Genomic DNA, 57,418 nt, shown 5'->3' on the forward strand with positions numbered 1-57,418 from the left:
ATCTGGAAGACACCGATCGTGTCGGCACGGCTCGCCATCTGATACACGAACTGCTCCTCCTTCTTCATGGAGGCGAGCGTCAGCGGCAGCTCGTAATGATTTTCGAGAAGTTTGAAGGCCTTGGCGATGCAGGTCAGCATGCCCAGTGCAAGAACATCAATCTTCAGAATATTAAGGGCGTCGAGATCGTCCTTGTCCCACTCGACCATGGTGCGCCCATCCATTGCCGTGCGCATGATCGGAACCACCTCGTCAAGCCGGTCGCGCGTGATGACGAAACCGCCGGAATGCTGCGTGAGATGACGCGGAAAACCCATGAGGGTCGAGGCATGGTCGAGCACCCGCCGCGTCAGCGGATCGCGGATGTCGAGACCGGCAGCGCGCGCCTCACGTTCGCTCAACTCCTTGGTCGACCAGCCCCAGATCGCCCCGGATAGCGCCGACTGAACATCCTCCGAAAACCCGAGCGCCTTGGCCGTCTCCCGCCCCGCCGACCGTGCACGATATGTCGTCACCGCGGCGGCAAGCCCGGCATGCTCGCGCCCGTAACGTTCGTAGATATATTGAATGACCTCGTCGCGCCGCTCATGTTCGAAGTCGACATCGATATCGGGCGGCTCGCGACGTTCGGGCGAGATGAAACGTTCGAACAGAAGGTCCGTCAGATTGGGATTGACCTCGGTGATGCCGATGCAGAAACAGACAGTGGAATTGGCCGCCGAGCCCCGTCCCTGGCAGAGAATATCGCGAGAGCGAGCAAAGTGGACGAGATTGCGTACCGTGAGAAAGTAAGGCTCGTATTCAAGGTCTGCGATGATCGTAAGCTCATGCTCGATCTGATCCGCAACCTTTTCAGGAACTCCATCCGGATAGCGCTCCGCCGCCCCCTCCCAAGCCAGCCGACGCAGTGTCTCGCTCGGTGTTTCGCCGGGAAAGGATTCCTCAGGATATTGATATTTCAGCTCATCGAGCGAGAAGTGCAGCCGCGCGAAGAAGCTTTGCGCATTGACCATGGCCTGGGGATAATCGCGGAAGATGCGCGCCATCTCCGCGGGCCCCTTCAAATGCCGCTCGGCATTGGCGGCCAGCAGGAAACCAGCATCCGCCACCTTCACCCGATGGCGAATGGCAGCCACGATATCGGCAAGAGGTCGGCGTGCAACGTCGTGATAGAAGGGCTGGTTCAGCGCGACGGGAGCGACACCGCAACTTTCCGCCAGCGCCGAAAGCCAGCCGAAATTCAGCCGGTCATTGCCATCGTAACATGCCGAAAGGCCCAGATGCACAGCATTGCCGAAGCGGTTCTTGAGGCGAGACAAAAGCGCCGACAGTGGATCATTTTCCTGATCGTCCGGCGGCAGGACGATCAACATCAAGTCCTCGCCCCATTCCATGAGATCGGATTCGAAAAGCCGGCAGGTTCCTTTTTCGGCGCGCAGGTTTCCGGCGCTCAGCATGCGGCAGAGCCGGCCCCAGGCAGGACGATCAACCGGATAGGCCAGAATATCCGGTGTTCCGTCGCTGAAGACGAGGCGGGCGCCGGGGCGATAGGCAAAGCCAGCCTCCTTGGCGGCAAGATGCGCCCGGACGACGCCCGCCACCGTGTTGCGGTCGGCAAGCCCCAACCCTGAGAGCCCCGCGACTTTCGCCGCCTTCACCATCTCTTCCGGATGGGACGCACCTTCCAGAAAGGAGAAATTGCTGCGCGCGCCCAGTTCCGGAAAGGCAGGCTCGGGAAAGAGAGAGGTCATGCGAAGACCCCATGCATGAACCAGCGCGGCGGCAGCGCCCCCACCCCATAAAGCCCCTCGCGATAGAGCCAGAAGCGCCGTCCGCCCTGATCCTCGATGCGGAAATAGTCGCGCGGGTGTGCGGCCTCGCCGTCAATCCACCATTCCGCCTCGATCCGCTCCGGCCCCTCGGCGCGGCTGACACGATGGAAGGTGCGCCGCCATCGAAAGGTGATCGGCGGCCCTTCCGGCACTTCGGCGATGGCCTCCACCGGCTCGGGATGGGGAAAAAGCCGCATTGGACGAGGGCGCACCGGCCAAGCGGCCGCAGGCGATCCGTCCATCAGATCACGGCTGAAAGGGGCAAGCACGGAGGCGCGTTCGGGAATATGGCTCTCATTCAGGACAGGGACGCGGATGACGCCGCCGCCCAGTCGCGCCTCGACCTTGCCGACGAAATCATCCAGCGACAGATCGGAGCGTCCGACGCTGGCGAAATCCGGCTGCACCGGATCAAGCGGCCCGGTCGTCAGCACTGAAAGCCGTATCGTCTCGAACCCGTAACCGGCGTCGAAATCGTCGTGAATGGCAGCAAGGCGCTCACGGAAAAGCCCGGCAATCCGGGCGGCCGATTTTAGCGGCGCCGGGGCGCGGACGGCAATCGAAACGACCTTGCCATCGACCCGGTAGAGCGTCAGCGCGAAGTTGAGCCCGCCGAGACCGCGTTGCGTCAGCGTCTCCCCGAGATTGCCGCCGAGATGCTGAGCGAGCGCCAGAATATCCTCCTCGCCCGTCACCGGCTCGGCCAGCTGCCGCTCGGCGGAGAGGGCGGCGACCGGCAGGCGTGGCGACACCGGCTCACCCTCGCGGCCCAGCGCCTGATCGAGCCGGGTGAGCACATCCGGTCCGAAGCGGCGGGCAAGCGGCGCGCGCGGCAGGTCCATGATATCGCCCGCCCGCTTCAAACCGGCCTGAGCAAGTCCGTCCAGCGTGGCCGCCTCCAACCGCAGCGCCGCCAGCGGCAGGCCGCGCAGCATGGCGGCCTCTTCGCCTGTCGGTAGCACCGTGCAACGCCCGGCAAGAGCCATGGCATAGGAGAGACCCGGCGTCGCGGAAAGGGCGAGCCGCGCCTCGAAGCCCATGTGAAAGAGCCGTGCTGCCAGATCATCGAACAGCGCCCGCTCGCCGCCGAAGAGATGACAGCAGCCGGTCACGTCGAGAAAGAGCGCGTTGTCGCCATGAAGAGCCACGAGCGGCGTATAGCGCCCGCACCAGTCGGCAAGGCTCGCCAGCAGCCGCGCATCGGCGTTAGGCTCCGCCTCGATGACATCGAGATCCGGCAGGCAGGCCCGCGCTTCAGCGATCCCTTGTCCGAGCCGCAAGCCGACCCGCGCGGCCAATTCGTCAAGGGCAGCGATCCGCATGGCATTGCGGATGCGCGCCGAGATGACGACCGGCGGATGTTCAGGACGCCCGGCTGAACGCCAGGATGCGCCCCATCTCAGCCGCGCGATCCGGTCTGTCGGCAGGCGCGGCAGGAGAACGGTGAGGATGCGCTGCCCCAGATGCGTGAACAGCATCGGAGAGGCTGCGGTGTCCGGTGGGGTAAAATTGACGGTCATCGGCGTTCCACTCCATGACGAAGGCAAAGGGTGCGGGGTTGCGGCTTTTTTCGACGGTGATGCGAAAGGCGGGATGGCCGATCGTGCCGGGCGCCGAATAGCGGCCGATGCGGCGAAGGCCGGCAGGCGCTGCTTCCACGAGAAAGCGCAGCTGGGCGGAGCTTGCCTCCTCCTCGCCCGCCTGGCGCAGCAGCAGGAGCGGCAGGCGCGCCTCCCGCGCCTTCAGATGCAGCCGCCGGCTTTCGGTCAGCCCGAACTTGGCCGGATTGCCGCGCACTTCCAGCACGACCGCCGAAAACGCCTCCGTCTGCAGCGCGGATTCAGCCACCCACAGCGCCTCCTCTATCCGGCGCGGATGGGCGGTGATGAGGCTCGACGGCACAATGCCGAAGCTGACGAGACCGGCGGCATGGGCAAGGCCGGCTTCGCGCCCCGCCTCCCGCTCGGAAATCCAGAGGATCGGCCGCTCAGGCCGCAGCCGTTCCTGCACGAGCGAAGAAAGCGCCAGCGCAAAGCCGGTGGCCGCACCCGCATCCATGGTCAAAGCCGCGCGCAATTCGCAAAGCCCGGCGACCGGCAATCCGCCCTCCAGCCGGGCATCGAAGGCCTCGACCCCCAGCGCCAGCCGCCCCGCCACCTCGTCGCGCGCTGACGTCTCTTCCAGCTTTCCGGTATGCTGGCGGCCTTCTTCAATCGCGGCGACGACCTGACGCAAGGCATGCAGGTTCGCCTTCGCCAAAGCGGCATTTGCCATGGCGTTCACTCCAAATTGTTCCTGTTATGTTCCTATGGATTCCAGAGCTTGCCGAAAGAGTCAACGGGTCACATATAAGAATTTATTCCTGATTTAACCCTGACGCGAGAAACACCTCGAAATGCGTGCGCCGAATCTCTATATGGGTCAAAAGAGCGCCTTGCCTCCGCAAGGACGCACAAAGGACGCTCTCTGTATTGAGTCTACGCATCGTGCTTTGCGAAAATCGATGACGATTTTCGCGCCGATGCGCTAGAAAGGGAACTCATGGCCAATATCGACAGGTCGGACGACTGGCGTGATCGCTACTCGCCCTCCATGGAAGCAATGGAATCACTCGCGCAGGAGGCCTTCAGCCATCTGCCGGAGGAATTCCGCATGCTCACGGGCAACCTGATCATCGAACTGGCCGAGTTTCCCGACGACGACGTCTTCGAGGACATGGCGCTGGAAACGCCCTTCGATCTGCTGGGTCTCTTCGAGGGACGCGGCCTCACGGAGCGTTTCTCGGTCGAGAGCGGCGACATGCCGAACAGGATCCTGCTCTATCGCCGCCCGATCCTCGACTATTGGGCCGAGAACGAGGAGACGCTGGGCGACATCATCACCCATGTTCTGATCCACGAAATCGGCCACCATTTCGGCCTGTCGGATGACGACATGCAGGCGATCGAAGACCGCGCCGACGAGATGCGGACGAGCTGAAATCCGTCGTTACTTCAGCTTCGCCTTAAGCGCCACGTCCGGATAGCAGGTCTGCTTCAGCCCGTTCTTCGCCTCGAAATCGCCGATGGAGCGCCGCGTCTTGTAGCCGGGCAGGCCATCGACCTTGCCGACGTCGTAACCCTTTTTGACCAGCGCCTCCTGCATGGCCTGCACGTCGGAGCGCAGCATCTTGCCGACATCGCCCCATTTGCCGGCAAAGGCGCCGGCGCGGGGATTGACGATGCGGTCGGCGAGATTGCCGACATAGAGCGCATAGAGGTCGGAATTGTTATATTCCTTCAGCACGTAGAAATTCGGCGTGACGATGAAGGCCGGTCCGAAGCGCCCGGCCGGCATCATCATCAGGCCGTCTGCCTTGAGCTCGGCGGCTGAAAACGGCTTGCCATCGACGCGCTTGATGCCCTCGGCCACCCATTTCGCGATCGGCTTTGCCTTGTCCGGCCCTTCCTGGGCGCAGGACACGCTGTCGGGAACCGTGACCTCGACACCCCAGCCGCGTCCGCGCTGCCAGCCCTTCTGCGCCATGTAATTGGCGATCGAGGCAAGCGCGTCCGGGACCGAATTCCAGATATCGACCTTCTTGTCGCCATCGAAATCCACCGCATATTGCAGGAAGCTCGAGGGCATGAACTGTGGCTGGCCCATGGCGCCGGCCCAGGAGCTTTTCATCGTCTTAGGATCGATCTTGTCGACGGCCGAAATCTGCAGCGCGGCGACCAGCTCCTTGAGGAAAAGGTCCTTGCGGGTCGACATGAAGGCCTTGGTCGCCAGAACCTGCATGGCCGGATAGGGCGAGGCAGCCGCACCGTAGCCGGTCTCGCGACCCCAGAGCGCCAGAATGATGTCGCCCGGCACGCCATAGGTCTTTTCCAGACGCTTGAGCAGGCTCATATGCTGCGCCACCAGCTGCTGGCCCTTCAGCGCGAAGGCAGCCATCTTCTTGTCGTCAAAGTAAGGGGCAGGCGTCGAAAACTCCGCCTGGCTCTGCTTCTGCTCCGGCGGCGGCTTTTCGCCCGGCGGCACGAGATCGGGGAGCGACCAGTTGAGCGTCACGCCCTTGAAGGCGGCATCGAACGTCTCGCGCGGCACCTTGTTCTTCTCAGCCTCCGGCCAGACGGTTTTTTCAAGCCAGGCGCGGAATTGGGCTTCGACGGCGGGCTTGTCGAGGGCAAGCGCGGGTTGGGCGAAGAGGAGGGAGGAAAGGATTCCTAGAGTCGCGATTGTCCGAGCAAGGATTCCCCCTCTGGCTGCCGCCATCTCCCCCACAAGGGGGGAGACGGATGTGGCACGGCGGTCACTCCCCCTCCCCCTTGTGGGGAGGGTTGGGGAGGGGTCTTTGCCACGCATGAAAACGCTCATCATCAAGCCCATACTCCCTTCGGAAAACTCAAATCGCCGTCCGCGCCCTGAGCGCTGCCGTCAGCGTGCCCTCATCAAGATAGTCCAGCTCGCCGCCCACCGGCACGCCATGAGCCAGCCGGCTGATCTTGACCTCGAGACCGGCCAGACGATCGGTAATGTAATGCGCCGTGGTCTGGCCCTCGACGGTGGCGTTGACGGCGATGATCACCTCGCGCACGCCGCCCTCGGCCACGCGATCGACCAGCGCGCGGATGTTGAGATCGTCCGGCCCGACGCCATCGAGCGGCGAGAGCGTCCCGCCGAGCACGTGATAGGCCGCATTCATCGCACCCGCCCGCTCCAGCGCCCAGAGATCGGCGACATCTTCCACCACGATGATGACGGAATGGTCGCGCGTCGGGTCGGTGCACACGGTGCAGGGATCGGAGGTGTCGACATTGCCGCAGCGCGAACAGACGCCGACCTTCACGACCGCCTCGCCCATCGCATGGGCCAGCGGTGCCATCAGCTGGTCCTTCTTCTTGACGAGATGAAGGGCAGCCCGCCGCGCCGAGCGCGGCCCCAGCCCCGGCACCTTCGCCAGCAACTGAATGAGTTTCTCGATTTCCGGTCCGGTCACACGCTTTGCCATGGCACCTTATGTAGTGGATGGGGTGATTCTTGAAAACAGCGGGGCGGTGGTTTCCTCGGACAATTCAGCCCTGTGCCCTGCAAAAGACCCCTCCCCACCCTCCCCACAAGGGGAGGGAGACCCTGCCGCGCCCTCATCCGCCCCAATCATCCTGGCCTTCACGGCACCCATGTCGTTCAAGTGAAGCAGCGCAGTGCCTCTGTCCGTCTCCCCCCTTGTGGGGGAGATGGCGGCAGCCAGAGGGGGTCTTCGCAGCGCGCACCAAAAGCCCGGCAGGCACTTCGCCTCCGGGTTACGCGTCATTCTCTGATTACTCTTCGCGAGTAACCGGCCGGGGCGTCTGCAACACCTCGTAAGTAAATAGATAATATGGCGTCCCAGACGCCCCGTTTCAGTCCTTGTCACGTGACGAACTTGGATCTCAACGCCCGGTCCGTCCTCACGAGCCATCCCGGTCAAGTGAGGCTACTGGCAGTGGACCGTTGTGGTTTATGCTGGCCAGGCCAGCGCTTCGGGTGCGGCCTGCCTCCGCTTGCCCTCCGGGTCACCGTCTCTCGTCACGCGCCGGCAAGTGTCCGATCTGACAACCGAACCCTCCATCCACCACCCTTGCGGGGGCGAATATCCGAGAGCTTGCGTCTGACCCTCGAACCCGGAACCGGCCCCACCTCGCCGCAGCGCCCTGCGGTGTATCCGTGATGGGACGGGAGTATGATGAGGCAGGTTTGGGGAGCGGGGAAATTGGGGGATGAAGTTTCTATGAAAATACCATCATAAATAAACCATCGGATAGTCTACGCAATCCAAAAGTGCACCTTGCGGAATTAGCAACATAGACACAAAATGCTGCAAACTCGGACACAGAAGCAAGCACCAATGAAAATCTCCACGCTCCAAATTACAGGATTTCAATCTTTCAGAGACTCCGGAGAAATCGAATTCTCGGACGGAATCAATCTAATTGTGGGTCAGAATAACTCCGGTAAAAGCTCGTTGCTTCGAGCGCTCCAACCAATCCTGAAAGACGACCGCAATCGTTCAGTTTATCAATGGGAAAACCATAATCTGCCACTTCCAAGCTCTACCCTGAAGTTAGAGATAAAGGGAATCGAATACAAGAAAATACTACTTCGGAATATAATTAACGTAATAACGGTTCCTTCACACGAAAATATAGATATATATCTTTCTAATACATTTTCATCGGGAAAAATAATAGCCAAAATAATTAAAAATGCAAACGAAGGGCCGAGGATCTCGCTTCAAGACGAAAAAGGAAATTAATTTGTAAATTACATCTCCGTCAGGTCAAAAGAAGGATATATAGTACACGAATCAGCTGCAGGGGACAGTCCTTACGAGCCAAGATCTGTGGCCGTCTATGTAACACAACAGAACACTTTCTGTTTCAATGCAGAAAGAATGTCTATTGGGGAATCTGCGCACGCTCACGCCGAGAGACTCACAGAAAACGCAAACAATCTACCATCCGTCCTTTTAACGCTACAAGGCGAACGAGGCGACACATTCAACAAACTGGTACAACATATTCGCGAAGTTTTCCCCACAGTTGGAAACTTGAGCGTCGGCCCCGTCTTCAACAACGGGAACATTGAGGTACGCATATGGCCAACCATCGCAATGCCTCGCAGAGAGCTAAGCTTCCCTCTAAACAACAGCGGCACTGGCGTGGCTCAAGTCATCGCGATACTTACTGCAATAATGACTATTGAAGATGCAGTTATTGTCATTGATGAAATCAACAGCTTCCTTCACCCAGCTGCAGTCAAAACCTTACTTCGGATTTTGCAAACCGAATACAACCAACATCAATACATCATTTCAACACATTCTCCCGAGGTCATCAGCTTCAGTAACCCCAGCACGGTCCATCTCGTAAAACGATCAGGATATGAGTCGACGGTCCATAAGCTGAACCTCAACCAAGTGGAAGATTTCCGCGAGGTGGCAGACCACCTAGGAATATCAATGGCCGACGTCTTCGCTGCCGATAACGTCATATGGGTGGAAGGGCCAACCGAAGAGCTTTGCTTTCCCCTCGTCTACTCCCGCTCGACAAACAAAACGCTTCCACCAGGAACAGCATTCATCTCTGTTGTTGCGACAGGCGACCTAAGCAGAAAAAAGAGAGATCGGCAGCTTGTGGGAGAGATTTACGAGCGTCTTAGCTCAACTGGTTCGCCTCTCGTCAAATCCGTCAAATTTGGCTTCGACAGCGAACAACTCTCCGAAGCCGAAAAGGAGGACATGCGAAAAGAGTCGAAGGGCAGAATGCACTTTCTGCCCCGCCGACACTTCGAATGCTATCTCCTCGATCCATCCGCCATTACTGCGTTTCTCAACGAGAAGGACGGGCAATCGAACGAGAGCCACACATCTGAGCTGGTTTCGAGCAAATTAACAGAACTTGCGGCGTCACCCAAGTTTTCTATTTCTGAATGGAACGGCGACCTGTCAAGTGAAGCATGGCTTGAGAAGGTGGATGCGGCGAAACTGATCGGGGAAACCTGCAAAGCACTTTCGGAACAACGGGTAACCTTCAACAAGAAGGCCGATAGCCTCTTCCTGCTCAAGCATACTCTCGAAAATAACCCGAACTCGCTGAAATCTCTCACTGATTACGTTTGCGAACTGGTCGACGGAAAATAAAACCGCCGGACGATCTCTCATCCGGCGGTTCGTATTCGCGAGGTCGCAACACCCCTCACCAAGCCTGCTTAGCCAATCGGCTTCGCCTCTTGGAGCAGGCTATCCTCTCCCACAAGGGGAGAGGACGAGGCGCATCACGCAGCCAACTGGCGCAGCACCGTCTGAAGGATGCCGCCGTTGTTCATGTAGGTGACTTCGTCGAGCGTATCGATGCGGCAGATTATCGGGATGTCCTTCACCGTGCCATCGCCATAGGTAACCTTGGCGATCTTCTTCTCGCGCGGCTTGACGTCGGCGAGACCTTCGATCGTGACGAGTTCGTCGCCCTTGAGGCCGAGCGTTTCCCAGGTCGTGCCGTCCTCGAAGACGAAGGGCACGATGCCCATGCCGACGAGGTTGGAGCGGTGGATGCGCTCGAAGGACTGGGCGATCACGGCCTTTACGCCGAGCAGGTTGGTGCCCTTGGCAGCCCAGTCTCGCGACGAGCCGTTGCCATATTCGACGCCGGCGAAGATGACGAGCGGAACGCCCTCGGCCTTGTACTGCATGGCCGCATCGTAGATCGACATCTCTTCCTTGGACGGATAGTGAATGGTGTAGCCACCTTCCTTGCCGTTCGGGCCGAGCATGTGGTTGCGGATGCGGATATTGGCAAACGTGCCGCGCATCATGACCTCATGGTTGCCGCGGCGCGTGCCGTACTGGTTGAAGTCGGCAACCGCCACGCCATGACCCGTGAGGTAGGCACCGGCGGGCGAAGCCGCCTTGATGGAGCCGGCTGGCGAGATATGGTCGGTGGTGATCTTGTCGCCGAAGAGACCGAGCACGCGGGCGCCCTTGATGTCGGAAATGCCGGAAAGCTGCATGCCCATGCCGACGAAGTAGGGCGGGTTCTGCACATAGGTCGAATTGTCGTCCCAGGCATAGGTCTGGCCGGTCGGGGCCTGAACAGCCTGCCAGTTGGCGTCGCCCTTGAACACATCGGCATACTTCGCCGCGTAGATTTCGCGGGTCACGTATTTCATGATGTATTCCTGGATCTCCTGGCTGGAGGGCCAGATGTCCTTCAGGTAAACCGGGCCATCCTTGCCCTCGCCGATCGGCTCCTTGGTGAGGTCCTTCTGGACCGAACCGGCAAGCGCATAGGCGACGACGAGCGGCGGCGAGGCGAGGTAGTTTGCCTGAACGTCCGGCGACACGCGGCCTTCGAAGTTGCGGTTGCCGGAGAGAACGCCGGCGGCAATCAGGCCCTTGTCGTTGATCGTCTTGGAGATCGGAGCCGGCAGCGGACCCGAGTTGCCGATGCAGGTCGTGCAGCCGAAGCCGACGAGGTTGAAGCCGAGCGCATCGAGGTCCTTCTGGAGACCCGAATTGTTCAGGTATTCAGCGACCACCTGCGATCCGGGCGCCAGCGAAGTCTTCACCCACGGCTTCGTCTTCAGGCCCTTGGCGACCGCATTGCGGGCCAGAAGGCCGGCGGCGATCAGCACCGACGGGTTGGACGTGTTGGTGCAGGACGTGATGGCGGCAATCGCCACGTCGCCATGGCCGAGATCGTAGTCGGTGCCTTCAACCGCATAGCGGTTGGAGAGCTGGCCGGGCTTCTTGTAGTCGTTTTCGAGCGCGGCAGCGAAGTTCGGCGCGATCGTTTCGAGCGGCAGGCGGCCTTCCGGACGCTTCGGGCCGGCCATCGAGGGCACGACGTCGCCGAGGTCGAGTTCCAGTGTGTCGGTGAAGACGAGGTCGGAACCGTCGCCCTTGCGCCACATGTCCTGAGCCTTGGAGTAAGCTTCAACGAGCGCGATACGGTCGGTGTCGCGGCCGGACATGGTGAGGTAGTTGATGGTTTCGCCGTCAACGGGGAAGAAGCCGCAGGTCGCGCCATATTCCGGACCCATGTTGCCGATCGTCGCGCGGTCGGCGAGCGACATGGCGTCGAGGCCGGGGCCGAAGAATTCGACGAACTTTGAGACGACGCCCTTCTTGCGCAGCATCTGCACGACGGTGAGAACGAGGTCGGTGGCGGTCACGCCTTCCTTGAGCTTGCCGGTCAGCTTGAAGCCGATGACTTCCGGCAGCAGCATGGAAACCGGCTGGCCGAGCATGGCAGCTTCGGCTTCGATGCCACCCACGCCCCAGCCGAGAACGCCGAGACCATTGATCATGGTGGTGTGGCTGTCGGTGCCGACGCAGGTGTCGGGATAGGCGATGGTTTCGCCGTCTTCTTCCTTGGTCCAGACGGTCTGGCCGAGATATTCGAGGTTCACCTGGTGACAGATGCCGGTGCCGGGCGGAACGACGCGGAAGTTCTTGAACGCCTGCTGGCCCCACTTGAGGAACTTGTAGCGCTCTTCGTTGCGCTCGTATTCGAGCTCCACGTTGCGGGCGAAGGCGCGGGCCGAGCCGAATTCGTCGACGATGACCGAGTGGTCGATGACCAGGTCGACGGGAACGAGCGGGTTGATCTTTTCCGGATCGCCACCGAGCGCCTTGATGCCGTCACGCATGGCGGCGAGGTCGACGACGGCGGGAACGCCGGTGAAGTCCTGCATGAGAACGCGGGCCGGACGGTAGGCGATTTCAGCCTCTTCCTTGCCCTTGTTGACGAGCCAGGCGGCGCAGGCTTCGATATCGGCCTTGGTGACGGAGCGGCCGTCTTCGTTGCGCAGCAGGTTTTCCAGCACGACCTTCATGGAATAGGGCAGCTTGGAAATGCCGGCGAGACCGTTCTTCTCGGCGGTGGGGAGGCTGAAATAGACATAGTCCTTGCCGTTGACGGTAAGCGTCGAGCGGCATTTGAAACTGTCAAGAGATGTTGCCACGGATAAAACCCCGTTTCGTCTGTTCGCCAAATTTGACGTGCGGACGCCCGAGCGCTTGAAGATCGCGCAAATGGGATGCGGGTACGGCCATTTCCGCTGTCCGCACGAGAAGTCTTCCTCAAGAATTCACGTTCGGCGCAAGGATAATGATCACGCCGGCCGCTGGCGTGTTGCGGGCGTTATAGATGTTTTCTAAAGAAGGTTCCAGACCCGCAAAGGTCGAAGCGTGTAATTTTTTTGCAGTGCGGTGAAGCACTTGCGGTTGAGGCGGTGGGACATGCGGTTCGAGGCGCAGGCGCTTTCGGCAAGGCGGGGCGAAGACCTCCTCTTCCGCGACATTTCCTTCGCGCTTTCGGACGGCGAGGCGCTGGTCGTGACCGGCCCGAACGGCTCGGGGAAGTCCACATTGCTGCGCGTTCTCGCCGGGCTTCTGCCGCAGGAGGAGGGCACCGTGCGATTCGTGGACGGCGCGGAAGACCGCCCTGCCCGCGAAGCCTGCCACTATCTCGGCCACCGCAACGCCATGAAGCGCGAACTCACGGTCGAGGAGAACCTCACCTTCTGGGCCGACTTCATGGCCAAGGAAGGTGCTGCCCCCGGCATGGACATCGACGAAGCCGCCGAAGCCGTCGGCCTCGCCGGCATCACCCACCTCCCCTTCGGCTACCTCTCCGCCGGCCAGCAGCGCCGCATGGCGATGGCCAAGCTGCTGGTGGCAAGGCGCCCGGTGTGGATCCTGGACGAGCCGACGGCGGCGCTGGATGTGAAGGCGGATGCGATGTTTGCAGGGCTGTGTCAGGCGCATCTCGCCGAGGGCGGCATGCTGGTGGCCGCGACGCATCAGCCGCTGGGGATTGAGAACGTCAAGACGCTGGTGATGAAGGGGTTCGAGTATGGGGAGTGAACTCCAATCCTCGCCATTATTCTACAAGGCTCATGGGGCGCAGACGGGTGCCACGAGTCGTCTCCCCCCTTGTGGGGGAGATGGCCGGCAGGCCAGAGGGGGCCTTCCCGCCAACCGTTACGGTAGCGGAGCCCACCGCTGATGGCTCATTCCAACATCGACGAAACCACCCGAACCCGCGCCCGCGCGCTCCGCCGCGAACGCACCCACGCCGAGCGCAAGATGTGGGACATCCTGCGAGACTTCCGTCCGCGCGGCGCAAGCTTCCGCCGCGAAACGCCGATCGGTCCCTATATTGCCGACTTTGCCTGGCTTTCGACCCGGATCATCGTGGAGGTGGATGGCGACAGCCACGAGACGGATCAGGGGCGAGCCCATGATAAAAAACTCGATGCATTTCTGGGAGCGCAGGGTTTTGCCGTGATCCGCTTTGACAATGATCAGGTGATCGACAATCCGGATTATGTATTCCTCGAAATCGAGAAACGGATTGTGCATGTTTTGAAGGATGGTGGGGATGAGTGAGGCTTTGCTGGTCGCGACGCGGCAAAAGTCCCCCTCTGGCCTGCCGGCCATCTCCCCCACAAGGGGGGAGACGACCCGTGGCACCCGCCTGCCCCAAGCAACGGTTCTTCTGCACCATACAACGGCTCTCCAGAACGCACCGGTGAAGCGGGCGGGACGGTGCCGCACGGTGAGCCCACCCCACTGTGGGGAGGGCGGCGAGCAAAGCGAGCGGGAGGGGTCTTTGGCCTCAAGACGAAGGAGACCCCACCCATGACCGCCCTCCTCCTCCGCGATCTTCGTCTCTCCATCCGCGCCGGCGGCGGCGCGCTGATCGGCGTGCTCTTCTTCATGGCCGTCGTCGCCGTCATCCCCTTCGGCGTGGGTCCGGACCTGAACCTCTTGTCCCGCATCGGGCCGCCGATCCTCTGGATCGGGGCGCTGCTCGCGTCCCTTCTCGGCCTAGACCGCCTCTTCCAGGCCGACCGCGAGGACGGGTCGCTGGATCTGATGCTGATGCAGGAGACGCCGCTGGTGCTCACCGTCTTCGTCAAATGCCTGGCGCATTGGCTGTCCCACAGCCTGCCGCTGGTCATCGCCTCGCCGCTGCTTGCGCTGTTCATGAACATGGATGCGCTGTCGGTGGTCGCGACCGCGCTGACGCTGCTGGTCGGCACCCCGGCGATCACCTTCATTGGCGCTGCAGGCGCGGCGGTCGCCGTCTCGCTGCCGCGCGGCGGGCTTCTGGTGTCGATCCTCGTCCTGCCGCTGACCATCCCGGTGCTGATCTTCGGTGCCGGCGCGGCCTATGCGGCGACGCAGGATCCCTCGCCCTTCCTGCCGCCCTTTCTCTATCTCATTGCGCTCACCCTGATCTTCGCCGTCATCGGGCCGCTGGCCGCAGCACTGGCGCTTCGGGCCTCCTCGGACTGATCAAAACTTCTTGAGTTGACCAAGATCAATTGCAGCGTGACCGGCCAGACGGTAAAAGGGCGCCATGACAGACACGAGCCTCGCGATCAGAAGCTTTTCCGACCTCGCCAACCCGGCCAAGTTCATTGCGCTGGCGGGCAGGCTCATTCCCTGGATGGCAGGCGTGACCGCGCTCCTGTTCGCCATCGGCCTCTGGCTCTCCTTCACCACCGATGGCGATTACCAGCAGGGCGAAACCGTCCGGATCATGTATATCCATGTGCCGGCCGCCTGGCTCTCCATGATGTGCTACTCGATCATGGCGGCGTCTGCCGTCGGCACACTGGTCTGGCGGCATCCGCTGGCCGATGTCTCGGCGCGCGTCGCAGCTCCGCTCGGTGCGGCCTTCACCTTCGTGGCGCTCGTCACCGGCTCGCTCTGGGGCAAGCCCATGTGGGGAACATGGTGGGTCTGGGATGCGCGGCTGACCTCCGTCTTCATCCTCTTCCTCATGTATCTCGGCCTCATCGCCTTCAACCGGGCGATGGACGACCCGTCGCGCGCGGCGCGTGTCTCGGCGGTCATGATCCTCATCGGCTTCGTCAACATCCCGATCATCAAGTTTTCGGTCGACTGGTTCAACACACTGCACCAGCCGGCCTCGGTCGTGCGCATGGGCGGACCGGCGGTCGATAGCGAATTCCTGCGCCCGCTGCTGATCATGGCCGCCGCCTTCACCATGCTCTTCTTCACGCTGCACATGATGGCGATGCGCACCGAAATCTGGCGCCGCCGCGTCGCCGCCATGCGCCGCATCGCCGCTCGCTCGGCCGCCGCCGGTCAGGAGGGCTGAGCGAATGCAACTCGCCCATAACGAAGGCTATGTGCTCGCCTCCTATGCCATCACGCTCGTCGCGATGATCGTCATCATCGGCTGGGTGCTGCTCGACAGCCGCGGCCGTCAGCGCGAACTGAAGCGCCTGGAAGAGACCGGAATCCGCCGTCGCTCGGCGCGCACGGCAGCCCCCGGCGAGCCCGCAACAGAAAAGACAATCGACGCATGACCGAACAGCAAACGGAAGAGCCCGTCCGCCCGAAGCTCTCGCGGATCGGTGTCATCATCGCCTTCCTGCCCATCGTCACCTTTCTGGCGCTGGCCGGCATCTTCTGGAAGCAGCTGACCAGCGGCGGCAATCCCGCAACGCTCCCCTCGGCCCTCATCGGCCGGCAGGCTCCCTCGCTGAATCTCAATGCGTTGGAAGGCTCCACACGCCCGCCGCTGATCGACGCGAAGGTGAAGGGCAAGCTCACTCTCGTCAATGTCTGGGCCTCGTGGTGCATCCCCTGCCGCGACGAGGCGCCGGAAATCATGGAGATCTCCAAGGACCCGCGTATCAATGTCGTCGGCATCAACTACAAGGACAAGACCGACAACGCGCTCGCCTTCCTCGGCGATTTCGGCAATCCCTTTGCGGCAATAGGCGTCGACCCGAACGGTGCCGCCGCCATCGACTGGGGCGTCTACGGCATCCCGGAAAGCTATCTCGTCGATGCCACCGGCAAGATCGTCTACAAGAAGGTCGGCCCGTTTGATCCGGCCAGCATCGAGAAAGAGCTGATGCCGGCGGTGGAGAAGGCGCTGGCGGGGAAGAGCCAGACGCCGCAGGGCTGACACGCGACGAGTCATGAATGCCTTCCACCGGAGGCTTTTTTCGGAACCCCCACCCGGCATGCGCCATTACCTTCTGGCAACGCAGAAGGAGCACAGCATGTCTGGAAACGAAGATTCGTCCGTTCGACTGAACATCAACGATTTGGGAGGCAGCGGCCGCCCGGTCGTCCTCATTCACGGCTGGCCGCTCTCCAGCGAGTCATGGGAAAAACAGGTTCCGGCCCTGACATCCAAGGGCTATCGAGTCATCGCCTATGACCGGCGGGGTTTCGGGCATTCCGACAAGCATGCCGCAGGTTTCGACTACGACACGCTGACGGCTGACCTGACGCGTGTTCTGGATGAACTGAACCTGCAGGATGTTACACTGGTCGGCTTTTCGATGGGCGGCGGTGAGGTGGCGCGCTATGTCGGCACCCATGGCTCGAAACGCTTGCATTCCATCGTGTTTGCCGCCGCCGTCCCACCCTTCATGAAAAAGACGCCGGACAATCCGGACGGTCCCCTTACCCAGGAGGCAGCTGAAGAGATGGAAAAGGGCCTGCGCGGCGACCGCGACGCCTTTTTTGATCAGTTCACCAAGGACTTCTTCACCGCCAACGGCGAACTGAAAGTTTCGGAGGAAGACCGTCAGATGGCGATCGAACTCTGCAAGCAGAGCGACCCGATCGCGGCCCGCGGCTGCATGGAAGCCTTTGCAAATACGGATTTCCGCGAGGATCTGAAAAAGATCGATCTTCCGACCCTCATCCTGCACGGTGACGCCGACGGAATCGTTCCCCTGGAAGGCTCAGGCTTGCTGACCCACAAGGCGGTTTCCGGCAGCGAACTGGTTGTTCTGAAGGACGCGCCGCATGGCTGCAACACCTCGCATCCGGATGAATTCAACGAGGCACTGATCCGTTTCCTCGACAAGTGAGGCTCGGGAGAAGACGCAGGCGGCGCGATACTCAGCCCTGCGTCTTCTCTTCCTCATCCTCCAGCGAATGCTTCATGATGAGCGGCATTTGCGACATGGTGAAGAGGATGGTGATGGGCATGGTGCCCCAGACCTTGAAGGTGATCCAGGCGTCGTCGGAGAAATTGCGCCAGACGACTTCGTTGAGCACGGCGAGAAACAGGAAGAACAGGCCCCAGCGGAAGGTAAGCTTGCGCCAGCCCTCGTCATCCAGCCGGAAGGCGGCGTTGAAGACATAGCCGAGCAGCGACTTGCCGAAGAAGAGACCGCCGAGTAGCACCACGCCGAACAGCGCATTGATGATCGTCGGCTTCATCTTGATGAAGAGCTCGTTCTGCAGATAGATGCCGAGCCCGCCGAAGACGAGCACGATCGCGCCCGAGACGAAGGGCATCAGCGGCAGATGCTTGACGACGATCTTCGAGACGATCAGCGAGACGACCGTTGCCACCATGAAGAAGGCTGTCGCCACGAAGAGCGGGCCGCCCAGCTTTTCCAGGACCGGAAAATGCTTCACCAGCCATTCACCGCGCAGGTTGGCGAAGAAGAAGACGAGGATCGGCCCGAGTTCCAGCGCCAGTTTCAGCCCGGCATTCTCGCGCGGCTTGGGGAGAGCGGCAGGCTTCGGGTTCAGGCTTTCGTCAGTCATTGACGGGCAATCCTTGGATTAAACAAAACTCAGGCAATGCCTGCAATGGCGCTGGCGAAATCCTTCGCCGCGAAGGGTTCGAGATCGTCGATCCCCTCGCCCACGCCGATGAAATAGACCGGCAGCTTGTGCTTGGCGGCAATGGCCACCAGAATGCCGCCGCGCGCCGTGCCGTCGAGCTTGGTCATGACGAGGCCGGACACGCCCGCGACATTGCGGAAGATCTCCACCTGCTGCAGGGCGTTCTGACCGGTCGTCGCATCCAGCGTCTGCAGCACGGTATGCGGCGCATCCGGATCGAGCTTGCCGAGCACACGGACGATCTTTTCCAGCTCCGCCATAAGCTCGGCCTTGTTCTGCAGGCGTCCGGCCGTGTCGATGATCAGCACGTCGGACTTCTTTTCTATGGCTTTTTTATAGGCGTCATAGGCAAGCCCGGCCGCATCGGCACCCAATTGCGTGCCGATGAATTCGGAGCCTGTTCGGCCCGCCCAGATCTTCAGCTGTTCGATGGCGGCCGCGCGGAACGTGTCGCCGGCCGCCAGCATGACCTTGAGCCCCGCGCCCGAGAGCTTGGCGGCCAGCTTACCGATCGTCGTCGTCTTGCCCGTGCCGTTGACGCCGACAACGAGAATGACATGCGGCTTGTGATTGAGATCGAGTTCGAGCGGCTTGGCGACGGGGGCCAGCACCTTCTCGATTTCGCCCGCCATGATGCGGCTCACATCCTCGCCGGTCACGTCGCGGCCGTAGCGTTCGGCGGACAAGGCACCGGTCACGCGCATGGCCGTCTCGACACCGAGATCGGCGCGGATCAAGAGTTCTTCGAGCTCTTCCAGCGTATCGTCATCCAGCTTTCGCTTGGTGAAGAGCGAGGAAATCTGCTGGGTGAGCTGCGAGGAGGTGCGGAAGAGACCGGCCTTGAGGCGCTGGAACCAGGATTGCTTGACGGCGGGAGTCAGAGCTTCGGGCTCCTTGCGATCGGCGGCGGAGGCGAAACCCTTGGGAAGGGCGGGCGTGGAACCTCCCTCTTCTCCCACCGGGGAGAAGGTGGCCCGAAGGGCCGGATGAGGGGGCGACGGTTCAGCGGGGGATGCGTCAGCGATGTCCGCCGGCTTTTCAGCAGCTGTCTCGCCCGGAGCACCCCCCTCTGTCGGCTGCGCCGACATCTCCCCCTCAAGGGGGGAGAGGGGCGTTAGCGTCTCGGGCTCAGGGTCCGGCAGATCGGCGTCCCAGTCGGCGCGCTCTTCCGCTTCTTCGTGGTCGATATCGGTTATGTGCGCCGGCTCTTCGGCTGGCTTGTGCTCGGCGGCGAATTCGTCCGCCGTTTCGTCAGACACGCCCGGCGCGGGTTCGGGATCGGGCAGGCCGGCGTCCCATTCGGTGCGCTCGATGGCCTCTTCCTTGGTGAGGTCGACATCGTGAACTTCGGCAAGGGCTTCGCCAAGAGCTTCGACACCAACGTCAGCGGGTGAGGCACCCCCCTCTGTCGGCTGCGCCGACATCTCCCCCTCAGGGGGGGAGATTGGCTGGGCGGCGGGCTCGGTGGCCGGCGCCTCAGCAACCTCGGACGGTTTGGCCGTCTCGTCGTCCTTTTTGCCGAAGGAGAAGACTTTCTTGATGAAACCGAGCGCCATTTCTCGTCCGTCTGGTTCAGGCCGCGTGGGCGGCGTTTGCGTATATCAGATGCTTGCCGTCATGACCGGAAATCGTGACCTCGGCAAAGGTTCCGGGCGCCATGTCCGGCGTCCTGACGCTCGTGAAGTTTTCGGTATGCGCCAAGCCGCCGCGTTCGGCAAGCACGATCTGCCGCGTGCCGGTCATGGCGGAAAGATGCGCCTGGGCGAGCTGCTCGCCGCGTTCCCGCAGCCGGGCGGCACGCTCCTTCACCAGCCGGCGGTCGAGCTGCGGCATGCGCGCGGCAGGCGTGCCCTCGCGCGGGCTGAAGGGGAAGACGTGAAGATGCGCAATACCGATCTCTTCGGCAAGCGCCAACGAATTGGCGAAAGCCTCCTCCGTCTCGGTCGGAAAGCCGGCAATGATATCGGCCCCGAAGGCGATATCCGGCCGCAGCCGGCGGACATCCGCGCAAAAGGCCAGCGCATCGGCGCGGGAATGCCGCCTCTTCATGCGCTTCAGGATCAGGTCGTCGCCATGCTGCAGCGACAGATGCAGATGCGGCATGAAGCGCGGCTCGTCGGCAATCAGGTCCATGAGATGCCGGTCAGCCTCGATGGAATCGATGGAGGAGAGCCGCAGCCGGCGAATTTCCGGAACCTGTTTCAGAATTGTCTTGGCAAGGAGACCCAGCGTCGGCGTTCCAGGCAGGTCGCCGCCGTAGGAGGTCGCGTCCACCCCGGTGAGCACCACCTCTGCATAACCTGAAGCAGCAAGCTCGCGCACCTGATCCACCACCGCACCCATCGGCACCGACCGCGAATTGCCGCGGCCGTAAGGGATGATGCAGAAAGTGCAGCGATGGTCGCAGCCGTTCTGAACCTGCACGAAGGCGCGCACATGGCCATCGATCAGCCGCACCATCTGCGGCGCGGTCTCGGTCACGCTCATGATGTCGTTGACGCGGGCCTTCTCCTCCGCAGACACGCCGAAATCCGGAAGCGTTCGATAAGCATCGGCTTTCAGTTTGTCGTCATTCCCGATCACCGCATCCACTTCCGGCATGGCGGCGAAATCATGGGCGGCGACCTGTGCGGCACAGCCGGTGACGACGATGCGGGTCGAAGGGTTTTCGCGCCGGGCCCGACGGATCGCCTGGCGCGCCTGGCGCACGGCCTCGCCGGTCACGGCGCAGGTGTTGACCAAAATGGCATCGGTCAGCCCGGCCTTGGCGGCCTCGGCCTTCATGACTTCGGATTCGTAGATATTGAGACGGCAGCCGAAGGTTATGACCTCGACGGCGCTCAAACCGCAACCGCCTCGTCGGCCTGCCATGCGCCGGTCACGGGATCGACCGCGCCGGACCATTCCCAGGTGGCGGGGCCGGTCATGACGACGTGATTGTCGAGCCGCCATTCGAGTTCCAGCGAACCGGGCGGAATGGCGCTCGCGACATTGATCGTGACCTTGCGGCCCGTGCGGCCCGTGCGCGCGCCGCTGACGGCGGCCGAGCAGGCGGCCGATCCGCAGGCGAGCGTGAGGCCTGCGCCGCGCTCCCAGGTCCGCGTCGTCATAGACGTCGGCGAGGTCACCTGCGCGATGGTGATGTTGCAGCGCTCCGGAAAGATCGGGTGGTTTTCCAGAAGCGGCCCGAACTTTTCCAGATCGTAGGACCAGACGCCGTTCTCGACCCAGAAGACCGCATGCGGATTGCCCATCGACATGACGGAGGGCGAATGCAGCACCGGATTGTCGATCGGCCCGATCTGCAGCTCGATCCGGCTCGTGTCGTGGAACTCTTCCGCCAGTGGAATACGGTCCCAGTCGAAAACCGGCTCGCCCATATCAACCGAGATCAGCCCGTCTTCATGCTCCTTGGCATTCAGGATACCGGCTATGGTCTGGAAGGTGAAGGACTGCTTGCCGGTTTCGGCCGCGAGCGCCTGCACGACGCAGCGCGTACCGTTGCCGCAGGCCTGCGCGCGGGTGCCGTCGCAGTTCAAGATATCGATATAGGCATCCGTGCCGTCGAGCTTCGGATCGTGGATCGCCATGATCTGGTCGAACTTGGTGGCCGGGTCGCTGTCGAGCGCAATCGCAGCGGCGGGCGTCACCCTGTCCTTGCGGCCGCGCATGTCGATGACGAGGATCTTGTTGCCAAGCCCGTTCATCTTCGCAAAGGGGACGCGTTCAGACATGAGTTCGCTTTCTTCTCGACCGTTCGGGCCACTGCCCACATTTTCCGCTTATATGGCGGAAAATGCGGGCGATTTCCAGTAGAGAAGGTATCACACCTGCGGCACGTCGAAAACAGCGCCGGGCTGGAGTGCGGGAAAGCGCTCACGGGAGATGCCGCTAGCATGAAGCGCTGCATGCAGTTCCCGCTCCGGATGGTGGATATTCTCGTTGGTGAGCTGGAAGGTGAACCAGTGATGCCCCGCCGCATAGGCCGCGTTGCAGAGCTTCATGCCCTCCACCGCCTCTTCCGGGTTCTGGTGCTGCGCCTTCATGAACCAGCGCGGCTCGTAGGCACCGATGGGCAGGATGGCGAGGCGGAAGCGGCCGTATTTTTCGCGCGCCGCCCGATAGTTGATGCCCTCGTGAAAGCCCGTATCGCCAATATGGTAGATCAGCCCGCCGGGCGTCTCGACGACGAAGGCGGCCCAGAGCGCAAAGCGCCGATCGTTGACGCCCCGCGCCGACCAGTGATGCGCGGGCTCGCAATGGAAGACAAGGCCGTGCCCGAAATCGAAACGGTCACCCCAGTCCATGGTCTGAATGCGGGCATTGGCGATGGAACGGCGGATGATCGTATCATTGCCAAGCGGCGTGACGATCAATGGATTGTGGATGTGCACCAGCCGTTTCAGTGTTGCGACGTCAAGATGGTCGTAGTGATTGTGCGAGACGATCACGACATCGATCGGCGGCAGGTCCTCGAAGCGGATGCCCGGCGCGTTGGCGCGCTTCGGTCCCGCAAATGTGAAGGGGCTGACGCGTTCCGACCACACCGGATCCGTGAGGATCGAAAAGCCCTGCGTCTGGATGAGCATGGACGCGTGGCCCACCATCGTCACCCGCAACCGGTTGCCTTCAATCCGCGCATCCGGCTTGGCCTGCGCAAAGGCTGACGCCACGGCCGGCGGCCAGGGCTGCGGCTTCTCGCGAAAACGCCATTGCAGCACCTTGGAAAACCCGCCCGGCTCGACACCGCCGGGATTGAAGAAGCGTTTTCCGTCAAAGTGATCGGTGACGGGGCCTTTGTAATAGGGATTTCCACTCATTCTCACTGCCGCTGTACCGCTTGCCTATGGTTGTGCTCCGCAACATTAACGCAAGTAGATGATTGCGGGTTGCATTTAAACCCGTGACATTGAGTGAATTTGGCAAAAAAGCGAAAGTGCCGTCGTTCTAAGACTAATTGATGCCCGCCCGCACGAAATCCTCTCTCACGAATACCAGGCAGGGCGTATGCCCTTTTCGCGCAACTTGACTTTCCGCCGCTTTTCCTGTTTAAGCCCCACAAAATCCGTCTCAAGGCAAGCTTGAGCCACTGACCGGGGCTTCGATCCCGGAGGTCAACATCCGGCAGCGCGATGCGCCCCCGGATGCCACACTGCTTTGTGCTGAAGTGAGTTGCGCTTGCATTCCTGACGGACAATACCGACGTTTCGGACAACCCGAAACGAAAAGGACGACACGATGTTTGATAACCTCCAGGAACGTCTTGGCTCCATTCTCAATGGGCTGACCGGACGTGGCGCGCTTTCGGAAGCTGACGTTTCCGCGGCGCTGCGCGAGGTGCGCCGTGCGCTTCTGGAAGCCGACGTCGCGCTCGAAGTCGTTCGTGGCTTTACCGACCGCGTCCGCGAAAAGGCTGTCGGCGCGGAAATCCTGAAGTCGATAAAGCCCGGCCAGATGGTCGTCAAGATCGTCCATGACGAACTGATCGAGATGCTCGGCACGGATGGCGAAGGCATCAGCCTCAACGCCGCCGCTCCCGTCGTCATCATGATGGTTGGTCTCCAGGGCTCGGGCAAGACGACGACGTCGGCCAAGATCGCCAAGCGGCTGACGGCGCGCGAGCGCAAGAAGGTCCTGATGGCCTCGCTCGACACGCGCCGCCCGGCAGCGCAGGAGCAACTGCGGCAGCTGGGCGTGCAGACCGGCGTCGACACGCTGCCGATCGTCGAGGGCCAGTCGCCCGTCGACATAGCCGCCCGCGCCGTGCAGGCGGCCAAGCTCGGCGGCCATGACGTCGTCATCCTCGACACCGCCGGCCGTACCCACATCGACGAACCGTTGATGGTGGAAATGGCCGACATCAAGAAGAAGTCGGCGCCCCACGAAATCCTGCTGGTCGCCGATGCTTTGACCGGTCAGGACGCCGTCAACCTCGCCCGCAATTTCGATGAACGCGTCGGCATTACCGGCCTCGTTCTGACCCGCATGGACGGCGACGGCCGCGGCGGTGCAGCGCTTTCGATGCGCGCCGTCACCGGCAAGCCGGTCAAGCTCATCGGCGTCGGCGAAAAGATGGATGAACTCGACGAGTTCCATCCCCGCCGCATCGCCGACCGCATTCTCGGCATGGGCGACATCGTTTCGCTGGTCGAACGCGCCGCCGAATCCATCGACGCCGAAAAGGCTGCCGCCATGGCCGCCCGCATGGCCAAGGGCAAGTTCGACCTCAACGACATGGCCGACCAGATCCGCCAGATGGAAAAGCTCGGCGGCATGGGCGGCATCATGGGGATGATGCCCGGCATGGCCGGCATGAAGGACAAGATGGCCGCCGCCGGCCTCAATGACAATATCTTCAAGCGCCAGCTCGCCATCATCTCCTCGATGACCAAGGCCGAGCGCGCCAATCCCGATATCTTGAAGCATAGCCGCAAGAAGCGCATCGCCGCCGGCTCCGGCACGGATGCCGCCGACATCAACAAGCTTCTGAAAATGCACCGCCAGATGGCCGACATGATGAAAATGATGGGCGGCAAGAAGGGCGGCATGATGAAGCAGATGATGGGCGGCCTTGCCAATAAAATGGGCATGGGCGGGATGATGGGCGGCGGCATGCCGGATCTGTCGAGCATGGACCCCAAGCAGCTCGAAGCACTCGCCAAGCAGGCGGAAGCCGCAGGCCTCACCAAGGGCATGGGCGGGCTTCCGGGCCTCGGTGGTGCGAAATTGCCGGGTCTTGGCGGCCTCCCGGGCCTGCCCGGCCTGCCGAAGAAGAAGTAAGGAGAGCACCGCGTGATCGATCCCGAAATCAAGGCAAAGCTTTCCGGCTATCGCCAGTCGATCGACAATATCGACGCCGCTCTCGTCCACATGCTCGCCGAGCGCTTCCGTTGCACCAAGGAAGTCGGCGTCTTGAAGGCCACGCATGAATTGCCGCCGTCTGACCCGGCGCGCGAGGAATACCAGATCGAACGTCTTCGCCGCCTGGCGAAGGAGGCCAATCTGGACCCGGATTTCGCCGAGAAGTTCCTGAACTTCATCATCAAGGAAGTCATCCGGCATCATGAAGCCATCGCCGCCGAACATAACGGCAAGTGATGGCTTGGTCGCATCGGACCGAAAAGTGGGAACCGGTTTTCGGACAAATCCGATGCACAGAAACAGAGAATACGCAGCATTCCGCTGCAACAGAACTTGAACCAAATCGCCGCGCACGCGGCACATCAATGCCTGAAGGAGAATAAGAATGGCACTGAAGATTCGTCTCGCCCGCGGTGGCTCCAAGAAGCGCCCGTACTACCAGATCGTCATCGCTGACGCCCGTTCGCCGCGCGACGGTCGCTTCCTTGAGAAGGTTGGTTCCTGGAACCCGATGCTCGACAAGAACGCCGAAGGCCGCATCATTTTGAACAACGAGCGCATCCAGCATTGGCTCGACAACGGCGCACAGCCGACCGACCGCGTCCTGCGCTTCCTGAACGACGCCGGCCTTGCCAAGCGCGAAGCCCGCAACAACCCGGAAAAGGCAAAGCCGGGCAAGAAGGCTGTCGAGCGCGCCAAGGAAAAGGAAGCCAAGGCCGCTGAAGCCGCTGCTGAATAAGGCGAGCAATCGACGGCCGTAGCGGAAGCGAGAGGCTGTCGGTTTTCCGATCTGCTCTTGGATGGGCCTTCTGTCCCCTGCGTCGCAAGGCGCGGGGGATTTATCATTTTGAGGACATACTTCCCGCGTTTAGCGGTCCCGCTTTTGCGCCGCCCTGTAGATAGCGAACACCCATCCAATTAGGAAAAAAGGGTAAAACAGAAACAAGAGTATGATAATAAATGCAGACCTTCGTTGATCTCCAACATTCAGAATGAAAAATGGAAATGCTACGTATGCAACAAAGAATAGCCAATCAGCGAATGAGGCATTCTTGATTATTATCTTTAAGAGATTTGCTATTTTCATTTTTTTGGCGACGCCATTAAAGGAAGAGCAGAGTTTTCTAAAGAGCGCTGGACCGTAGTGAATTTCATTCACATTGATCTACCCGTAAAATTTGAATATCGCTTCGCTCACTATGGCAACCTTCAATGCTTTTCGATAGGGCATTCCTGCCGTATTGGTAACACATTGGCTTGAAAGTTGCAGCGCTCGGCTCTCCCATAGAAAATCTGGGGTGCAACGCTTCACCTAGCTAATGACTCTCCGATTAAAATGGCCCTAGGATGCCGAGAAATTTGCAGAACAAACTGAAGAACCCCGTTCTCATGGCGACCATTGGTGCCGCGCAGGGCTTGCGCGGCGAAGTGCGCGCCAAGACCTACACGACCGAGCCGACCGCGCTTGGCGACTACGGCAACCTGCATACGTCCGATGGCCGCGTGTTCGAGATTCTCGATATCCGCGAGATGAAGGACATGGCCGTCGTCCGCTTCAAGGGCGTCAACGACCGCAATGCAGCCGAAGCGATCAAGGGTCTCGACCTCTTTATCGAGCGCGACAACCTGCCTGCCGAACTGCTGGAGGATGACGAATTCTTCTATGCCGATCTCGAAGGACTGGAAGCCTTTGACGCGACGGGCAAGAGCTATGGAATCGTCAGCGGCATCTTCGATTTTGGCGCGGGCGATCTACTGGAGCTGAAGGCGCCGGCCAAGCGCCCGCTACTCATCCCCTTCTCCGAAGCCGCCGTGCTGGAAATCGATCTGGAAGAGGGCCGTATTCTGGTCGATCCGATCGCCGCGGGCCTGATCGATGACGGCGACAATGGCGAGGGCGAAAAGGGTCCAGGCAGCCGCAAGCGCAGCCCGTCCAAGGGTGGCAACAAGGGCAATGGAGACGCGGAAACGTGACCTTCCGCGCCACCATTCTCACGCTTTATCCGGAGATGTTTCCGGGCTTTCTCGGCCAATCGCTCTCCGGCAAGGCGCTGGAGCGCGGCGCGTGGGCGATCGAGCCGGTCCAGATCCGCGACTTCGCCACCGACAGGCATCGCTCGGTCGATGACACGCCCTCCGGCGGCGGGGCCGGCATGGTGCTGCGCGCCGATATCCTGGCGAAAGCGATTGACTCCGTTGGTGACGACCAGCGTCCGCGTCTTCTCATGAGCCCGCGTGGCAAGCCGCTCACCCAGAAGCGTGTCCGCGAACTCGCCGATGGTCCCGGCGCGGTCATCGTCTGCGGCCGCTTCGAAGGCGTGGACCAGCGCGTGATCGACGCCCGCCACCTCGAGGAAGTCTCGATCGGTGACTACATCCTCTCCGGCGGCGAACCGGCGGCGATGATCCTGCTGGATGCCATTGTCCGCGTCCTGCCGGGCGTCATGGGCAACGAGCAGTCGGGCGTCCATGAAAGCTTCGAAAGCGGACTTCTCGAACACCCGCACTACACCCGACCGCCCGTCTTCGAGGGTCGCGAAATCCCTGAGGTCCTGACCTCCGGCAATCACGCGAAGATCGAGAAATGGCGGCAAGAGCAGGCACTCAAACTGACCGCCGAGCGCCGGCCGGATCTGCTCGACAAGAAGCGTCCTTGAAAAGGGGGCTTCTTGTCTCCCTTTGCAAATATCTCAAGCATCACCGCATTTGAGATATTTGCAATCTTCTGAAGGCGAGGATGCGGAAGCATCTTCGATGCCTTGAATTTAAGCCTTGAAGAAGTAATAGCCCGCCAGAAACACCCCGACCGCGATCACCGCATAGCGCATCCATTTTTGTGGCACGCGCTTGGCGAGCCACACGCCATAATAGCCGCCAATCCCCGCACCCGGCAGCATGATGATGGCGTGCAGCCAGGAAATTGCCCCGCCAGCGGTAAAGACCACGATGGCGACGGCGGCGATGACGATGGAAAGGAAGTTCTTGATCGCGTTGAGCCGATGATAGTCGCCGCCCGTGGCAAGACCCAGCGAGGCGAGCATCATGATGCCCATGCCGGCGCCGAAGAAGCCGCCATAAACGGAAGTAACGAGCTGGGTGAGAATGCCGACCGGCGAACTCGGCGGGTGCTCCTTCTCCACCTTCGGCCGCAGCTTCGGCCCGGCGGCAAAGAGCGCGGTCGCGGCGAGCAATAGCCAGGGCACGAGCTTCTTGAAGGACGGATTGTCGAGCGACAGCAGCAGAAGCGCGCCGCCGAGCGACCCCACCAGCGAAATCGCCGACAGGATGAGGATCGGCTTCCACTCGCGAGCGATCTCCTTGCGATAGGCGAGCGCCGAGGTGATATAGCCTGGAAACTGGACGATGGACGACGTGGCATTCGCCGCGATTGGCGGCACACCAAAAAGCGTCATCGCGCCGAAGGTCAGAAACGTGCCGCCGCCCGCGACGGCATTGATCGCGCCGGACAGAAGCCCGGCCACGAAAAGCAGAATTCCAGCCACAAGTGTCATGCCGCTCCCCCGGCCCCATCACCGGGGGCTAGCATGCAATGCGGCCTCTTGCAAAGCCGCCTCACGCGGTGCGCGCCTGCGGCCGCACGGCAGCGAGCGCGATGTAGCTCAGGCCACCGACGGCAACGCCGAAGAACCAGCCATAGGTTCCCCACCAGGCCGGAAGCACGGTGGTGAAGGTCGGCAGGATCGAGGAAAAGATGGCGCCGGCAACGAAGGCGATCAGTGCGTTGACGTTCCAGCCGCCTTCGAAGCGGAATTCGCCATCCTCATGGTAGAGCGCCTCGACATTCACGACACCCTTCCGGATGAGATAATAGTCCACCATCATGATGCCGAAGACCGGACCCATGGTCGACCCGATGAAGTTGACGAAATGGGCCGCGCCCGTTTCCCAGGGGGCGAACGGATAGAGCACCAGCGCGATGAAGGCCGCGATATAGCCGCCGCGCTTGAAATTGATCTGGCGCGGGAAAACGTTCGCAAAGTCGAAGGCCGGCGAAACGAAGTTGGCCACGACGTTGATGCCGAGCGTCGCCACCGCGAAGGTGAGCGCCGCAAGGGCTGCCAGGAACCAGCTGTCGAACTTGGCCGAGATCGCATCCGGATGCAGCAGCACTTCGCCATAGACGGTAAAGGCGGCCGTCGTGGTGATGCCGGCGACGAGGCAGAAGGCCAGCAGGTTGACCGGCAGGCCCCAGAGATTGCCCCGGCGCAGTGTCGCCTGATCGGGCGCAAAACGCGAGAAATCGCAGAAGTTCAGGTACAGCGCTGCGAAATAGGTGATCCAGGTGGCAGCCACGGCGGCGAGCGCCCCGACCGAACCCGGAGCCCCGGAAACACCTGCATCCTTGGTGGCGGCAAGCAGAACGTCCTGCGGAATATTCTCACCGAAGGAGAAGGTGCCCGCCTTGACGATGAGATAGATCGCCAGAAGCAGCATCATGATCCAGACGGCAGGGCCTGCCCAGTCCTGGAACTTGCGCACGGTCTCCATGCCGCGCTGGATGATGAGAAGCTGCAGCGCCCAGACGATGACATAGCAGATCACTTCCAGCGTCGAATGGCCAAGCAAGTGGCTCGACTGGTGGAAATGCAGCATGCTTTCATTGCGGATCAGAAGCGCGACAATGGCGCCCGAGGCGGCCGAGGTCTGCGCGCCATACCAGAAGCAGGCAACGACGGCGCGCACCAGCGCCGGCAGGTTCGCCCCGAACGTGCCGAAGGAGGCGCGCGCCAGAACCGGGAACGGCACGCCCGTCTTGACACCGGCATTGCCCACCAGGCTCATCAGCACGAAGATCACGAGCGAGCCGATGCCGATCGCGATCACGAAATTGATGAAGCTGCCGCAGAGCAGGAAAAGGCTGGCGGCAAGATAATAGCCCCAGAGGCTGTGAACATCCGATGTCCAGACGTTGAAAATGGAAAACGCGCCCCAGTTGCGCGTCTCCGCTGGTGCGAGATCCTCGTTGTAAAGCGAGGGCGAAGGATTTCTCACTGTCATGTGCAACCCCTGTTTCTTGTTAAGCAGCCATCCCCGACGGCTAAATTTTAGGCAATTCGAATTGATTCCTGTTTGTGACAAAACGCAAGGCGAGCGTGCCAAGAAATCACAGACTTCAAAGGGGGTGACAAAGGGAGTGGCGTGGTGTATACGCCCGCCCGGAACTGATGGGCTGAGTGTGTCTCCGCCCCAACCGTTACCAATAAAGAACTGGCGAACCCGCTACCGCTTCTTTCGAGGCGCATTCGAAGGCTTTGACCAACGAGTGATGTGAGCGCTCTGGCTGTTTCAGAAGAAGAGAAGGTTGAAGACAATGAACATCATCGAACAGCTTGAGGCCGAACAGGCCGCCAAGATCGCAGCCAAGCGCACGCTTCCTGAATTCTCCCCGGGCGACACCGTCCGCGTCAACGTCCGCGTTGTCGAAGGCAACCGTACGCGCGTCCAGGCCTATGAAGGCGTCTGCATCGCGCGCAAGGGTGCTGGCCTCAACGAGAGCTTCACGGTTCGCAAGATCTCCTACGGCGAAGGCGTCGAGCGCGTATTCCCGGTTTACTCGCCGCTCGTCGAAGGCGTTGAAGTCGTTCGCCGCGGCAAGGTCCGTCGCGCCAAGCTCTACTACCTGCGCGACCTGCGCGGCAAGGCTGCCCGTATCGTTGAAAACACGGGCACGCGTTCGCGCAAGCTGAACGACGCCGAGCGTCAGGCTGTGGCTGACGAAAAGGCACGCATCGAGGCTGAGAAGGTCGCCGCTGCCCAGGCTCTCGCCGCCGAAAAGGCTGCAGCGGAAGCTGCCGAAAAGGCCGCCGCTGAAAAGGCCGCTGCAGAAGCTGCCGCTGAATAAGCCGCATCGCCTGTTGCATTTTATCGAAGGCCGCCGGTATGATCCGGCGGCCTTCTTTGTTGAGGAATCAGGGCAACATCGGAAAAATTTCCGGCCGTGCCGGAATGGCATGAGAGTGCATATCTCTTGAGTTTTGCGCAATTCCGGGTGAAGGACGGCAAGGCGCCGTTCTGGAATTGCTCTGGGGGACAGCTGCGGCTGATGCGTGAGATATCGGAAGAAGTTTTCGCTGCTTACAGGCGGCTGAGCTATTATGCGGCGGGCGTCGTGCGCGAACTCGTGCCGCGTTCGCTGTCGCGTGTCGATTACGAAGCGACCTTCCGTGAGCTCGAGAACAGTGGCGCCCTGCCGGCCGTTCTGGAGCGCGTGAACTACTACAATGGCCTCGTTCCCGGAGAGAGCCCGCTTCCCTCGACCCGCGTCGTTTCCGTCGACCGCACCAGAAGCCGCTATTTCATCGATCTCTCCGAGCATCTCCGGTTCTTTCCGGCGCATATGAAAGTCGACACGCTGTTCGGCGACATCACCCATGTCCCGCCTGTCCCGAGCCTTCTGAAGAGCAGGCCCATCGACGGCGATAACGCCAATTCGGTCCTGCTCAATCTCGACAGGCTCCGGCATTTCCGGCTGTTTTATGATCACGTGCCCTTCGCCCGGAAAACGGCAAAGGCGGTCTGGCGCGGCAGCATGAACAATCCGCTGCGCGAAACGCTGATTACCACCCACGGCTCCAGCCGCTTCTGCGATGTCGGCCATGTCAGCCGCGATTTCACGCGGATCCCGACAAAGAACGTGCTGACACCGGTCGAGCAGTTCGCCTATCGCTACATCATTTCCGTGGAAGGCTGCGATGTCGCCACGAACCTGAAATGGGTCATGGCCTCCAACAGCGTCTGCATCATGCCGCGCCCGCGTTATGAGACATGGTTCATGGAAGGCAGGCTAATACCCGACCACCACTATGTCGAGGTGCGCGACGACTTCTCCGATCTTGAAGAAAAGATCGAGGCGCTCGAAGCCGATCCGATGCGCGCGCGCGAAATCGTCGCCAATGCCAACCGGCATGTTGCGATGTTCTCGAACCGGCGCATGGAAAAGATCACCTCCATCCTCGTCCTGCAGAAATATTTCCAGGCGACCGGGCAATTGCCGCCTTCGGCTTTCACCGAAGGCTTCTTCAGTACGCTGCAGACCGAGGCGCGCATCCTCATGACAGCCTGAGCTGCGGCTTCATCAGTTCTTGATGGCGCCGTCCCAATGCTCGTCGGCCTTGCCGTCCACGATCCGCCAGGTGTCGTACCAGGTCGTCGTATAGGTCTTGGAGGGGTCTTTCGGATCTTTCTCCGTGCGAACCGTCGCCACCGTGACGAGATCGCCCTCGGCAGTCACGAAGGCAACTGGCGTCACCATCTTCTCCGGCACAGGCTTGGGCTCGACCTTCAGTACCTTGGTGAAGAAGTCGACCACATGGGCACGGCCGGAAGGCACGTTCGGGTTATGCTGCAGATAGCGCTCGCTCAGATATTTGTCCGCCTGCCCCCACTGGCCCGCCTCCAGCAGATCCTTCACGATGTGATAGGCGACCTGCTTGTTGGCGTTGAGCGCCGGGTCCCTGGAGGTAAAGAGCGCATCCTTGTCCTTCGCCTCGACGACAGCTTCCTGCGCATATGCGCCGGCAAACCCGCCGAATGTCGAGAGTAAGCCAATGGAAAGCGCGGCAGCACCAGTCTTCAGGTTCATGATCTTTCCTTTCCGTGTTCGGGAATGGTTTGACGCCAGATTGAGGCGATTCGAGGCTGGCTGGCGCAGCGGCCCGGCGAGCGAAACCCGCGATGGACCAAGGGGGAGCCGTGCAGCTCCGCCCTCAATTTTGCGCTCAGTCCAGCGGATGGTAGCACGCGAACTTGTGTCCTTCATCTCCCGTCAGCGGCGGCATCTCCGCCTTGCAGATATCTGTCGCCTTCCAGCAGCGCGGATGGAAGGGACAGCCGGACGGCGGCTTCAGCGGTGACGGCAATTCGCCGGTGAGGCTGATGCGCGTCTTCTCGCGGCCGGGATCGGCGACCGGGGTCGCCGACAGGAGCGCTGCCGTATAGGGATGGCGCGGGCGGGCGAAGACCTTGTCCGCCGCCCCCTCTTCCACCGGCCGGCCGAGATACATCACCATGACCTCGTCCGAAATATGCTTCACCACCGAAAGCCCGTGCGAGATGAAGAGATAGGCGAGCCCCATCTCCTCCTGCAGGTCCATCAAGAGGTTCAGCACCTGCGCCTGGATCGAAAGGTCGAGCGCCGAGACCGGCTCGTCAAGCACGAGAACGTCCGGGTTCAGCATCAGGGCGCGGGCAATGGCAATGCGCTGGCGCTGGCCGCCGGAGAACATATGCGGGTAGCGCCCGTAATGTTCAGGCCGAAGACCCACGCGCTTCATCATGTCCTCGACCTTCGCCCGCCGCTCGGCCGCCGAAAGTTGCGTATTGATTTTCAAGGGCTCCTCAAGGATCGCACCGACCTTCTGGCGCGGATTGAGCGAGCCATAGGGGTTCTGGAACACGATCTGCACGCGCGAGCGCAGAGACGCATCGCCCACCAGCGCCGGCTTGCCGCCAATGGTGAGTTCGCCGTCCGACGGCGTTTCGATCATCGTCGCGAGACGGGCGAGCGTCGATTTCCCGCAGCCCGATTCGCCGACGACGGCGAGCGTCTTGCCACGCTCCAGCTTGAAGCTCACGCCATTCAGCGCCTTCACGGTCGCCGCCGGCTTGAAGAGCTTGCGGCCCGCTTCGTAATACCGCTTGAGGTCGCGGCCTTCCATCACGACATCGCTCATGCCGCACCTCCAAGACGTTGCGGCTCGCCATTCACCAGCGGATAGAAGCAGAGCGCATTGCCCAATGCCGGGCCCTGCCGAGGCGGTTTCGTGAGACAGGCCGCATCGGCAAAGCTGCAGCGCGGCGCGAAGAGACAGCCCGGAGGCCGGTCGAACTGGCCGGGCACGACACCCGGGATCGACGGCAGCCGCTGCCCGTCAACGGCCCGCTCCGGCAGCGAGGCCAGCAGGCCCGCCGTATAGGGATGATGCGGATCGGCAAACAGCGCCTTCACCGGCTGTTCTTCCACCTTCTGCCCGGCATATTGCACCTGAACGCGCTCGGCGGTTTCCGCCACCACGCCCATGTCATGCGTGATCAGCACCAGCGCCATGCCGTTCTCGCGCTGCAGGCGCACCAGCAGTTCGAGGATCTGCGCCTGGATCGTGACGTCGAGCGCCGTGGTCGGCTCGTCGGCAATCAGGAGCTTCGGATTGCAGGCGAGCGCCATGGCGATCATGACGCGCTGGCTCATGCCGCCCGACATATGGTGCGGAAAGTTGGAGAGCCGGTCTTCAGGCGCGGGAATACCGACGAGCTTCAAAAGCTCGATCGAGCGCGCCCGCCGTTCGGCCCGGTTTAGGCCCATATGAAGCCTGAGCGTTTCGCCGAGTTGATAGCCCACCGTGAAGCACGGATTGAGGCTCGACATCGGCTCCTGGAAGATCATGGCAATATCCTTGCCGATGATCTTGCGGCGCTCGCGGGCGCTCATTTTCGCCAGATCCTTGCCGTCAAAGGCCATCCGGTCGGCGGTGATCTTCGCCGTCCAGGGCAAGAGCCCCATGACGGCCAGCATCGCCACCGACTTGCCCGAGCCGCTCTCGCCGACAATGGCGAGGATCTCGCCCTTGTCGCAGGTCAGCGAAACGCCATCGACCGCGCGGAACACGCCGCTCGCCGTCTGGAATTCCACCGTGAGGTTTGAAATCTCGAGGAGCGCCTTATCACGACCTACCATGTCACGACCTCTTCAGCTTGGGATCGAGCGCGTCGCGCAGGCCATCGCCCATCAGGTTGATCGCCAGCACGGTAATGAGGATCGCAAGACCGGGGAAGGTGACGACCCACCAGGCACGCTGAATGAACTCGCGGGCTTCCGCCAGCATCGTCCCCCATTCCGGCGTCGGCGGCTGCGCGCCCATGCCGAGAAAGCCGAGTGCTGCCGCATCGAGGATCGCGGAGGAAAAGGCGAGCGTCGCCTGCACGATCAGCGGCGCCAGACAGTTCGGCAGGATAGTGATGAACATCAGACGCAGCCATCCCGCGCCGGCAACACGGGAGCCCACCACATAGTCCTTGTTCTTTTCCGTCATCACTGCTGCCCGTGTCAGACGGACGAAATGCGGCAGATCGACAAGTGCGATGGCAATCATCGCATTCGTGAGACCGGGGCCGAGGATAGCCACCAGCACCAGCGCCAGAAGAAGCGAAGGAAAGGCCAGGATGACATCCATGACCCGCATGATCGCAGAGTCGACCCACCCACCCAGATAGCCGGCAATCAGCCCGACGAGCACGCCGGAGACGACGGCGATTGAAACGACGACAATGCCGATGAAGAGTGAATAACGCGATCCGTAGATGAGGCGGGAAAGGATGTCTCGTCCGACCGCGTCAGTCCCCAGAAGGAAGGAACTGTTTCCCCCATTCATCCAGGCCGGCGGCAGCAAGATCATCGACTGATTCTGCACGTTAGGAAGATGAGGGGAAATAAGCGGCGCTAAAATCGCCATCAAAACGACCAGCGCGAAAACAAGAAGCCCGATTACGGCCCCTTTCGAACGCGTGAAGTAATACCAGAACTCCGCCAGTCCGGACTGGCGCTTGGGAGTGATGTCGGTTGCATCGGTCATCCGCGCCTCCTACTTCCGCACGCGCGGATTGATGAACCCGTAGGCCACGTCGACCAGAAGGTTGACGATCATGATAATGCCCGCAATCAGCAGCAAGCCACCCTGCACAACAGGATAATCGCGCTTGAACACCGCATCGACCATCCATTTCCCGACACCGGGCCAGGAAAAGATCGTTTCGGTCAGAATGGCACCCGCCATCAGAACGCCGATCTGCAAGCCGATCGTCGTAACAACCGGGATCAAGGCATTGCGAAGCGCATGAATGCCGATGACCCTAAAGGGGGCGAGCCCCTTGGAACGCGCTGTGCGCACATAGTCCTCGCCGAGGACTTCGAGCATGGCCGAGCGGGTCTGGCGCGCAATCACAGCCAAAGGAATGGTTGCCAGCACGATGGATGGCAGAATCAGATGGCTGACGGCTGACGAAAACGCCCCTTGCTGGCCGGAAAGCAGACTGTCGATCAGCATGAAGCCCGTCACCGGTGGGAAAAAATACATCAGGGAAATGCGCCCTGAAACCGGCGTCCAGCCGAGATAGCCGGAGAAAAAGATGATGAGCAGCAGCCCCCACCAGAAAATCGGCATCGAATAGCCAACGAGTGCAGTTCCCATCAAGGTCTGGTCGATCCATGAGCCGCGTTTGACCGCCGCAACCACCCCGGCGGGAATACCCAGAGCGACTGCGAGGATGATAGCACAGATCGACAATTCCAGCGTGGCTGGAAAGAGATTGCGAAACTCCGCGAGGACGGGCCGCTTGGTCGTGATCGATGTACCGAGATCGCCGTGAAGCACGCCGCGCAGATAATCGAAATATTGCAGCATCATCGGCTTGTCGAAACCGAATTGCTGGACAAGTTCCTGATACCGTTGCGGCGTGACGCCGCGCTCCCCGGCCATCGCAATGATCGGATCGCCCGGAAGGAGGCGGATGAAGAGAAAAGAGACTAAGGTGACGCCGATAAAAGTCGGAATCAACAGTCCGAGCCGTCTTAGAAAAAAGCCGAACATGAGAAAACCCCGTCAAATGACCGCAAACAGCAACCGGCAGAAGCACCGCCACGAATGAACGTGGCGGTGCTTTGCTCAGGGAACGGGTTTACAACTCAGTTTTCGATATCGACACCGTCAAAACGATGCGAGCCGAGCGGATCCTGAAGGTAGCCCTTCACCTTGCTGGACATGGGCAGGACCACCAGCGAATGGGCGATCGTTGCCCACGGGGCTTGGGCCTTGAAAATCACCTGGGCCTGTTCGTAAAGCTTGGTGCGCTCCGCCTTGTCGGAAACGGCCGCAGCCTTCTTGACGACGTCGCTGAACTCCTTGTCGCACCAGGCAGCCTTGTTGCCCGAACCGACAGCATCGCAGCTCAGAAGCGGCGTCATGAAGTTGTCCGGATCACCATTGTCACCGGTCCAGCCAGCAAGAACGGCGCCGTCATGCTTGGGGTCGGCCGCCAGTTTCAGATATTGCGTCCAGTCATAAGACACGATCTCCACACCCACGCCAACCTTGGCAAAATCCGCCTGGATCAGTTCGGCCATACGGCGCGCATTCGGATTGTAGGGTCGGGCGACAGGCATGGCCCAGATCTTCATCTTCAGATCCTTGACGCCGGCCTTTTCCAGCATCGCCTTTGCGGCGGCGGGATCGTATTTATCGTCTTCGACCTTGTTGTCATAGGACCACATGGTCGGCGGAATGGGGTTCTTGGCGATCTCGCCAATGCCCGGATAAACAGCTTCAAGAATGCCCTTCTTGTTGATAGCCATGTTGAGCGCCTTGCGCACCTCGGGCTTGTCGAAGGGCGGCTGCGTCGTATTATACGCAAGGTAACCGATATTGAGACCCGGCTGCTCCATGACCGTCAAGGATTTGTCTGCCTTCAGGCCCGGAATGTCGGCAGGCGAGGGGGCGTTTGCGACCTGGCATTCGCCAGCCTTCAGGCGCTGCATGCGAACTGCGGCATCTGGCGTAATCGCAAAGATGAGATCATCGATCTTCTGCTTGCCGTCCCAGTAGTCGGGATTCGCCTTGTAGCGGATCACGGCATCCTGCTGGTAGGCGACGAAGGTGAACGGGCCTGTACCAAGCGGCTTCTGGTTGAGCTGAAGAAGGTTTTTGTCGGAAATCAGCTTGTCCGCATATTCCTTCGACATGATCGAGGCGAAATCCATGGCCAGATCGGCCAGCATGGGCGAATTCGGCGTCGTCAAGGTCAGCTTGACCGTGTTGTCGTCAACTTTCTCCCAGGACTTGATCAGCTTGGGCAGGGACATGTCCGCATAGTAGGTATAATCGCCGCCGTTGACGTAGGTGTGGAACGGATTGTCCTTGTTGCTCATGCGATCGAACGTGAAGATCACGTCATCAGCATTGAAGTCTCGGGTCGGCGTGAAATAATCAGTGGTCTGAAATTTGACGCCCTTGCGAAGCTTGAACGTATAAACGAGACCATCTGGCGAAACCGTCCAGCTTTCAGCAAGGCCGGGAACAACATCCGTCGTTCCACGCTTGAACTCGACAAGCCTGTTATAAACAGTCTTGGAAGAGGCGTCGAAGGTGGTTCCCGATTCAGACAGACCCGGATCGAACCCCTCAGGCGATCCTTCGGAGCAGTAGACCAGCGTCTTGGACCATGCGGAGGTAGCAAAGGCGGAGGCCAGCGCCGAAGCGGCCAGCAGAAGAGCCAATTTTTTCATGGCGATTTTTTCCCAGTTCTATTTTTGGTTTCGCCCGTTGCCTTGGGCTTGCCGCAAGGAAAGCGTATTTGCGCCACGAAAGCAACTCGCCCTCTTCGAAAATTTTCCGGCTGGACAAAATTTGACAACAAGCAAGCACAAACCGGCCAGAGGCCGACGCTGTGCCTGACGATTGCCTTTGACCTTCCGGCCAAGCCCCTGTATTGCAAGGCTCAATCGAGTGCGCTTGTTGCTGTCATGCCGAGCGCCGCCCCTCATTTGAGACGTGTGTTATGAAATTTCTGGACGAAGCCAAGGTTTACATCCGATCGGGTGACGGCGGCGCAGGCGCGGTGTCTTTCCGCCGCGAAAAATTTGTCGAATTCGGCGGCCCCGACGGTGGCGATGGCGGACGCGGCGGCGACGTATGGGTGGAGGCCGCCAACGGTTTGAATACGCTCATCGATTTCCGCTATCAGCAGCACTTCAAGGCCGGCACCGGCACCCATGGCATGGGCCGCAACCGCACCGGCGCCAAGGGCGCTGAAGTGACGCTGAAGGTTCCAGTCGGCACGCAAATTTTCGAGGAAGACGGCGAAACGCTGATCATCGACATGGTCACGGAAGGCCAGCGCTTCCGGCTGGCTGCCGGCGGCAATGGCGGCTTCGGCAACACGCATTTCAAGTCTCCCACGAACCAGGCACCGCAATGGGCCAATCCCGGCCTTCCCGGCGAGGAAAAGACGCTCTGGCTCCGCCTGAAGCTGATTGCAGACGCGGGCCTCGTCGGCCTTCCCAATGCCGGCAAGTCGACCTTTCTGTCGGTCGTCACCCGCGCCCGGCCGAAGATCGCCAATTACCCGTTCACGACGCTGCATCCGAACCTCGGCGTGGCAACCGTCGACGGCCGCGAATTCATCATCGCCGACATTCCGGGGCTGATCGAGGGCGCGCATGAAGGCACGGGGCTGGGCGACCGCTTCCTCGGCCATATCGAGCGCACGCGCGTGATCCTCCATCTGGTCTCCGCCATGGAGGAGAATGCCGGCAAGGCCTACAAGACGGTCAAGAAGGAACTCGACGCCTATGGCGGCGGGCTGACCGACAAGGCCGAAATTGTTGCGCTCTCGCAGGCCGACGTGGTCGATCCGGCAGAACTGAAGAAGAAGCTCGCCTCGCTGAAGCGCGCCTGTGGCCAGACGCCGCTCGTCATTTCCGCCATCACCGGCGCCGGCATGCGTGAGGTTCAGCGCGAGCTCGCCCGCATCATCGACGAGGCCCGCCGCGCCGATCCGGGCGTCCAGGCGGCCACTGCCGCGCACGGCCATTCCGGCCGCAAGCCGAAGCAGGAGCCGATCTACGACGAAGACGAAGATGGTGAAGACTGGGACGATTGAGTCATGCCCGTAAAGCGTAAGAAACCTTCAGGCTGCAAGCGCATCGTCATCAAGATCGGCTCGGCGCTTCTGGTTGATCGTAAGTCAGGACTTAAGAAAGCCTGGCTCGATGCGATCTGCGAGGATATCGCGGCACTGCGCAAGACGGGCGTCGAAGTCCTCGTTGTGTCTTCCGGCGCGATCGCCATGGGCCGCACCGTGCTCGATCTCCCCTCGGGCATCCTGAAGCTCGAGGAAAGTCAGGCGGCGGCGGCCGTGGGCCAGATCGCGCTAGCCCGCGCCTGGACCGAAAGCCTCTCCTTCCATTCCATCGTCGCGGGCCAGATTCTGCTGACGCTGGGCGATACGGAAGAGCGCCGCCGCTATCTCAATGGCCGCGAGACGATGAACCAGCTGCTCAAGCTCGGCGCCGTCCCGATCATCAACGAGAACGACACGGTTGCCACGACCGAAATCCGCTATGGCGACAACGATCGCCTCGCCGCCCGCGTCGCCACCATGGTTGGCGCGGACCTGCTGATCCTGCTCTCCGATATCGACGGGCTCTATACGGCCCCGCCGCATCTCGACCCGGACGCGAAGCTGATCGAGGAAATCCCGGCGATCACGCCCGAGATCGACGCCATGGCCGGCGGTCCAGCCTCGGAACTGTCGCGCGGCGGCATGCGCACCAAGATCGATGCCGGCAAGATCGCGACATCTGCAGGCTGCGCCATGATCATAGCCTCCGGCAAGCCCGACCATCCGCTCGCCCTCATCGAGGCCGGCGGACGCCATTCCTGGTTCACCGCCTCGGGCAATCCCTCCACCGCACGCAAGACCTGGATTGCCGGCAAGCTGCAACCCGCCGGCAGGATTCGGGTGGACGAGGGGGCCGAAAAGGCGCTCTTCTCCGGCAAGAGCCTGCTTCCCGCCGGTGTCAGGGAACTCGAAGGCGATTTCAGCCGTGGCGACACGGTAGCGATCGTCACCATGGCCGGAACCGAGATCGCGCGTGGTCTCTCTGCCTATGACGCGGATGAGGCGCGCCAGATCCTTGGCAAGAAAAGCAGTGAAATCGCCGAGATTCTCGGCTATGCAGGCCGCTCTGCCATGGTCCATCGCGATGATCTCGTGATGACCGCAGCGCGGGAAAAGGCTTGAGACGACATCTTCAAGCGAAAGGATGAGACGATGTTGGACGGAACGAAGGACAAGGCCGCAGTCGAGACGCTGATGCTCGAAATCGGGCGCAACGCCCGTGCCGCCGCCCGACCGTTGAGCATCGCGTCTGCCGAGCGCAAACATGCGGCACTCGTCGCCATGGCCTCCTATATCGTCGCCGACATGGACAAGATCCTCGCCGCCAATGCGCTGGATCTGGAAAATGCGCGTGAAGCGCAAATGGCCGCCTCCATGGTCGACCGCCTGACGCTGAGCGAGACCCGCATTCGCGACATGGCGAACGGCATCCACGCCATTGCCGGCCTCAAGGACCCCGTCGGCGAAGTCATCGCAGAATGGGACCGTCCGAATGGTCTGCATATCGAGCGCGTCCGCACGCCGCTCGGCGTTGTCGGGGTCATCTATGAAAGCCGCCCGAACGTGACGGCCGATGCCGGTGCGCTCTGCCTTGCCGCCGGCAATGCGGTGATTCTCCGCGGCGGCTCGGACTCCATCAATTCCTCGCAGGCCATCCATGCCTGCCTCGTACGCGGCCTGAAGGATGCGGGCCTTCCCGAGTCAGCGATCCAGATGGTGCCGACAACCGACCGCGCCGCCGTCGGCGCCATGCTCGCCGGTCTTGGCGGCAATCTCGACGTCATCGTGCCGCGCGGCGGCAAGAGCCTTGTGGCGCGCGTCCAGTCGGAAGCCCGCGTACCGGTCTTCGCGCATCTGGAAGGCATCTGCCACCTCTATATCGACAAGTCGGCCAAGCTCGACATGGCGGTCGAGATCGCCGTCAACGCCAAGATGCGCCGCACCGGCATTTGCGGCGCCGCCGAAACGCTGCTTGTCGACCGCGCCTGCGCCGCAACCCATCTGAAGCCGATTCTGGAGGCGCTCGCTGCGAAGGGCTGCGAAATCCGCGCGTCGGAAGAGGTCATGGCGCTTGTGCCGAACCTGAAACCTGCGACGGAAGAGGACTGGTCGACGGAATATCTCGATGCGATCATCTCGGTGGCGCTGGTGGACGGCATCGGCGGCGCGATCGACCACATCGCCCGCTATTCGTCGAACCACACGGAAGCCATCGTCGCGGAAGATGCAGGCGCGGTCGAGCGCTTCTTCAACGAGATCGACAGCGCCATTCTGCTTCACAATGCCTCGACGCAGTTTGCCGATGGCGGCGAATTCGGCATGGGGGCGGAAATCGGCATTGCCACCGGCAAGATGCATGCCCGCGGCCCCGTCGGCGTCGAGCAGCTCACCTCGTTCAAATACCGGGTGCGCGGCAACGGCCAGGTAAGGCCCGGCTGACGCGTGGAGACGGAGGGGGCTCTCAGCGAACGTTATCTCACCATGCCGCACACCGAGCGCGGCATGGTGATCGGCCTGTTCGGCGGCTCGTTCAATCCGCCGCATGAGGGCCACAAGCTCGTCGCCGAAATCGCGCTGCAGCGCTTGGGCCTCAATCGCCTCTGGTGGATAGTCACGCCCGGCAACCCGCTGAAAAGCCATAGTGGCCTTGCCCCGCTTGCCGAGCGCATCGCGGCCTGCGAGGCTATGGCGACCGACCCGCGCATTCAGGTCACCGCCTTTGAAAAGCGGATGAACAACAGCTACACGGCCGAGACGCTGGCCGCCGTGAAGGCCCGCAACCCGGACTGCCATTTCGTCTGGATCATGGGCGCGGATAATCTGAAAAGCTTCCACCGCTGGCAAAAGTGGCAGGACATCGCCGCCACCTACCCCATCGCCGTCATCGACCGCCCCGGCTCGACGCTCGCCTATCTCTCCTCCAAGATGGCCAAGACCTTCGACTACGCCCGCGTCGATGAGACGGAAGCCCGCGCCCTCCCCTTCCGCAAGGCGCCCGCCTGGACCTTTATCCACGGCCCCCGGTCGACATTGAGTTCGACATCGATCCGGGCCCGGAACGGAAAATGAGTCCTCTCCTTGCCCCCTTGGAGAGAAGATATTCCCCACAGGACAGATGAGGGAGCGGCATAAAGCTCAAGAAAACTGCCAGGCTGTCCCTGAACCCGGCACCCGATGAAGGGATCGAGAGAGCCTTCTCCTTGCAATCCCTGAACATTCTGTGACAGTGTGGCCCGCCACAAAAGACAGGAGACTTCCATGATTTCCAGACGCGCAGTGCTCGCGCTTGCCGCCTTTGCCGCAGCAGCGCCGCTCGCAGCTCACGCCGCTGACGCCCTGCCGGACCTGAAGGGTCGCAAGGTCGTCGTCGTAACGGAAAATGCCTACCCGCCGCTGCAATTTGTCGATCCCAAGACCGGCAAGCAGATCGGCTGGGAATATGATGCGATGAACGAGATCGCCAAGCGCCTCAACTTCAAGGTCGAATACCAGAACACGAGCTGGGATGCGATGATCCAGGCCGTGTCCGACAAGCAATACGACATCGGCATGACCGGCATCACCATCAAGGACGAGCGCAAGGAAAAGGTCGATTTCTCGGACCCCTATATGCGCTCCGAACAGTTCATGCTGGTGCGCGGTGACGAGAAGCGCTTCACCGACGCCAAGAGCTTTGCTGCCAACAAGGATCTTCTGGTTGGCGCGCAGCCGGGCACGACGCCCTTTTACACTGCCGTCTACAGCGTGCTCGATGGCGACGAAAAGAACCCGCGCATCAAGCTTTTCGAGACCTTTGGCGCCACCGTTCAGGCCCTCAAGGCCGGTGACGTTGACACCGTTCTGACCGACGGGACGGCCGGCAAGGGCTATGTCGATGCCTCCAATGGCGGGCTGAAGCTCGTCGGCGGCCCGCTCGGCTCCGAGGATTTCGGCTTCATCTTCCCCAAGGGCTCCGATCTGGTAAAGCCGGTCAACGCGGCCATTGCCGCGCTGAAGGCGGATGGCACGTTCGACGCGCTGAACAAGAAGTGGTTCCTCGACTACAAGATGGGTCAGTAAAGCCTTGATCCTGACGTTCACGCCACAATGAACCTCCAGGCTCAAAACAGCTCGGATGGCGAGGCGCAAGGGTTTCCCTGGTGGCTCGCCGTTCTCGTTCTGATCGCTATTGCGATTGCGGTCGCCATTGCCGCCAACAATATCTATGCGCAGGTGTTCGAGACGGTCATTCAAGGCCTCTGGGTGACGATCGGCGTCACGCTCACGGCCTTCGTGCTCGCCTCCGCGCTCGGCCTCGGCATCGCGCTGATGGCACTATCGGGTTCAAAATGGGCGCAGCAGACGGCGCGCTTCTACACCGAGATCATCCGCGGCGTTCCAATCCTCGTCCTGCTCTTCTACATTGCCTTTGTCGGCGCGCCGGCGCTGACCGAAGCGATCAACTTCCTCGCCACGCCGCTGATCAAGACCGGCGTCATGGAGCCACTTCTGGTGCGCGACATCTCGCTCATGTGGCGGGCTATCCTGGCGCTCACCATCGGCTATTCAGCCTTTATCAGCGAGGTCTTTCGCGCCGGCATCATGTCGGTGGACAAGGGGCAGATCGAGGCGGCAAAATCACTCGGCCTCTCGCGCACCCAGCGTTTCCGCCTCGTCGTCATGCCCCAGGCGATCCGCGTCATCCTGCCGCCGCTCGGCAACGACTTCGTTGCCATGGTCAAGGACTCCTCGCTTGTTTCGGTTCTCGGCGTGCAGGACATCACCCAGCTCGGCAAGGTCTATGCCTCCGGCTCCTTCCGCTTCTTCGAGACCTATTCGATCGTAGCCTATGTCTATCTGATCCTCACGGTCGGCCTGTCGCTAGGACTGAGGCGGCTTGAAAAGCGGCTCAGGCGCAACCAGATGCGGTGACATCAAGAAGATTGCCGAGCCTTCCGAAAATTGATATGACGCGCCCATGACGATACCCACGGCAAAAAGCGGCATTTTCGAGCATGTCTTCGTGCTCCAGGACAGGAAGCGTCTTCCTGCCCGCTTTTTCGCGGCGATCTCCGGCGCGCTCAACACCCGCCTATCCTGATCCGCCGCAGCTTCAAGCGAGCTGGCTTCTATTCGATCCAAAAATTCTCCAAGCTTTCGGGAAGAAACATCATGAGCGCACCGCGTACCCTCTATGACAAGATCTGGGACGATCACCTGGTCAGCCAGGCCGATGACGGCACCTGTCTCCTCTATATCGACCGCCACCTCGTTCACGAAGTGACGAGCCCGCAGGCCTTCGAAGGCCTGCGCATGGCCGGCCGCAAGGTTCACGCCCCGGAAAAGACGCTCGCCGTCGTCGACCATAACGTGCCGACCTCGCCGGATCGCCATCTCGGTATCAAGAACGAGGAAAGCCGCATCCAGGTCGAGGCGCTCGCCAAGAATGCCGCCGACTTCAACGTCGAGTATTACTCCGAGAACGACAAGCGCCAGGGCATCGTGCATATCGTCGGTCCCGAACAGGGCTTCACCCTGCCGGGCATGACCATCGTCTGCGGCGACAGCCACACCTCCACGCATGGCGCTTTCGGCGCGCTGGCGCATGGCATCGGCACGTCTGAAGTGGAACACGTTCTGGCCACCCAGACGCTGATCCAGAAGAAGGCCAAGAACATGCTGGTGCGCGTTGACGGCAAGCTGCCGGAAAGCGTCACTGCCAAGGATATCGTGCTCGCCATCATCGGCGAAATCGGCACCGCCGGCGGCACCGGCCACGTCATCGAATTCGCCGGCGAAGCCATCCGTTCGCTCTCCATGGAAGGCCGCATGACGGTCTGCAACATGACGATCGAAGGCGGCGCCCGCGCAGGCCTCATCGCGCCAGACGAAAAGACCTTCGAATATATCAAGGACAAGCCGCGCGCGCCGAAGGGCGAAGCGCTGGAAAAGGCCATCGAATACTGGAAGACGCTGCACACGGACGAAGGCGCGCATTACGACAAGGTCGTCGTGCTCGACGCCGCCGCCCTGCCGCCGATCGTTTCCTGGGGCTCCTCGCCGGAAGACGTCGTCTCCGTCGAAGGCATCGTGCCGAACCCGGACGACATCCATGACGAAAACAAGCGCACCTCCAAGTGGCGCGCGCTGGACTATATGGGCCTGAAGCCGGGCACGAAGATTACCGATATCGCGATCGACCGCGTCTTCATCGGCTCCTGCACCAACGGCCGCATCGAAGACCTGCGCGCTGTCGCAAAGGTCGTCGAAGGCAAGAAGGTGGCAGGCTCGGTCAACGCCATGATCGTTCCGGGCTCCGGCCTCGTGAAGGAACAGGCGGAAGCCGAAGGCCTCGACAAGATCTTCAAGGAAGCCGGCTTTGACTGGCGCGAGCCGGGCTGCTCCATGTGCCTCGCCATGAACGACGACCGCCTGAAGCCGGGCGAACGCTGCGCCTCGACCTCGAACCGCAACTTCGAAGGCCGCCAGGGCTTCAAGGGCCGCACCCACCTTGTTTCCCCCGCCATGGCCGCCGCCGCCGCCATCGCCGGCCACTTCGTCGACATCCGCGACTTCAAGTAAGTCGAGACTGACGGAAAAATTGAAAGGCGTCCGCTCCGGCGGGCGCTTTTTTTGTTGTGCTGTGTGAGCGTCCGGCGGCATCCTGGGTGGCCTTGTCGCGGCCTTTATGCCGCTCTCTTTTTGCAGGTAGACGCCCTTTTGCGCCATAAATCGACTGAAAGCGCCCTCACCAAGCCTGCCAAACCAATCGGCTTCGCCTCTTGGGGCAGGCTATCCTCTCCCCTTGGGGAGAGGAGGGAGACCACGGCGCGGCTCCAGCCTGCTTCTCCCCGGCGGGGAGAAGATGCCGGCAGGCAGATGAGGGGGAGCCGAACCCACCGGAGTGGGAGTCTTCATGACCCCGCCGACAACCGCCCAATCCGCCCCACCATGAAAGCCTCGGCGACCGCCAGCTTCTCGCGGTCAATCCCCGTCTCGAATCCCTTGACCGCCAACAGATCCACCAGCGCGCCCGTCGCCACATTCCCCTTTGCCCCCGGCGCATAGGGGCATCCGCCGAGCCCGCCAACCGCGCTGTCGAAGGTCCGCAGGCCGAGCGCCAGGCTCGCCTCGACATTGGCAAGCGCCCGGTTGCCGGTATCATGATAATGCCCGGCCAAGTGTTCGACTGGCACGGCCATGAGCACCGCCTCCAGCATGGCCGCAATCGTTTCCGGCACCCCGCCCCCGATCGTATCGCCGAGCGATATCTCGAAGCAGCCGACAGCCATCAGCCGCTCCGCCACCGCCCGCACCGCTGCGGGCGCAATCGGCCCCTCATAGGGGCAGGCGACCACGCAGGAGACATAGCCACGAACCGGCAGGCCCGCCGCCCGCGCCGCCTCGAGCACCGGCGCGAACCGCGCGAAGCTCTCTTCGATCGAGCAATTGATATTCTTTTGGCTGAACGTCTCGGACGCCGAAGCGAAAATCGCGACCTCGTCAGCGCCAGCCGCAAGGGCCGCCTCGAAGCCCTTCATGTTCGGCGTCAGCACGCCATAGGTCACGCCCGGCCGCCGGCGGATGCCGGCCATCACTTCGGCCGCATCGGCCATCTGCGGCACCCATTTCGGCGACACGAAACTCGTCGCCTCGATCTTGCGGAATCCGGCGTCCGACAGCAGATCGATCAGCGCGATCTTGTCTGCGGTCGGCACGATCTCCTTCTCGTTCTGCAAGCCATCGCGCGGGCCGACTTCGTAAATCGTGGCGAACTCAGCCATCGACGGCGTCCTTGAGCTTCACCAGCACCGCCCCGCCCTCCGCCTGCCCGCCCTCGGCGACCAGCACGGCCTCGACCACGCCGTCGCGCGGCGCCTTGAGCGTATGCTCCATCTTCATCGCCTCCATGACCAGCAGGCGGTCACCCGCCTTGACCTCATCGCCCGGCTTGACCTCAACGAGACGCACGACGCCGGTCATTGGGGCGAGAATATCGCCCGAGGCGCCATGCGCGGCGTCAGCGCCGGAAAGTGGGCCGGGGTGGAGGAAGACGAAGGTCTCGCCATTGAGGAGAACGGAGACGGACTTGCCGGCGCGGTTTGGGGTGATGACGACGCGGGCGGAGAGGTTAGCGGAACCAACGGATGTCTCGGCGCGGGCGGTGATGGTGAGGGCAGAGCTTGTGACACCCCCCTCTGTCGCTTCGCGACATCTCCCCCTCAGGGGGGGAGAGTGGGAGTGCGACGCCGCCTCTCTGCCAATCTCCCCCCTTGAGGGGGAGATGCCCGGCAGGGCAGAGGGGGGTGCCCCGAAGTCGACGTGCAACGCAGAGAAACTTGCCTCCCCTGCGCCGCCTTCGAGCCGATACCCAGCCGTGTCAGCGATAAGCCGCCGTTCCAGCTTCTCACCTTCGTGGAAAAGCACAACCCGATGCGCGGCCTCACCCCAGAGCCGGAACCCGGCATGCGACGCAGCGGGATCGATCTCAAGCACCGCAAGCGCAGCCACTAAAACACTATCCTCAGAAAGCTCCGACTTACGGAGAAGCCCACCCAGATCCCGCTCGATCAGCCCCGTATCCATACGTCCGGCGCGGAACGTCTCGTCCACCGACAGCGCCCGCAGAAAATCGCGGTTCGTCGCGAGCCCGGCAATATGCGTCTCGCCAAGCGCCGCACCCAGCCGGTCCAGCGCCACATCGCGCGTCACCCCATGCGCGATCACCTTGGCAATCATCGGATCGTAGAAGGGCGAGACCGCATCGCCACCAACCACGCCACCGTCAATGCGAACGCCATCGACCCTCCCGAAAGCCAGATGGTCGATGCGGCCCGCCTGCGGCAGGAACCCGCCCGCCGGGTCTTCCGCATAAAGACGCGCCTCCACGGCATGGCCATGAATCCGGATATCATCCTGCACGACCGACAAAGCCTCGCCGCTCGCCACCCGCAATTGCCATTCGACCAGATCGAAGCCGGTGATCGCCTCCGTGACCGGATGTTCGACCTGAAGCCGCGTGTTCATTTCCATGAACCAGAATCCGTCGGGACGTAGCGCCCCGGAGCCATCGGCGATGAATTCGATCGTTCCGGCACCTTTGTAGTTCACGGCCTGAGCCGCCTTGACCGCAGCTCCCGTCATCGCGGCCCGCACGGCCTCGCTCATCCCCGGTGCCGGAGCCTCTTCGATCACCTTCTGATGCCGGCGTTGCAGCGAGCAATCGCGCTCGAAGAGGTGGACGATGTGGCCGTGGCTGTCGCCGAAGACCTGCACCTCGATATGGCGCGGCGAGAGGATGTATTTCTCGATCAGCACCTTGTCGTCGCCAAAGGAGGATTTCGCCTCACGCCGGCAGCTTTCCAGCGCCGACGCGAAATCCTGAGGTTGATCGACCAGCCGCATCCCCTTTCCGCCGCCGCCAGCAGAGGCCTTGATCAGCACCGGATAGCCGATCCGATTCGCCTCACCCGCCAGAAACGCGGCATCCTGATTGTCGCCGTGATAACCCGGCACGACAGGAACGCCGGCCTTCTCCATCAGCCGCTTGGCCGCATCCTTCAGCCCCATGGCCCGGATGGACGAGGCCGACGGGCCGATGAAGACAAGACCAGCCTTCTCGGCGGCCTCGACGAAATCCGGATTTTCCGACAGGAAACCGTAGCCCGGATGGATCGCTTCAGCACCGGTCGCCAGCGCTGCGGAGATAATCCTTTCGCCAGATAAATAACTTTCCCGCGCCGGCGACGGGCCGATATGCACGGCCTCGTCTGCAAGCTTGCGATGTTGCGCCTCGGCGTCCGCATCGGAGTAAACAGCCACGGTACGGATACCGAGGCGCCTGGCCGTGCGGATGATGCGGCAGGCAATTTCGCCGCGATTGGCAATCAGGATCCTGGAAAACATGGGCTCTCTCCTCACATCCTGAACAGGCCGAATTTCGTGTCTTCAACGGGGGCGTTGAGTGCAGCGCGCAGCGACAGCGCCACCACCTCGCGGGTCTTTTCCGGATCGATGATCCCGTCGTCCCAGAGCCGCGCCGAGGCGTAGAGCGGGGCGGATTGCCGCTCGAACTGTTCGAGCGTCGGCCGCTTGAACTCGGCCTCATCCTCCGCAGACCAGCTGGCACCCTTAGCCTCGATGCCGGCGCGGCGGACACTGGCGAGAACCCCCGCCGCCTGTGGCCCGCCCATCACGGAAATCCGCGCATTTGGCCACATCCAGAGGAAACGCGGTCCGTAAGCACGGCCGCACATACCGTAATTGCCCGCTCCATAGGAGCCGCCGATAATGACCGTCACTTTCGGCACGCCGGCAGTGGAAACCGCCGTCACCAGCTTCGCCCCATCCTTGGCAATGCCGCCCGCCTCATATTTCGAGCCGACCATGAAGCCGGTGATATTCTGCAGGAAGAGCAGCGGAATTTTCCGCTGGCAGCACAGTTCGATGAAATGCGCGCCCTTTTGCGAGCTCTCGGAAAAGAGCACGCCATTGTTGGCGATGATGCCCACCGGCACGCCGTCGATATGCGCAAAGCCGGTGACAAGCGTCGCCCCGTAGCGCGGCTTGAACTCATCGAAATCCGAACTGTCGGTGATCCGGGCGATCACCTCTCGCACATCATAGGGCGTCTTCGCATCCGCCGGCACGAGGGCCATGATGTCGGAGGCCGGATGAAGCGGCGCGCGGGGGGATTGAAGCGCGATGTTTGGCTGCGGCGCAGGACCGAGATGTTTCACGATCTGGCGGGCGAGCGCCAGCGCATGGTCGTCATCATCTGCGAGATAGTCGGCAACGCCGGAAAGCCGCGTATGCGTATCGCCGCCGCCCAGCGTTTCCGCATCGATCACCTCGCCCGTCGCCTCCTTCACCAGCGGCGGGCCGGCGAGAAAGATCGTGCCCTGGTTCTTCACGATGATCGTCTGGTCGCACATGGCCGGAACGTAAGCGCCCCCTGCCGTGCAGGAGCCCATGACGACGGCGATCTGCGCGATGCCGGCGGCGCTCATGCGCGCCTGATTGTAGAAGATGCGCCCAAAATGCTCCTTGTCAGGAAACACCTCGTCCTGGTTCGGCAGATTCGCGCCGCCCGAGTCCACCAGATAGAGGCAGGGCAGCCGGTTTTCGGCGGCGATCTCCTGCGCCCGCAAATGCTTCTTCACGGTCAGCGGATAGTAAGTCCCGCCTTTCACAGTGGCGTCGTTGCAGACGATCATGCAATCGCGGCCCATGACCCGGCCGATCCCGGCAATGACCCCGGCAGAGGGAATATCGTCCTCGTAAACGCTGCTTGCAGCGAACAGTCCGATTTCCAGAAAGGGCGAACCGGGATCGAGAAGCCCGGCCACGCGATCACGCGGCAGAAGCTTGCCGCGCTTCACATGCCGGTCCCGCGCCGCCTGCGGCCCACCCGCCATGATGCGCAGCGCCTCGGCTTCGATGGCTTCGCGCTGGGCCAGCATCGCGGCGCGATTGGTCTCGGCCTCCGGGGGAAGCGGCGTTCCGATGATCGTCATGGCTTCACTCCTTAGCTCAGCGCATTGCACTCATGAGTTCGCGGCCGATCAGCATGCGGCGGATTTCCGACGTGCCCGCCCCGATCTCCATCAGCTTCGCATCGCGGAAGATGCGGCTCACGGCGCTGTCATTGAGGAAGCCCGCGCCGCCCATGGCTTGGACTGCCTGATGCGCCACCTCCATGCCCTTCTCGGAGGCATAGAGCACGCAGGCCGCCGCATCCTGCCGGGTGATCTGGCCGCGGTCGCAGGCGGCCGCTGCGGCATAGACATAGGCGCGAGAGGAGTTCATCGCCGTGTACATGTCGGCGATCTTGCCCTGCATGAGCTGGAAATCGCCGATGGACTGGCCGAACTGCTTGCGCTCGACCATATAGGGCATGATCTCGTCCAGGCAGGCGGCCATGATGCCGAGACCGATGCCGGAGAGAACGACACGCTCGAAATCGAGCCCCGACATCAACACCCGCGCGCCCTTGCCCTCTTCGCCGAGCACGTTTTCGAACGGCACCTCGACATTCTCGAAGATCAGCTCGCCGGTATTGGAACCGCGCATGCCGAGCTTGTCAAAATGGTTGGAGGTCGAAAAGCCCTTCATCGTCTTCTCGATGATGAAGGCCGTCACGCCCTTGGAGCCGCCATCCGGATCGGTCTTGGCATAGACCACCAGCGTATCGGCATCCGGCCCATTGGTGATCCAGTATTTCGAACCGTTCAGCACGTAGCGGTCATTGCGCTTGTCGGCGCGCAGCTTCATCGAGATGACGTCGGAGCCGGCACTTGTCTCCGACATGGCAAGCGCACCGATATGCTCGCCGGAAACAAGCTTCGGCAGATATTTCCGCTTCTGCTCGGCATTTCCGTTGAGCTTGATCTGGTTGACGCAGAGATTGGAATGAGCGCCGTAGGACAGCGACACGGAGGCGGACGCGCGGGCGATCTCCTCGACCACGATCGTATGCGCCAGATAGCCCATGTCGACGCCGCCGAACTCCTCCGGCACGGTGACGCCGAGAAAGCCGAGCGCGCCCATTTCCGGCCAGAGCGCGTTCGGGAAGGCATTCGCGCGGTCGATCTCCGCCGCGCGCGGCTTCAGCTTCTCCTGTGCCCAGCGATGCGCCACCGCCTGCAGAGCCTCGATCTCTTCGCTCAGTCCGAACCGCATCGTATGATGGAACATGTCTTCCTCCCGTTGCTCCGTGTCGCCTGGTGCTCCTCAAGCCGGCGATGACGACACGCGAAAATGCCGTTTCAGGTCACGCTTTTCAGCACCATCTCTTCGTAGATATCCTCGATCTTTTCCCGGCTAAGCCGACCGCCAGTGCGATACCAGGTGTTGACACCGGTCAGCATGGCGAGAATGGCCATGGCGGCGACATGCGGCTCCTCCAGCCGGAATTCGCCCGCCTCGGCGCCCTTGGCGAGGATGGATTTCAATTCACCTTCGTAAGTCTTGCGCAACGCTTCGACGGCCGCGAAACCTTCCGGCTCCAGCGCGCGCAGCTCCATATAGGAAATGAAGACGGCATCCGCCCGGCTGATATGGTGGCGGATATGGAAACGGGCAAAGCGCGTCAGCGCGGTGCGTGGTGTCTCGTTTTCCTGCCGCTCCTCGGCATAAGCGGCCAGCAACTCCTCCATATGCTCCCTCATCAGGGTCACGAGGATCTGCTGCTTCGTGGGGAAATATTGGTAGAGAGCGCTTGCCTGCACACCGACGGCAGACGCAATCTGGCGCATCGAAACGGCATCATAGCCATGCCGAGCAAAGAGCTTCAGGCTCTCCTGCCGGATCGTCCGCGCCGTCGTCTCGCCATTCGCTCCCGCCTGCCGTGCCATCTCTCCTCCCGAAAGAAATGAACATTCGTTAAATTAATGGCGCGAGTTGCTGGTTGAGTCAAGTGCCGAAAACTCTGGTTCGCCCAAACGAAAAACCGCCGGGCTCAGCACCCGGCGGTTACGTCTGTTCAGCCGAAAAATCCGGCTCTTATTCGAAGAATTCCTTCATCTTGGCGAAGAAGCCGGAGGATTCCGGGTTGTTTTCCTTCGAGGAGATCTGCTCGAACTCCTGCAGAAGTTCGCGCTGGCGCTTGGTCAGCTTCTGCGGCGTTTCGATCATGATCTGGATGTAGAGATCCCCGGTCTGGTTGGACCGCATGATCGGCATGCCCTTGCCCTTGAGGCGGAACTGCTTGCCAGTCTGCGTGCCTTCCGGGATCGTCACCCGCGATTTCGTGCCATCGAGCGTGGTCACGTCGAACTTGCCGCCGAGCGCCGCCGTGGTCATCGAGACGGGAACGGAGCAGTAAAGATCGGCCCCTTCCCGCTGGAAGAACTGGTGCGGCTTCACCGACATGAAGATATAGAGATCGCCCGCCGGTCCGCCACGAAGCCCGGCCTCGCCCTCGCCCGTCAGGCGAATACGTGTGCCGTCCTCGATGCCCGCCGGGATGTTGACCGACAGCGACCGCTCTTCCTGGATCCGGCCATGACCATGGCACTTGGTGCAGGGATCGGTGATCGTCTGGCCGCGGCCCTGGCAGGTCGGGCAGGTGCGCTCGATCGAGAAGAACCCTTGCGCCGCACGCACACGCCCCGCACCCTGACAGGTCGGGCAGGTCGTCGGCTTCGTGCCGGGCTTCGCGCCCGAGCCGTTGCAGACGTCGCAGGAGATCGTGGTCGGAACCCTGATCTGCGCCGTCTTGCCTGCATAGGCTTCCTCGAGCGAAATCTCCATGTTGTAGCGAAGGTCGGCGCCGCGTTCGCGACCGCCGGACGGACGGCGGCCACGGCCACCACCCATCATTTCGCCGAAGATATCTTCGAAGATGTCCGAGAATCCGCCCTGGCCGAAGCCCTGGCCACCGCCCCCGAAGGGACCGCCGCCGCCCATGCCGCCCTGTTCGAAGGCTGCATGGCCGAAACGATCATAGGCAGCCCGCTTCTGCGGGTCCTTGAGCGTCTCATAGGCCTCGTTGATTTCCTTGAACTTCTTCTCGGCTTCCTTGTCATCCGGATTCTTGTCCGGATGATATTTCATTGCCATCTTGCGAAAGGCGCTTTTCAGCTCCTTTTCGTCGGCCGTCTTGGAGACGCCGAGCAACTCATAAAAATCCGCCTTTGCCATCGTCAGTCAGCTCCGCTTCCCGAGTGTCGGCCTGGGATCGGTTTCCTTTTGGACCCGATCCCGGCCGGTTTGGCATCAGGCCGACTTTTTCTTGTCGTCGTCGACTTCTTCATATTCGGCATCGACGACCTTGTCGTCGGCCGAAGCGCCGTGAGCGCCGGCTTCAGCAGCCTGGCTCTGTTCATACATGGCCTGACCCAGCTTCATGGACACTTCCATGAGCGTCTGCGTGCGGGCCTGCAGTTCTGCCAGATCCGGCTCTGCCTTTTCGACGGCTTCCTTCAGGCTGGCGATGGCATCCGAAATCGCGGTGCGATCGGCTTCGGTTACCTTGTCACCATAATCCTTCAGCGACTTTTCCGAGGAGTGGATCAGGCTTTCGGCCTGGTTCTTGGCTTCCACGGTTTCGCGGCGCTTCTTGTCAGCGTCGGCATTGGCCTCGGCGTCCTTGACCATCTTCTCGATCTCGGCGTCGGAGAGACCCCCGGAAGCCTGGATGCGGATCTGGTGCTCCTTGCCGGTGCCCTTGTCCTTGGCCGAAACCTGCACGATGCCGTTGGCGTCGATGTCGAACGTGACTTCGATCTGCGGCACGCCGCGCGGTGCCGGCGGAATGCCGACGAGGTCGAACTGGCCGAGCAGCTTGTTGTCTGCCGCCATTTCGCGCTCGCCCTGCGACACGCGGATGGTCACGGCGTTCTGGTTGTCTTCGGCCGTCGAGAAGGTCTGGCTCTTCTTCGTCGGGATCGTCGTGTTGCGATCAATCAGACGGGTGAAGACGCCACCGAGCGTTTCGATGCCGAGCGACAGCGGGGTCACGTCGAGAAGCAGAACGTCCTTGACGTCGCCCTGCAGAACGCCGGCCTGGATGGCGGCGCCCATGGCGACCACTTCATCCGGGTTGACGCCCTTGTGCGGCTCCTTGCCGAACAGCTGCTTGACGACTTCCTGCACCTTCGGCATGCGGCTCATGCCGCCGACGAGAACGACTTCGTCGATCTCGGCAGCCGTAACGCCGGCATCCTTCAGGGCTGCCTTGCACGGTGCGACGGTGCGCTGGACGAGATCGTCGACCAGAGCTTCGAACTTGGCGCGCGTTAGCTTCAGCGTCAGGTGCTTCGGGCCGGAAGCATCCGCCGTGATGAACGGCAAGTTGATTTCGGTCTGCTGCGAGGACGACAGTTCGATCTTGGCCTTTTCGGCAGCTTCCTTGAGGCGCTGCAGAGCCAGCTTGTCCTTCTTCAGATCGATGCCGTTGTCCTTCTTGAATTCGTCGGCAAGATATTCGACGAGACGCATGTCGAAGTCTTCACCGCCGAGGAAGGTGTCGCCGTTGGTCGACTTCACTTCGAAGACGCCGTCGCCGATTTCGAGAACCGAGATATCGAACGTACCGCCGCCAAGGTCGTAAACGGCAATGGTCTTGCCTTCGCGCTTGTCGAGGCCATAGGCCAGAGCAGCAGCGGTCGGCTCGTTGATGATGCGCAGAACTTCAAGACCGGCGATCTTGCCGGCATCCTTGGTAGCCTGACGCTGGGCGTCGTTGAAGTAGGCCGGAACGGTGATGACGGCCTTCTCGACCTTTTCACCCAGGTAAGCTTCCGCCGTTTCCTTCATCTTCTGGAGAACCATGGCGGAGATCTGCGACGGAGAATAATCCGTGCCGCCGGCCTTCACCCAGGCGTCGCCATTGCCGCCACGTACGATCTGATAGGGAACGAGGCCCTTATCCTTTTCAACTAGCTTGTCGTCGAAACGCCGGCCGATGAGGCGCTTGACGGCGAAAAGCGTGTTTTCCGGATTGGTGACGGCCTGGCGCTTTGCCGGCTGGCCGACAAGACGCTCGCCATCGTCGCTGAAGGCGACCATCGAAGGCGTCGTACGCGCACCTTCGGCATTCTCGATGACCCGGGCGTCCTTGCCATCCATGACGGAGACGCAGGAGTTGGTGGTTCCAAGGTCGATACCAATTACTTTAGCCATGTTCATTCTCTCCTTGAAGCAAGCTGCCGGGACCCGGTCAGGCATTCCTTGGCAGCCCCTAACGGGATTACACTTGTCTATCGCAGCCGAAACTGCGGCGATGCGGGGTATATAAGGAGCGATTTTTCGCTCTGCAAGGCGGATTTGCCCGGCAAACCAATAGATTTGCGGTGATTTTGCATGCGAGCCTTGCGCAGAGATGATCCACACAAAGCCCTGTGTCAGTTGCCGTTGATGATGTCGAGCAGGGTCTTCTGACGGCCGCCCTGCGGACGGGTGTTCTGCGCCCCGACATCCCCGGGCGGAACGGGCCCTTCCAGCGTACCGCCGGGAATATCGCCAGGGGGAACGGGCCCTTCCAGAACAGAGCCATCAGGCCGCGTACGGCTATTCTGCTGCGGCCTGTCGATGGCGGCAGGCGGCACGGGTGCGAGTTGGCCCGCAGGCGGCGCGCTGGCAACCGGCGGCGGGGGCGCGGGCTGGGCTTGGGCCGGCGACGGCGCGCGACGCTCGGGCTGCGCCGGCTTGCCGTTCAGGAAGTCCGAGATGATATCGGTCAGCGTCCGGCTCTTCTCCGGCACGTCACGCGAGGCCGTCGGCACATTCGACTTTGGCGGCTGGGCGGGTGCGATGGGACCGCCGGTGGTGCCGAAGATCGGCCCCGGCGTCTTGCCCTTTTCCGCAGAGACCATGAACTGATGCCAGGTTTCGGCGGGAAGACCGCCACCCGTAACCCGCTTGGTCGGGGTGCCGTCGTCGTTGCCGAACCAGACGCCGGTCGTCAGATCCGAGGTGAACCCAACGAACAGCGCGTCGCGCGATGATTGCGTCGTGCCGGTCTTGCCGGCAACCGGCCAGCCGGAAAGCCGGGCTGCCTTGCCCGTGCCTTCATTGACGACGCGCATGAGCATGCCGTTCATCATGGCCACGATATTCGGCTCGAGAACCCGCGGCGGGTCGTCATAATTGTTTTCGTAAAGCACCTTGCCCTTGGCTGTGGTGATGCGGCGCACGACATGCGGCGTGGCCTTGTAACCACCATTCATGAAGGGCGCATACGACGCCGTCAGATCCATCAGCGTGACTTCCGACGTGCCGAGCGCAATCGAGGCATTCGGCTGAAGATCGGCCTCAATGCCCATGCGGTGGGCGACCTTGATCACCTGCGGCGGCCCGGCCTCCATGACGAGCTGAGCCGCAATCGTGTTCAACGAATGCGCCAGCGCATAGGACAGCGTGACGGGGCCGTTATACTTCTTCTCGT

At 61.7% G+C, this 57,418-nt stretch carries 52 protein-coding genes (2 of these 52 only partly in view); 25 read left to right on the forward strand and 27 right to left on the reverse strand.

What is annotated here, in order from left to right:
• The 3 genes in view from LQK83_RS10495 to LQK83_RS10505 are tightly spaced (each overlapping or abutting the next) and all read right to left on the reverse strand, a layout consistent with a single transcriptional unit that may run on beyond the window.
• Positions 1–1,751: the 5' portion of an error-prone DNA polymerase gene (locus tag LQK83_RS10495; RefSeq protein WP_230837366.1), read on the reverse strand. Its footprint begins 1,645 nt before the window's first position; only the first 1,751 of its 3,396 coding nucleotides appear in the window; it begins with the start codon at positions 1,749–1,751; its stop codon lies off the left edge, out of view.
• Complete coding sequence (locus tag LQK83_RS10500) at positions 1,748–3,310, reverse strand: Y-family DNA polymerase (protein WP_442966742.1); 1,563 nt, start codon at positions 3,308–3,310, stop codon at positions 1,748–1,750. The genes LQK83_RS10495 and LQK83_RS10500 overlap by 4 nt, the downstream gene beginning before the upstream one ends.
• Positions 3,195–4,106 (reverse strand): ImuA family protein, encoded by a 912-nt coding sequence (locus tag LQK83_RS10505; RefSeq protein ID WP_230837367.1) that lies wholly within the window; start codon positions 4,104–4,106, stop codon positions 3,195–3,197. The genes LQK83_RS10500 and LQK83_RS10505 overlap by 116 nt, the downstream gene beginning before the upstream one ends.
• A 267-nt stretch (positions 4,107–4,373) precedes the next feature.
• On the opposite strand from LQK83_RS10505, the gene LQK83_RS10510 reads away from it, so the two are divergent.
• Positions 4,374–4,811, forward strand: a complete 438-nt coding sequence (locus LQK83_RS10510; RefSeq protein ID WP_230837368.1) for a metallopeptidase family protein — start codon at positions 4,374–4,376, stop codon at positions 4,809–4,811.
• A 9-nt stretch (positions 4,812–4,820) separates the two neighbouring features.
• Here the strand turns inward: LQK83_RS10510 and LQK83_RS10515 are convergent, their stop codons facing one another.
• Both LQK83_RS10515 and recR read right to left on the reverse strand, forming a co-directional pair.
• Entirely contained in the window at positions 4,821–6,089 is a 1,269-nt protein-coding gene (locus LQK83_RS10515; protein WP_230837369.1) for a lytic murein transglycosylase, read from the reverse strand.
• 130 nt (positions 6,090–6,219) lie between these two features.
• Positions 6,220–6,825 carry a recombination mediator RecR gene (gene recR / locus LQK83_RS10520; protein ID WP_109856426.1) on the reverse strand — a complete coding sequence of 202 codons (606 nt, stop codon included), beginning with the start codon at positions 6,823–6,825 and terminating at the stop codon, positions 6,220–6,222.
• Between the two features lie 876 nt (positions 6,826–7,701).
• Here recR and LQK83_RS21855 point away from each other — a divergent pair.
• Both LQK83_RS21855 and LQK83_RS10525 read left to right on the forward strand, forming a co-directional pair.
• Positions 7,702–8,109 carry an AAA family ATPase gene (locus LQK83_RS21855; protein WP_442966735.1) on the forward strand — a complete coding sequence of 136 codons (408 nt, stop codon included), beginning with the start codon at positions 7,702–7,704 and terminating at the stop codon, positions 8,107–8,109.
• An 87-nt stretch (positions 8,110–8,196) separates the two neighbouring features.
• Positions 8,197–9,495 (forward strand): ATP-dependent nuclease, encoded by a 1,299-nt coding sequence (locus LQK83_RS10525; protein WP_230837370.1) that lies wholly within the window; start codon positions 8,197–8,199, stop codon positions 9,493–9,495.
• A 134-nt stretch (positions 9,496–9,629) separates the two neighbouring features.
• Here the strand turns inward: LQK83_RS10525 and acnA are convergent, their stop codons facing one another.
• On the reverse strand, positions 9,630–12,317 hold the full coding sequence (gene acnA, locus LQK83_RS10530) for an aconitate hydratase AcnA (RefSeq protein ID WP_230837371.1): 2,688 nt from the start codon (positions 12,315–12,317) through the stop codon (positions 9,630–9,632).
• A gap of 277 nt (positions 12,318–12,594) precedes the next feature.
• On the opposite strand from acnA, the gene ccmA reads away from it, so the two are divergent.
• The 7 genes from ccmA to LQK83_RS10565 all read left to right on the forward strand — a co-directional run bounded on the left by ccmA (position 12,595) and on the right by LQK83_RS10565 (position 17,228).
• Positions 12,595–13,221 carry a heme ABC exporter ATP-binding protein CcmA gene (ccmA, locus tag LQK83_RS10535; RefSeq protein ID WP_230837372.1) on the forward strand — a complete coding sequence of 209 codons (627 nt, stop codon included), beginning with the start codon at positions 12,595–12,597 and terminating at the stop codon, positions 13,219–13,221.
• Positions 13,222–13,362: 141 nt separating this feature from the next.
• Positions 13,363–13,746, forward strand: a complete 384-nt coding sequence (locus LQK83_RS10540; protein WP_230837373.1) for an endonuclease domain-containing protein — start codon at positions 13,363–13,365, stop codon at positions 13,744–13,746.
• A gap of 252 nt (positions 13,747–13,998) precedes the next feature.
• Positions 13,999–14,658 carry a heme exporter protein CcmB gene (ccmB, locus tag LQK83_RS10545; protein ID WP_230837374.1) on the forward strand — a complete coding sequence of 220 codons (660 nt, stop codon included), beginning with the start codon at positions 13,999–14,001 and terminating at the stop codon, positions 14,656–14,658.
• Positions 14,659–14,722: 64 nt separating this feature from the next.
• Entirely contained in the window at positions 14,723–15,490 is a 768-nt protein-coding gene (locus LQK83_RS10550) for a heme ABC transporter permease (RefSeq protein WP_230837375.1), read from the forward strand.
• A 4-nt stretch (positions 15,491–15,494) separates the two neighbouring features.
• Entirely contained in the window at positions 15,495–15,701 is a 207-nt protein-coding gene (gene ccmD, locus LQK83_RS10555) for a heme exporter protein CcmD (protein WP_230837376.1), read from the forward strand.
• Complete coding sequence (locus LQK83_RS10560; RefSeq protein ID WP_230837377.1) at positions 15,698–16,309, forward strand: DsbE family thiol:disulfide interchange protein; 612 nt, start codon at positions 15,698–15,700, stop codon at positions 16,307–16,309. The genes ccmD and LQK83_RS10560 overlap by 4 nt, the downstream gene beginning before the upstream one ends.
• 97 nt (positions 16,310–16,406) lie before the next feature.
• Positions 16,407–17,228, forward strand: a complete 822-nt coding sequence (locus LQK83_RS10565) for an alpha/beta fold hydrolase (RefSeq protein ID WP_230837378.1) — start codon at positions 16,407–16,409, stop codon at positions 17,226–17,228.
• A 31-nt stretch (positions 17,229–17,259) separates the two neighbouring features.
• On the opposite strand, the gene LQK83_RS10570 is transcribed toward LQK83_RS10565, so the two are convergent.
• The 5 genes from LQK83_RS10570 to LQK83_RS10590 form a co-directional block, all read right to left on the reverse strand.
• Entirely contained in the window at positions 17,260–17,916 is a 657-nt protein-coding gene (locus LQK83_RS10570; protein ID WP_230837379.1) for a septation protein A, read from the reverse strand.
• 29 nt (positions 17,917–17,945) lie between these two features.
• The gene (gene ftsY / locus LQK83_RS10575; protein ID WP_442966743.1) at positions 17,946–19,421 is read right to left on the reverse strand and encodes a signal recognition particle-docking protein FtsY; all 1,476 of its coding nucleotides are present in this window, start codon (positions 19,419–19,421) and stop codon (positions 17,946–17,948) included.
• A 148-nt stretch (positions 19,422–19,569) separates the two neighbouring features.
• Positions 19,570–20,841 carry a tRNA (N(6)-L-threonylcarbamoyladenosine(37)-C(2))-methylthiotransferase MtaB gene (gene mtaB, locus LQK83_RS10580; RefSeq protein WP_230837637.1) on the reverse strand — a complete coding sequence of 424 codons (1,272 nt, stop codon included), beginning with the start codon at positions 20,839–20,841 and terminating at the stop codon, positions 19,570–19,572.
• On the reverse strand, positions 20,838–21,731 hold the full coding sequence (gene dapF, locus LQK83_RS10585) for a diaminopimelate epimerase (protein ID WP_230837381.1): 894 nt from the start codon (positions 21,729–21,731) through the stop codon (positions 20,838–20,840). The genes mtaB and dapF overlap by 4 nt, the downstream gene beginning before the upstream one ends.
• A gap of 90 nt (positions 21,732–21,821) precedes the next feature.
• Positions 21,822–22,817: an MBL fold metallo-hydrolase gene (locus LQK83_RS10590; protein ID WP_230837382.1), complete on the reverse strand. Its 996-nt coding sequence runs from the start codon at positions 22,815–22,817 to the stop codon at positions 21,822–21,824.
• A gap of 418 nt (positions 22,818–23,235) precedes the next feature.
• Between LQK83_RS10590 and ffh the strand changes: the two genes are divergently transcribed.
• The 5 genes from ffh (at position 23,236) to trmD (ending at position 27,515) form a co-directional block, all read left to right on the forward strand.
• Positions 23,236–24,777 carry a signal recognition particle protein gene (ffh, locus tag LQK83_RS10595; protein WP_230837383.1) on the forward strand — a complete coding sequence of 514 codons (1,542 nt, stop codon included), beginning with the start codon at positions 23,236–23,238 and terminating at the stop codon, positions 24,775–24,777.
• A gap of 12 nt (positions 24,778–24,789) precedes the next feature.
• Positions 24,790–25,095, forward strand: a complete 306-nt coding sequence (locus tag LQK83_RS10600) for a chorismate mutase (protein WP_109856411.1) — start codon at positions 24,790–24,792, stop codon at positions 25,093–25,095.
• A gap of 148 nt (positions 25,096–25,243) precedes the next feature.
• Positions 25,244–25,597, forward strand: coding sequence for a 30S ribosomal protein S16 (gene rpsP, locus LQK83_RS10605; RefSeq protein WP_230837384.1), 354 nt, complete (start codon positions 25,244–25,246; stop codon positions 25,595–25,597).
• Between the two features lie 608 nt (positions 25,598–26,205).
• Complete coding sequence (gene rimM, locus LQK83_RS10610) at positions 26,206–26,832, forward strand: ribosome maturation factor RimM (RefSeq protein WP_230837385.1); 627 nt, start codon at positions 26,206–26,208, stop codon at positions 26,830–26,832.
• On the forward strand, positions 26,829–27,515 hold the full coding sequence (gene trmD / locus LQK83_RS10615; RefSeq protein WP_230837386.1) for a tRNA (guanosine(37)-N1)-methyltransferase TrmD: 687 nt from the start codon (positions 26,829–26,831) through the stop codon (positions 27,513–27,515). The genes rimM and trmD overlap by 4 nt, the downstream gene beginning before the upstream one ends.
• A 108-nt stretch (positions 27,516–27,623) precedes the next feature.
• Here trmD and LQK83_RS10620 read toward each other — a convergent pair whose 3' ends face one another.
• Together LQK83_RS10620 and LQK83_RS10625 are read right to left on the reverse strand one after the other, a co-directional pair.
• Positions 27,624–28,370, reverse strand: a complete 747-nt coding sequence (locus LQK83_RS10620; RefSeq protein ID WP_230837387.1) for a sulfite exporter TauE/SafE family protein — start codon at positions 28,368–28,370, stop codon at positions 27,624–27,626.
• 61 nt (positions 28,371–28,431) lie between these two features.
• Positions 28,432–29,877 carry an NCS1 family nucleobase:cation symporter-1 gene (locus tag LQK83_RS10625; protein ID WP_230837388.1) on the reverse strand — a complete coding sequence of 482 codons (1,446 nt, stop codon included), beginning with the start codon at positions 29,875–29,877 and terminating at the stop codon, positions 28,432–28,434.
• 313 nt (positions 29,878–30,190) lie between these two features.
• On the opposite strand from LQK83_RS10625, the gene rplS reads away from it, so the two are divergent.
• On the forward strand, positions 30,191–30,721 hold the full coding sequence (gene rplS, locus LQK83_RS10630) for a 50S ribosomal protein L19 (RefSeq protein WP_230837389.1): 531 nt from the start codon (positions 30,191–30,193) through the stop codon (positions 30,719–30,721).
• A gap of 201 nt (positions 30,722–30,922) precedes the next feature.
• Positions 30,923–31,942 (forward strand): glycosyl transferase family 90, encoded by a 1,020-nt coding sequence (locus LQK83_RS10635; RefSeq protein WP_230837390.1) that lies wholly within the window; start codon positions 30,923–30,925, stop codon positions 31,940–31,942.
• A gap of 12 nt (positions 31,943–31,954) precedes the next feature.
• Here LQK83_RS10635 and LQK83_RS10640 read toward each other — a convergent pair whose 3' ends face one another.
• From LQK83_RS10640 to LQK83_RS10665, 6 genes are all read right to left on the reverse strand, one after another.
• Complete coding sequence (locus tag LQK83_RS10640; protein WP_230837391.1) at positions 31,955–32,461, reverse strand: nuclear transport factor 2 family protein; 507 nt, start codon at positions 32,459–32,461, stop codon at positions 31,955–31,957.
• Between the two features lie 136 nt (positions 32,462–32,597).
• Positions 32,598–33,551, reverse strand: a complete 954-nt coding sequence (locus LQK83_RS10645) for a peptide ABC transporter ATP-binding protein (protein ID WP_230837392.1) — start codon at positions 33,549–33,551, stop codon at positions 32,598–32,600.
• Positions 33,548–34,552 (reverse strand): ABC transporter ATP-binding protein, encoded by a 1,005-nt coding sequence (locus LQK83_RS10650; protein WP_230837393.1) that lies wholly within the window; start codon positions 34,550–34,552, stop codon positions 33,548–33,550. The genes LQK83_RS10645 and LQK83_RS10650 overlap by 4 nt, the downstream gene beginning before the upstream one ends.
• 1 nt (position 34,553) lies before the next feature.
• A complete protein-coding gene (locus LQK83_RS10655) occupies positions 34,554–35,447 on the reverse strand; it encodes an ABC transporter permease subunit (RefSeq protein WP_230837394.1) in 894 nt (297 codons plus the stop codon).
• 9 nt (positions 35,448–35,456) lie between these two features.
• Positions 35,457–36,461: an ABC transporter permease subunit gene (locus LQK83_RS10660; protein ID WP_230837395.1), complete on the reverse strand. Its 1,005-nt coding sequence runs from the start codon at positions 36,459–36,461 to the stop codon at positions 35,457–35,459.
• Between the two features lie 95 nt (positions 36,462–36,556).
• Positions 36,557–38,152: an ABC transporter substrate-binding protein gene (locus LQK83_RS10665; RefSeq protein ID WP_230837396.1), complete on the reverse strand. Its 1,596-nt coding sequence runs from the start codon at positions 38,150–38,152 to the stop codon at positions 36,557–36,559.
• A 272-nt stretch (positions 38,153–38,424) separates the two neighbouring features.
• On the opposite strand from LQK83_RS10665, the gene obgE reads away from it, so the two are divergent.
• The 8 genes from obgE (at position 38,425) to leuC (ending at position 46,110) form a co-directional block, all read left to right on the forward strand.
• Positions 38,425–39,528, forward strand: coding sequence for a GTPase ObgE (obgE, locus tag LQK83_RS10670; protein ID WP_230837397.1), 1,104 nt, complete (start codon positions 38,425–38,427; stop codon positions 39,526–39,528).
• A 3-nt stretch (positions 39,529–39,531) separates the two neighbouring features.
• Positions 39,532–40,671 carry a glutamate 5-kinase gene (gene proB, locus LQK83_RS10675; RefSeq protein ID WP_230837398.1) on the forward strand — a complete coding sequence of 380 codons (1,140 nt, stop codon included), beginning with the start codon at positions 39,532–39,534 and terminating at the stop codon, positions 40,669–40,671.
• Between the two features lie 30 nt (positions 40,672–40,701).
• Positions 40,702–41,988 carry a glutamate-5-semialdehyde dehydrogenase gene (locus LQK83_RS10680; protein WP_230837399.1) on the forward strand — a complete coding sequence of 429 codons (1,287 nt, stop codon included), beginning with the start codon at positions 40,702–40,704 and terminating at the stop codon, positions 41,986–41,988.
• A 42-nt stretch (positions 41,989–42,030) separates the two neighbouring features.
• Entirely contained in the window at positions 42,031–42,618 is a 588-nt protein-coding gene (locus LQK83_RS10685) for a nicotinate-nucleotide adenylyltransferase (RefSeq protein WP_230837638.1), read from the forward strand.
• 189 nt (positions 42,619–42,807) lie between these two features.
• The gene (locus LQK83_RS10690; RefSeq protein WP_230837400.1) at positions 42,808–43,608 is read left to right on the forward strand and encodes a basic amino acid ABC transporter substrate-binding protein; all 801 of its coding nucleotides are present in this window, start codon (positions 42,808–42,810) and stop codon (positions 43,606–43,608) included.
• Between the two features lie 27 nt (positions 43,609–43,635).
• A complete protein-coding gene (locus tag LQK83_RS10695) occupies positions 43,636–44,460 on the forward strand; it encodes an amino acid ABC transporter permease (RefSeq protein ID WP_230837401.1) in 825 nt (274 codons plus the stop codon).
• A gap of 46 nt (positions 44,461–44,506) precedes the next feature.
• Positions 44,507–44,629: a hypothetical protein gene (locus LQK83_RS21650; RefSeq protein ID WP_269065458.1), complete on the forward strand. Its 123-nt coding sequence runs from the start codon at positions 44,507–44,509 to the stop codon at positions 44,627–44,629.
• Between the two features lie 71 nt (positions 44,630–44,700).
• Positions 44,701–46,110, forward strand: coding sequence for a 3-isopropylmalate dehydratase large subunit (gene leuC, locus LQK83_RS10700; protein ID WP_230837402.1), 1,410 nt, complete (start codon positions 44,701–44,703; stop codon positions 46,108–46,110).
• Positions 46,111–46,442: 332 nt separating this feature from the next.
• Here leuC and LQK83_RS10705 read toward each other — a convergent pair whose 3' ends face one another.
• From LQK83_RS10705 to LQK83_RS10745, 8 genes are all read right to left on the reverse strand, one after another.
• Positions 46,443–47,312, reverse strand: a complete 870-nt coding sequence (locus tag LQK83_RS10705; protein WP_230837403.1) for a hydroxymethylglutaryl-CoA lyase — start codon at positions 47,310–47,312, stop codon at positions 46,443–46,445.
• The gene (locus LQK83_RS10715) at positions 47,305–49,434 is read right to left on the reverse strand and encodes an acetyl/propionyl/methylcrotonyl-CoA carboxylase subunit alpha (RefSeq protein WP_330166278.1); all 2,130 of its coding nucleotides are present in this window, start codon (positions 49,432–49,434) and stop codon (positions 47,305–47,307) included. Before LQK83_RS10715 ends, LQK83_RS10705 begins: the two co-directional genes overlap by 8 nt.
• 11 nt (positions 49,435–49,445) lie before the next feature.
• The gene (locus LQK83_RS10720) at positions 49,446–50,990 is read right to left on the reverse strand and encodes a carboxyl transferase domain-containing protein (protein ID WP_230837640.1); all 1,545 of its coding nucleotides are present in this window, start codon (positions 50,988–50,990) and stop codon (positions 49,446–49,448) included.
• A 70-nt stretch (positions 50,991–51,060) separates the two neighbouring features.
• A complete protein-coding gene (locus LQK83_RS10725; RefSeq protein WP_230837404.1) occupies positions 51,061–52,224 on the reverse strand; it encodes an acyl-CoA dehydrogenase family protein in 1,164 nt (387 codons plus the stop codon).
• 71 nt (positions 52,225–52,295) lie between these two features.
• Positions 52,296–52,883 carry a TetR/AcrR family transcriptional regulator gene (locus tag LQK83_RS10730; protein ID WP_230837405.1) on the reverse strand — a complete coding sequence of 196 codons (588 nt, stop codon included), beginning with the start codon at positions 52,881–52,883 and terminating at the stop codon, positions 52,296–52,298.
• 148 nt (positions 52,884–53,031) lie between these two features.
• Positions 53,032–54,171: a molecular chaperone DnaJ gene (gene dnaJ / locus LQK83_RS10735; protein WP_230837406.1), complete on the reverse strand. Its 1,140-nt coding sequence runs from the start codon at positions 54,169–54,171 to the stop codon at positions 53,032–53,034.
• 75 nt (positions 54,172–54,246) lie between these two features.
• A complete protein-coding gene (dnaK, locus tag LQK83_RS10740; protein WP_230837407.1) occupies positions 54,247–56,154 on the reverse strand; it encodes a molecular chaperone DnaK in 1,908 nt (635 codons plus the stop codon).
• A gap of 221 nt (positions 56,155–56,375) precedes the next feature.
• On the reverse strand, positions 56,376–57,418 hold the final stretch of the coding sequence (locus LQK83_RS10745; protein ID WP_230837408.1) for a transglycosylase domain-containing protein. It continues 1,369 nt past the right edge of the window; the window shows 1,043 of its 2,412 coding nt (coding positions 1,370–2,412); its start codon lies beyond the right edge, outside the window — the gene reads right to left on this strand; it ends in the stop codon at positions 56,376–56,378.

The organism is Rhizobium sp. C1 (genome assembly GCF_021026335.1).
Taxonomy (GTDB): domain Bacteria; phylum Pseudomonadota; class Alphaproteobacteria; order Rhizobiales; family Rhizobiaceae; genus Ensifer_A.

Bases quoted from the DNA above. Each gene is read 5' to 3' on its own strand.
- LQK83_RS10500 (WP_442966742.1), bottom strand. From the start codon at position 3,310: ATGCTGTTCACGCATCTGGGGCAGCGCATCCTCACCGTTCTCCTGCCG.
- LQK83_RS10505 (WP_230837367.1), bottom strand. From the start codon at position 4,106: ATGGCAAATGCCGCTTTGGCGAAGGCGAACCTGCATGCCTTGCGTCAG.
- LQK83_RS10510 (WP_230837368.1), top strand. From the start codon at position 4,374: ATGGCCAATATCGACAGGTCGGACGACTGGCGTGATCGCTACTCGCCC.
- LQK83_RS10515 (WP_230837369.1), bottom strand. From the start codon at position 6,089: ATGGCGGCAGCCAGAGGGGGAATCCTTGCTCGGACAATCGCGACTCTA.
- recR (WP_109856426.1), bottom strand. From the start codon at position 6,825: ATGGCAAAGCGTGTGACCGGACCGGAAATCGAGAAACTCATTCAGTTG.
- LQK83_RS21855 (WP_442966735.1), top strand. From the start codon at position 7,702: ATGAAAATCTCCACGCTCCAAATTACAGGATTTCAATCTTTCAGAGAC.
- ccmA (WP_230837372.1), top strand. From the start codon at position 12,595: ATGCGGTTCGAGGCGCAGGCGCTTTCGGCAAGGCGGGGCGAAGACCTC.
- LQK83_RS10540 (WP_230837373.1), top strand. From the start codon at position 13,363: ATGGCTCATTCCAACATCGACGAAACCACCCGAACCCGCGCCCGCGCG.
- ccmB (WP_230837374.1), top strand. From the start codon at position 13,999: ATGACCGCCCTCCTCCTCCGCGATCTTCGTCTCTCCATCCGCGCCGGC.
- LQK83_RS10550 (WP_230837375.1), top strand. From the start codon at position 14,723: ATGACAGACACGAGCCTCGCGATCAGAAGCTTTTCCGACCTCGCCAAC.
- ccmD (WP_230837376.1), top strand. From the start codon at position 15,495: ATGCAACTCGCCCATAACGAAGGCTATGTGCTCGCCTCCTATGCCATC.
- LQK83_RS10560 (WP_230837377.1), top strand. From the start codon at position 15,698: ATGACCGAACAGCAAACGGAAGAGCCCGTCCGCCCGAAGCTCTCGCGG.
- LQK83_RS10565 (WP_230837378.1), top strand. From the start codon at position 16,407: ATGTCTGGAAACGAAGATTCGTCCGTTCGACTGAACATCAACGATTTG.
- LQK83_RS10570 (WP_230837379.1), bottom strand. From the start codon at position 17,916: ATGACTGACGAAAGCCTGAACCCGAAGCCTGCCGCTCTCCCCAAGCCG.
- ftsY (WP_442966743.1), bottom strand. From the start codon at position 19,421: ATGTCGGCGCAGCCGACAGAGGGGGGTGCCTCACCCGCTGACGTTGGT.
- dapF (WP_230837381.1), bottom strand. From the start codon at position 21,731: ATGTCTGAACGCGTCCCCTTTGCGAAGATGAACGGGCTTGGCAACAAG.
- LQK83_RS10590 (WP_230837382.1), bottom strand. From the start codon at position 22,817: ATGAGTGGAAATCCCTATTACAAAGGCCCCGTCACCGATCACTTTGAC.
- ffh (WP_230837383.1), top strand. From the start codon at position 23,236: ATGTTTGATAACCTCCAGGAACGTCTTGGCTCCATTCTCAATGGGCTG.
- rpsP (WP_230837384.1), top strand. From the start codon at position 25,244: ATGGCACTGAAGATTCGTCTCGCCCGCGGTGGCTCCAAGAAGCGCCCG.
- rimM (WP_230837385.1), top strand. From the start codon at position 26,206: ATGCCGAGAAATTTGCAGAACAAACTGAAGAACCCCGTTCTCATGGCG.
- LQK83_RS10620 (WP_230837387.1), bottom strand. From the start codon at position 28,370: ATGACACTTGTGGCTGGAATTCTGCTTTTCGTGGCCGGGCTTCTGTCC.
- LQK83_RS10625 (WP_230837388.1), bottom strand. From the start codon at position 29,877: ATGACAGTGAGAAATCCTTCGCCCTCGCTTTACAACGAGGATCTCGCA.
- rplS (WP_230837389.1), top strand. From the start codon at position 30,191: ATGAACATCATCGAACAGCTTGAGGCCGAACAGGCCGCCAAGATCGCA.
- LQK83_RS10635 (WP_230837390.1), top strand. From the start codon at position 30,923: ATGCGTGAGATATCGGAAGAAGTTTTCGCTGCTTACAGGCGGCTGAGC.
- LQK83_RS10640 (WP_230837391.1), bottom strand. From the start codon at position 32,461: ATGAACCTGAAGACTGGTGCTGCCGCGCTTTCCATTGGCTTACTCTCG.
- LQK83_RS10645 (WP_230837392.1), bottom strand. From the start codon at position 33,551: ATGAGCGATGTCGTGATGGAAGGCCGCGACCTCAAGCGGTATTACGAA.
- LQK83_RS10650 (WP_230837393.1), bottom strand. From the start codon at position 34,552: ATGGTAGGTCGTGATAAGGCGCTCCTCGAGATTTCAAACCTCACGGTG.
- LQK83_RS10655 (WP_230837394.1), bottom strand. From the start codon at position 35,447: ATGACCGATGCAACCGACATCACTCCCAAGCGCCAGTCCGGACTGGCG.
- LQK83_RS10660 (WP_230837395.1), bottom strand. From the start codon at position 36,461: ATGTTCGGCTTTTTTCTAAGACGGCTCGGACTGTTGATTCCGACTTTT.
- LQK83_RS10665 (WP_230837396.1), bottom strand. From the start codon at position 38,152: ATGAAAAAATTGGCTCTTCTGCTGGCCGCTTCGGCGCTGGCCTCCGCC.
- obgE (WP_230837397.1), top strand. From the start codon at position 38,425: ATGAAATTTCTGGACGAAGCCAAGGTTTACATCCGATCGGGTGACGGC.
- proB (WP_230837398.1), top strand. From the start codon at position 39,532: ATGCCCGTAAAGCGTAAGAAACCTTCAGGCTGCAAGCGCATCGTCATC.
- LQK83_RS10680 (WP_230837399.1), top strand. From the start codon at position 40,702: ATGTTGGACGGAACGAAGGACAAGGCCGCAGTCGAGACGCTGATGCTC.
- LQK83_RS10685 (WP_230837638.1), top strand. From the start codon at position 42,031: ATGCCGCACACCGAGCGCGGCATGGTGATCGGCCTGTTCGGCGGCTCG.
- LQK83_RS10690 (WP_230837400.1), top strand. From the start codon at position 42,808: ATGATTTCCAGACGCGCAGTGCTCGCGCTTGCCGCCTTTGCCGCAGCA.
- LQK83_RS10695 (WP_230837401.1), top strand. From the start codon at position 43,636: ATGAACCTCCAGGCTCAAAACAGCTCGGATGGCGAGGCGCAAGGGTTT.
- LQK83_RS21650 (WP_269065458.1), top strand. From the start codon at position 44,507: ATGACGATACCCACGGCAAAAAGCGGCATTTTCGAGCATGTCTTCGTG.
- leuC (WP_230837402.1), top strand. From the start codon at position 44,701: ATGAGCGCACCGCGTACCCTCTATGACAAGATCTGGGACGATCACCTG.
- LQK83_RS10705 (WP_230837403.1), bottom strand. From the start codon at position 47,312: ATGGCTGAGTTCGCCACGATTTACGAAGTCGGCCCGCGCGATGGCTTG.
- LQK83_RS10715 (WP_330166278.1), bottom strand. From the start codon at position 49,434: ATGTTTTCCAGGATCCTGATTGCCAATCGCGGCGAAATTGCCTGCCGC.
- LQK83_RS10720 (WP_230837640.1), bottom strand. From the start codon at position 50,990: ATGCTGGCCCAGCGCGAAGCCATCGAAGCCGAGGCGCTGCGCATCATG.
- LQK83_RS10725 (WP_230837404.1), bottom strand. From the start codon at position 52,224: ATGTTCCATCATACGATGCGGTTCGGACTGAGCGAAGAGATCGAGGCT.
- LQK83_RS10730 (WP_230837405.1), bottom strand. From the start codon at position 52,883: ATGGCACGGCAGGCGGGAGCGAATGGCGAGACGACGGCGCGGACGATC.
- dnaJ (WP_230837406.1), bottom strand. From the start codon at position 54,171: ATGGCAAAGGCGGATTTTTATGAGTTGCTCGGCGTCTCCAAGACGGCC.
- dnaK (WP_230837407.1), bottom strand. From the start codon at position 56,154: ATGGCTAAAGTAATTGGTATCGACCTTGGAACCACCAACTCCTGCGTC.